General features: G+C 74.2%; 43 protein-coding genes, 1 tRNA gene and 7 pseudogenes (2 of these 51 only partly in view). 44 read left to right on the forward strand and 7 right to left on the reverse strand.

Annotated features, from left to right (window positions below; all coding sequences use genetic code 11):
• The 23 genes and pseudogenes from pyrF to pyk all read left to right on the forward strand — a co-directional run.
• A pseudogene (gene pyrF, locus OVA14_RS11120) lies at positions 1-415 on the forward strand (orotidine-5'-phosphate decarboxylase); its annotated part reaches 284 nt to the left of the window's first position; the annotation flags it as partial.
• A 421-nt stretch (positions 416-836) separates the two neighbouring features.
• Entirely contained in the window at positions 837-1,454 is a 618-nt protein-coding gene (gene gmk, locus OVA14_RS11125; protein WP_420710588.1) for a guanylate kinase, read from the forward strand.
• Between the two features lie 89 nt (positions 1,455-1,543).
• Positions 1,544-1,804: a DNA-directed RNA polymerase subunit omega gene (gene rpoZ / locus OVA14_RS11130; protein WP_267503920.1), complete on the forward strand. Its 261-nt coding sequence runs from the start codon at positions 1,544-1,546 to the stop codon at positions 1,802-1,804.
• A complete protein-coding gene (gene coaBC, locus OVA14_RS11135; protein WP_267503921.1) occupies positions 1,804-3,018 on the forward strand; it encodes a bifunctional phosphopantothenoylcysteine decarboxylase/phosphopantothenate--cysteine ligase CoaBC in 1,215 nt (404 codons plus the stop codon). Before rpoZ ends, coaBC begins: the two co-directional genes overlap by 1 nt.
• Positions 3,015-4,202: a methionine adenosyltransferase gene (metK, locus tag OVA14_RS11140; protein WP_267503922.1), complete on the forward strand. Its 1,188-nt coding sequence runs from the start codon at positions 3,015-3,017 to the stop codon at positions 4,200-4,202. Before coaBC ends, metK begins: the two co-directional genes overlap by 4 nt.
• 90 nt (positions 4,203-4,292) lie before the next feature.
• Positions 4,293-6,158 (forward strand): primosomal protein N', encoded by a 1,866-nt coding sequence (locus tag OVA14_RS11145; RefSeq protein WP_267503923.1) that lies wholly within the window; start codon positions 4,293-4,295, stop codon positions 6,156-6,158.
• Between the two features lie 83 nt (positions 6,159-6,241).
• A pseudogene (locus tag OVA14_RS13945) lies at positions 6,242-6,712 on the forward strand (methionyl-tRNA formyltransferase); the annotation flags it as partial.
• Positions 6,713-6,889: 177 nt separating this feature from the next.
• Positions 6,890-8,528: pseudogene (locus OVA14_RS11155) on the forward strand (RsmB/NOP family class I SAM-dependent RNA methyltransferase).
• A 62-nt stretch (positions 8,529-8,590) separates the two neighbouring features.
• Positions 8,591-9,295, forward strand: a pseudogene (rpe, locus tag OVA14_RS11160) (ribulose-phosphate 3-epimerase); the annotation flags it as partial.
• Positions 9,292-9,555 (forward strand): phosphoribosyl-ATP diphosphatase, encoded by a 264-nt coding sequence (locus OVA14_RS11165; RefSeq protein ID WP_267503925.1) that lies wholly within the window; start codon positions 9,292-9,294, stop codon positions 9,553-9,555. The pseudogene rpe and the gene OVA14_RS11165, both read left to right, overlap by 4 nt.
• Before the next feature lie 37 nt (positions 9,556-9,592).
• Positions 9,593-10,432, forward strand: a complete 840-nt coding sequence (gene hisG / locus OVA14_RS11170) for an ATP phosphoribosyltransferase (RefSeq protein WP_267503926.1) — start codon at positions 9,593-9,595, stop codon at positions 10,430-10,432.
• An 8-nt stretch (positions 10,433-10,440) separates the two neighbouring features.
• Entirely contained in the window at positions 10,441-11,199 is a 759-nt protein-coding gene (gene hisF / locus OVA14_RS11175) for an imidazole glycerol phosphate synthase subunit HisF (RefSeq protein ID WP_267503927.1), read from the forward strand.
• The gene (gene hisI / locus OVA14_RS11180) at positions 11,196-11,552 is read left to right on the forward strand and encodes a phosphoribosyl-AMP cyclohydrolase (protein ID WP_267503928.1); all 357 of its coding nucleotides are present in this window, start codon (positions 11,196-11,198) and stop codon (positions 11,550-11,552) included. Before hisF ends, hisI begins: the two co-directional genes overlap by 4 nt.
• The gene (locus tag OVA14_RS11185) at positions 11,549-13,078 is read left to right on the forward strand and encodes an anthranilate synthase component I (RefSeq protein ID WP_267503929.1); all 1,530 of its coding nucleotides are present in this window, start codon (positions 11,549-11,551) and stop codon (positions 13,076-13,078) included. Before hisI ends, OVA14_RS11185 begins: the two co-directional genes overlap by 4 nt.
• Before the next feature lie 2 nt (positions 13,079-13,080).
• On the forward strand, positions 13,081-13,629 hold the full coding sequence (locus OVA14_RS11190) for a Trp biosynthesis-associated membrane protein (RefSeq protein ID WP_267503930.1): 549 nt from the start codon (positions 13,081-13,083) through the stop codon (positions 13,627-13,629).
• Positions 13,630-13,678: 49 nt separating this feature from the next.
• Entirely contained in the window at positions 13,679-13,945 is a 267-nt protein-coding gene (locus tag OVA14_RS11195; RefSeq protein ID WP_267503931.1) for a DUF6704 family protein, read from the forward strand.
• 3 nt (positions 13,946-13,948) lie between these two features.
• On the forward strand, positions 13,949-14,737 hold the full coding sequence (gene trpC / locus OVA14_RS11200; protein WP_267503932.1) for an indole-3-glycerol phosphate synthase TrpC: 789 nt from the start codon (positions 13,949-13,951) through the stop codon (positions 14,735-14,737).
• Positions 14,734-15,951, forward strand: coding sequence for a tryptophan synthase subunit beta (gene trpB / locus OVA14_RS11205; protein ID WP_267503933.1), 1,218 nt, complete (start codon positions 14,734-14,736; stop codon positions 15,949-15,951). The genes trpC and trpB overlap by 4 nt, the downstream gene beginning before the upstream one ends.
• Entirely contained in the window at positions 15,948-16,784 is an 837-nt protein-coding gene (gene trpA / locus OVA14_RS11210) for a tryptophan synthase subunit alpha (protein WP_267503934.1), read from the forward strand. The genes trpB and trpA overlap by 4 nt, the downstream gene beginning before the upstream one ends.
• Entirely contained in the window at positions 16,781-17,953 is a 1,173-nt protein-coding gene (gene lgt / locus OVA14_RS11215) for a prolipoprotein diacylglyceryl transferase (protein ID WP_267503935.1), read from the forward strand. The genes trpA and lgt overlap by 4 nt, the downstream gene beginning before the upstream one ends.
• 71 nt (positions 17,954-18,024) lie before the next feature.
• Positions 18,025-22,590: a glutamate synthase large subunit gene (gene gltB / locus OVA14_RS11220; protein ID WP_420710589.1), complete on the forward strand. Its 4,566-nt coding sequence runs from the start codon at positions 18,025-18,027 to the stop codon at positions 22,588-22,590.
• Positions 22,583-24,034 carry a glutamate synthase subunit beta gene (locus OVA14_RS11225; protein WP_267503936.1) on the forward strand — a complete coding sequence of 484 codons (1,452 nt, stop codon included), beginning with the start codon at positions 22,583-22,585 and terminating at the stop codon, positions 24,032-24,034. The genes gltB and OVA14_RS11225 overlap by 8 nt, the downstream gene beginning before the upstream one ends.
• Before the next feature lie 123 nt (positions 24,035-24,157).
• Entirely contained in the window at positions 24,158-25,651 is a 1,494-nt protein-coding gene (pyk, locus tag OVA14_RS11230) for a pyruvate kinase (protein ID WP_267503937.1), read from the forward strand.
• A gap of 68 nt (positions 25,652-25,719) precedes the next feature.
• Here the strand turns inward: pyk and OVA14_RS11235 are convergent.
• Positions 25,720-25,801, reverse strand: a tRNA-Leu gene (locus OVA14_RS11235).
• 47 nt (positions 25,802-25,848) lie between these two features.
• Here OVA14_RS11235 and OVA14_RS11240 point away from each other — a divergent pair.
• Positions 25,849-26,496: an ANTAR domain-containing response regulator gene (locus OVA14_RS11240; RefSeq protein WP_267503938.1), complete on the forward strand. Its 648-nt coding sequence runs from the start codon at positions 25,849-25,851 to the stop codon at positions 26,494-26,496.
• A gap of 329 nt (positions 26,497-26,825) precedes the next feature.
• On the forward strand, positions 26,826-27,704 hold the full coding sequence (locus OVA14_RS11245) for a DUF559 domain-containing protein (RefSeq protein WP_267503939.1): 879 nt from the start codon (positions 26,826-26,828) through the stop codon (positions 27,702-27,704).
• A gap of 346 nt (positions 27,705-28,050) precedes the next feature.
• Here the strand turns inward: OVA14_RS11245 and OVA14_RS11250 are convergent, their stop codons facing one another.
• Positions 28,051-28,482, reverse strand: a complete 432-nt coding sequence (locus OVA14_RS11250; protein ID WP_420710590.1) for a PaaI family thioesterase — start codon at positions 28,480-28,482, stop codon at positions 28,051-28,053.
• 84 nt (positions 28,483-28,566) lie between these two features.
• Here OVA14_RS11250 and polA point away from each other — a divergent pair, with 84 nt between their 5' ends.
• Entirely contained in the window at positions 28,567-31,188 is a 2,622-nt protein-coding gene (polA, locus tag OVA14_RS11255; RefSeq protein ID WP_267505580.1) for a DNA polymerase I, read from the forward strand.
• Positions 31,189-31,228: 40 nt separating this feature from the next.
• Here the strand turns inward: polA and OVA14_RS11260 are convergent, their stop codons facing one another.
• A complete protein-coding gene (locus OVA14_RS11260) occupies positions 31,229-31,402 on the reverse strand; it encodes a hypothetical protein (protein ID WP_267503940.1) in 174 nt (57 codons plus the stop codon).
• Positions 31,403-31,891: 489 nt separating this feature from the next.
• Between OVA14_RS11260 and OVA14_RS11265 the strand changes: the two genes are divergently transcribed.
• Together OVA14_RS11265 and OVA14_RS11270 are read left to right on the forward strand one after the other, a co-directional pair.
• A complete protein-coding gene (locus OVA14_RS11265; RefSeq protein WP_267503941.1) occupies positions 31,892-32,902 on the forward strand; it encodes a TIGR03560 family F420-dependent LLM class oxidoreductase in 1,011 nt (336 codons plus the stop codon).
• 19 nt (positions 32,903-32,921) lie between these two features.
• On the forward strand, positions 32,922-34,613 hold the full coding sequence (locus tag OVA14_RS11270; protein WP_267503942.1) for a DUF885 domain-containing protein: 1,692 nt from the start codon (positions 32,922-32,924) through the stop codon (positions 34,611-34,613).
• Between the two features lie 74 nt (positions 34,614-34,687).
• Here OVA14_RS11270 and OVA14_RS11275 read toward each other — a convergent pair whose 3' ends face one another.
• Positions 34,688-35,323, reverse strand: coding sequence for a hypothetical protein (locus tag OVA14_RS11275; RefSeq protein WP_267503943.1), 636 nt, complete (start codon positions 35,321-35,323; stop codon positions 34,688-34,690).
• Positions 35,324-35,473: 150 nt separating this feature from the next.
• On the opposite strand from OVA14_RS11275, the gene rpsA reads away from it, so the two are divergent.
• Together rpsA and OVA14_RS11285 are read left to right on the forward strand one after the other, a co-directional pair.
• Positions 35,474-36,931: a 30S ribosomal protein S1 gene (rpsA, locus tag OVA14_RS11280; RefSeq protein WP_267503944.1), complete on the forward strand. Its 1,458-nt coding sequence runs from the start codon at positions 35,474-35,476 to the stop codon at positions 36,929-36,931.
• Positions 36,932-37,026: 95 nt separating this feature from the next.
• Positions 37,027-38,421, forward strand: coding sequence for a serine hydrolase domain-containing protein (locus OVA14_RS11285; protein WP_267503945.1), 1,395 nt, complete (start codon positions 37,027-37,029; stop codon positions 38,419-38,421).
• 37 nt (positions 38,422-38,458) lie between these two features.
• On the opposite strand, the gene OVA14_RS11290 is transcribed toward OVA14_RS11285, so the two are convergent.
• On the reverse strand, positions 38,459-39,064 hold the full coding sequence (locus OVA14_RS11290) for a DUF4126 domain-containing protein (RefSeq protein WP_267503946.1): 606 nt from the start codon (positions 39,062-39,064) through the stop codon (positions 38,459-38,461).
• A 97-nt stretch (positions 39,065-39,161) separates the two neighbouring features.
• On the opposite strand from OVA14_RS11290, the gene OVA14_RS11295 reads away from it, so the two are divergent.
• Positions 39,162-40,784, forward strand: coding sequence for a sensor histidine kinase (locus OVA14_RS11295; RefSeq protein ID WP_267503947.1), 1,623 nt, complete (start codon positions 39,162-39,164; stop codon positions 40,782-40,784).
• Positions 40,781-41,980 (forward strand): hypothetical protein, encoded by a 1,200-nt coding sequence (locus OVA14_RS11300; RefSeq protein WP_267503948.1) that lies wholly within the window; start codon positions 40,781-40,783, stop codon positions 41,978-41,980. Before OVA14_RS11295 ends, OVA14_RS11300 begins: the two co-directional genes overlap by 4 nt.
• 60 nt (positions 41,981-42,040) lie before the next feature.
• Here OVA14_RS11300 and OVA14_RS11305 read toward each other — a convergent pair whose 3' ends face one another.
• Entirely contained in the window at positions 42,041-42,865 is an 825-nt protein-coding gene (locus OVA14_RS11305; RefSeq protein WP_267503949.1) for a response regulator transcription factor, read from the reverse strand.
• Between the two features lie 129 nt (positions 42,866-42,994).
• On the opposite strand from OVA14_RS11305, the gene coaE reads away from it, so the two are divergent.
• Both coaE and uvrB read left to right on the forward strand, forming a co-directional pair.
• Positions 42,995-43,612, forward strand: coding sequence for a dephospho-CoA kinase (gene coaE, locus OVA14_RS11310; protein ID WP_267503950.1), 618 nt, complete (start codon positions 42,995-42,997; stop codon positions 43,610-43,612).
• 10 nt (positions 43,613-43,622) lie between these two features.
• Positions 43,623-45,674, forward strand: a complete 2,052-nt coding sequence (gene uvrB, locus OVA14_RS11315) for an excinuclease ABC subunit UvrB (RefSeq protein ID WP_267503951.1) — start codon at positions 43,623-43,625, stop codon at positions 45,672-45,674.
• A 45-nt stretch (positions 45,675-45,719) separates the two neighbouring features.
• Here the strand turns inward: uvrB and OVA14_RS11320 are convergent, their stop codons facing one another.
• On the reverse strand, positions 45,720-46,355 hold the full coding sequence (locus OVA14_RS11320; protein WP_267503952.1) for a GntR family transcriptional regulator: 636 nt from the start codon (positions 46,353-46,355) through the stop codon (positions 45,720-45,722).
• Between the two features lie 169 nt (positions 46,356-46,524).
• Between OVA14_RS11320 and OVA14_RS11325 the strand changes: the two genes are divergently transcribed.
• From OVA14_RS11325 to rapZ, 10 genes and pseudogenes are all read left to right on the forward strand, one after another.
• Positions 46,525-47,805, forward strand: coding sequence for an NRAMP family divalent metal transporter (locus tag OVA14_RS11325; RefSeq protein ID WP_267503953.1), 1,281 nt, complete (start codon positions 46,525-46,527; stop codon positions 47,803-47,805).
• Between the two features lie 11 nt (positions 47,806-47,816).
• Entirely contained in the window at positions 47,817-48,584 is a 768-nt protein-coding gene (locus OVA14_RS11330) for a LamB/YcsF family protein (RefSeq protein ID WP_267503954.1), read from the forward strand.
• A gap of 30 nt (positions 48,585-48,614) precedes the next feature.
• Positions 48,615-49,382 (forward strand): annotated as a pseudogene (locus OVA14_RS11335) (putative hydro-lyase); the annotation flags it as partial.
• A 62-nt stretch (positions 49,383-49,444) separates the two neighbouring features.
• Positions 49,445-49,894 (forward strand): annotated as a pseudogene (locus OVA14_RS11340) (5-oxoprolinase subunit B family protein); the annotation flags it as partial.
• A gap of 211 nt (positions 49,895-50,105) precedes the next feature.
• Positions 50,106-50,669, forward strand: a complete 564-nt coding sequence (locus tag OVA14_RS11345; RefSeq protein WP_267505581.1) for a hypothetical protein — start codon at positions 50,106-50,108, stop codon at positions 50,667-50,669.
• Entirely contained in the window at positions 50,585-50,989 is a 405-nt protein-coding gene (locus OVA14_RS11350; RefSeq protein ID WP_267505582.1) for a biotin-dependent carboxyltransferase family protein, read from the forward strand. Before OVA14_RS11345 ends, OVA14_RS11350 begins: the two co-directional genes overlap by 85 nt.
• Positions 50,986-52,709 (forward strand): annotated as a pseudogene (locus OVA14_RS11355) (acetyl/propionyl/methylcrotonyl-CoA carboxylase subunit alpha). Before OVA14_RS11350 ends, OVA14_RS11355 begins: the two are co-directional and overlap by 4 nt.
• Before the next feature lie 67 nt (positions 52,710-52,776).
• Complete coding sequence (gene uvrA, locus OVA14_RS11360) at positions 52,777-55,665, forward strand: excinuclease ABC subunit UvrA (protein WP_267503955.1); 2,889 nt, start codon at positions 52,777-52,779, stop codon at positions 55,663-55,665.
• Between the two features lie 22 nt (positions 55,666-55,687).
• The gene (gene uvrC, locus OVA14_RS11365; RefSeq protein WP_267503956.1) at positions 55,688-57,571 is read left to right on the forward strand and encodes an excinuclease ABC subunit UvrC; all 1,884 of its coding nucleotides are present in this window, start codon (positions 55,688-55,690) and stop codon (positions 57,569-57,571) included.
• 29 nt (positions 57,572-57,600) lie between these two features.
• Positions 57,601-57,671 carry the beginning of an RNase adapter RapZ gene (gene rapZ, locus OVA14_RS11370; protein ID WP_267503957.1) on the forward strand. The gene runs 793 nt beyond the window's last position, so 71 of the gene's 864 nt are visible here — the first part of the coding sequence; the start codon lies at positions 57,601-57,603; its stop codon lies off the right edge, out of view.

A 57,671-nucleotide genomic window follows, 5' to 3' on the forward strand; every position in this document is an offset into this window, starting at 1 on the left:
GCGCGGCGACATCGGCTCCACGAACGCCGGCTACGCGGGCGCCTGGCTCACGCCCGGCTCGCCGCTCGAGGCCGACGCGCTCACCGTGAGCCCCTACCTCGGCGTCGGCTCGCTCGAGGGCATGCTCGAGGCGGCCGAGCGAGCCGGCAAGGCGCTCGTCGTGCTCGCCGCCACGTCGAACCCCGAGGCCGCTGCGCTGCAGCAGGCTCGGCTCGCCGACGGCCGCACGGTCGCGCAGGGCGTGGCCGAGGCGGTCGCCGCGCGGAACGCCCAGACGGGCGCCGGCCACGGCATCGTCGTCGGCGCGACCGTCGACCGCGCGGCCTTCGGGATCGTCCCCGATCCGGCCACGCCGATCCTCGCGCCCGGCTTCGGCGCGCAGGGCGCCCGCCTCGGCGACCTCCGCTCGCTGTTCCCGGCCGACGCCCTCGTGCTCGCCTCGGCCAGCCGCAGCCTGCTCGCGGGCGGCGAGGCGGGCCTCGCCGACGCGATCGCCGCCGCCCGGGAGGAGCCTGGCCGCATGAGCGACGCCCCCGTACCGCCCGATCCCGCGGCCGCCGGCCGCGCGGCCGTCGAGGCGCGCCGCGCCCGCGCAGCCGTGAAGGCGGCGCTGCGCTCGGGCGTGCGCGGCCCGCGCGAGGTCGCCGAGCGCGCGTGGCACGACCCGGCGAGCCTCGGAGGCGCGCCTGCGCTTCGCCGAGTACGCCGGGAGCCTCCGCGGCTTCGGGCCGCGACGGGTCGAGCGTCTCATGACGGGCCTCGGGATCGCGCAGGGGAAGCGCCTCGGCGGGCTCGGCGGTTTGCAGCGCGAGCGCGTCCGCGGTTGGCTGGACGTCGTGGACCCCTCTCGTCGCCCCCGTCTCATCGTGCTCGCCGGCCCCACCGCGGTCGGCAAGGGCACCGTCGCGCAGTACGTGCGCGACCACTTCCCGCAGATCCGGCACTCGGTGAGCGCCACGACGCGCGCCGCGCGGCCCGGCGAGGTCGACGGCGTGCACTACGCCTTCGTCTCGGACGCCGACTTCGACCGCATGGTCGACGAGGGGGAGTTCCTCGAGCACGCGACGGTCCACAACCGCTCGCGCTACGGCACGCCGCGCGCGAGCGTGCAGGCCGCGCTCGACGAGGGCAGCTCGGTGCTGCTCGAGATCGACCTCCAGGGCGCGCGCCAGGTGCGCGCGTCGTTCCCCGACGCCGTGCTGCTCTTCCTCGCCCCGCCGTCGTGGGACGAGCTCGTGCGCAGGCTCGTGGGCCGCGGCACGGAGGACGAGGAGGAGCGCGCCCGCCGCCTGCGGACCGCCGAGGTCGAGCTCGCGAGCCAGGAGGAGTTCGACGCGACGATCGTGAACGCGGACGTCGCGGAGGCCGCGCGCGAGGTCGTCGAGCGCATCCTCGAGGCCGAGTCGGCCGACGAGCCGGCGGCCGCGGGCACGCCGGGCGGCGTCGCGCGCTAGACTGGGTCGCTGCGCCCTCGGGCGCTCGATCTTCGCGGGCCCGCGGCCCGCGCATCCACCCGACGCTCATCCAGCCGCAGGAGGCACGCATGGCCACGCAGGGCATCATCAACCCGCCGATCGACGAGCTGCTCGACAAGGTCGACTCGAAGTACCAGCTGGTCATCTTCGCCTCGAAGCGCGCGCGGCAGATCAACGACTACTACACCGACATCCACGAGGGGTCGATGTTCGACAACGTGGGCCCGCTCGTCGACGCGACGATCGAGGACAAGCCGCTCTCGGTCGCGCTGCACGAGATCCACCGCGACAAGCTCGTGCTCACCAAGGACGAGGCAGCAGAGGCCTGATGCGCGTCGTCGTCGGGATCTCCGGCGGCATCGCGGCGTACAAGGCTGCGCTCGCGATCCGCGAGCTCGTCCAGGCGGGGCACGACGTGCACGTCGTGCCCACGGCCTCCGCGCTGCGCTTCGTCGGCCGCCCGACGCTCGAGGCCCTGAGTCGCAACCCCGTCACCGACGAGGTCTTCGACGACGTCGCCGCCGTGCGGCACGTCGCCCTCGGCCAGTCGGCCGACCTCATCGTCGTGCTCCCGGCGACGGCCAACACGCTCGCGAAGCTCGCGACGGGCCTCGCCGACGACCTGCTCGGCACCACGGTGCTCGCCTCGCGCGCGCCGCTCGTCCTCGCCCCGGCGATGCACACCGAGATGTGGGAGCAGCCCGCGGTGCAGGCGAACGTCCGCACCCTCGCGGAGCGGGGCGCGACGATCGTCGGGCCCGTGGCGGGCGCGCTCACGGGCGGCGACGCGGGGCTCGGCCGCATGGCGGAGCCCTCGGAGGTCGTCGCCGCCGCCCTCGCGGTCGCGGGCCGCGCCTCCGGCCCGCTCGCGGGCCGCACGCTCGTGGTCGCCGCCGGCGGCACGCGCGAGCCGATCGATCCCGTGCGCTTCCTCGGCAACCGCTCCTCCGGCGCCATGGGCGTCGCGATCGCGGCGGCCGCGCGCGACGCGGGCGCCGAGGTGACGCTCGTGGGCGCCAACCTGCAGAGGCCCGCGCCCTCCGGCGTCGCGCTCGTCGAGGTCGAGACGACCGAGCAGCTGCGCGCCGCGATGCACGAGCGCGCGGCGGCCGACGTGCTCGTCATGGCCGCGGCCGTCGCCGACTACCGCGTCGACGAGGTCGCCGACGCGAAGCGCTCGAAGGCCTCGTGGGGCGAGCGCCCCACGATCGCCCTCGTGCAGAACCCCGACGTCCTCGCCGAGCTCGCCGCCGCGCCGCGGTCCTCGCTCGTCGTGGGCTTCGCCGCCGAGACGGAGCAGGACGACGACGCCCTGCTCGCGCGCGGCACCGCGAAGCTCGCCCGCAAGGGCGCCGACCTGCTCGTCGTCAACCGCGTCGGGCACGACGAGGGCTTCGGCGACGTCGACACCCGCGTGCGCGTGCTCGACGCCTCGGGCGTCGTCGCCGACGCGGCGGGATCGAAGGCGTCGGTGGCCCGTGCCATCGTCGAGACCATCGCGCGGCGGACCGCCGCGCGCAGCACGAGCGAGGGGGACGCGTGAGCCTGCGCCTGTTCACGTCGGAGTCGGTGACCGAGGGCCACCCGGACAAGATCTCCGACCAGATCTCCGACGCCGTGCTCGACGCGATGCTCGAGCAGGACAGCGAGGCGCGCGTCGCGGTCGAGACGCTCGTCACGACGGGCCTCGTGCACGTCGCGGGCGAGGTCCGCACCTCGGGCTACGTCGACATCGCGGGCCTCGCGCGCCGCGTCATCCTCGACATCGGCTACGACTCGAGCGAGGTCTCGTTCGACGGCAACTCCTGCGGCGTCACCGTCTCGATCGGCGAGCAGTCGCCCGAGATCGCGACGGGCGTCGACACCGCGGTCGAGGCGCGCGGCGGCTCGGTCGACCCGCTCGACCTCATCGGCGCCGGCGACCAGGGCATCATGTTCGGCTTCGCCACCGACGAGACCCCGACCTTCATGCCCGCGACCGCCTGGGCCGCGCACCGGCTCGCCGAGCGGCTCGCCGCCGTGCGCCGCTCGGGCGAGATCCCGTGGCTGCGCCCCGACGGCAAGACGCAGGTGACGATCGGCTACGACGGCTTCACGCCCGTCTCGGTCGACGCCGTGCTCGTCTCCACGCAGCACGCGCCGGGCGTCACGAACGACGAGATCCGCGACGCCGTCGCGGCGCACGTCATCGAGCCCGTCGTCGCCGAGCTCGGCCTCGACGCGAGCGGGATGCGCACGATCGTGAACCCCTCCGGCTCCTTCCTCACGGGCGGCCCGAAGGGCGACGCGGGCCTCACGGGCCGCAAGATCATCGTCGACACCTACGGCGGCGCCGCCCGCCACGGCGGTGGCGCGTTCAGCGGCAAGGACCCCTCGAAGGTCGACCGCTCGGCCGCCTACGCGCTGCGCTGGGTCGCGAAGAACGCCGTCGCCGCAGGACTCGCGAAGCGCCTCGAGGTGCAGGCGGCCTACGCGATCGGCATGGCGCAGCCCGTGGGCCTCTACGTCGAGACCTTCGGCACCGGCACGGTCTCGGACGACGTCATCCGCGGAGCCATCCAGGAGGTCTTCGACCTGCGCCCCGGCGCGATCGTGCGCGACCTCGACCTCCGCACGCCGAAGTATCGCCAGACCGCCGCGTACGGCCACTTCGGCCGCGAGCTGCCCGGCTTCACGTGGGAGCGCCTCGACCGCGTCGACGCGCTCCGCGCCGCCGCGGGCCGCTGACCGGAGCGTCGCGCGTGCCGGCGGCCGAGGAGCGGGCGCCGGGCTACGCGCGCGTGCTCGTCGACTCGCGCCTGCCGCAGGCTCGACCGCGTGCTCGACTACCGGATCCCGCCCTCGATGGAGGGCGTGGCCCCGGGCGTGCGCGTGCGGGTGCCGCTGCGCGGCGACCGGGTGACCGCGGGGTACGTGGTCGAGGTCGCGGCCGAGCGCGACTGGGAGGGCGAGGTCGCCGACGTCGAGCGCGTGCTCTCGCCCGTGCCCGTGCTGCAGCCGGAGGTGTGGGCGCTCGCGCGCGCGGTCGCCGACCGCGCGGCGGGCGGTGCGGCCGACGTGCTGCGCGTGGCGGTGCCCGGGCGGCAGGCGCGCGTCGAGCAGCAGTGGGTCGCGCGCGAGGACGCCGCGCCCGCCCCGCTGCCAGACCCCGGACCGGAGCCGGTGCTGCCGGGGCTCGTCGAGGATCGCCGACGCGTCGCGCTCGAGTGCGCCGGCGGCGTCGCGCCCGTCGCCGCCGCCGAGGGGGAGGCGTGGGTCGGCCGCTGGGCGATCGCGCTCGCCGCGCTCGCCCGCCAGGCGCTCGAGCGCGGCGAGCAGGCGATCCTCGTCGTGCCCGACCACCGCGAGCAGCGCCAGCTGCGGCTCGCGCTCGAGGCCGCGGTCGGCGCCGCGCGCGTGGTCGAGCTCGACGCGCGGCAGTCGAACCCGGATCGCTACCGCGGGTTCCTGCGCTGCGTGGCGCAGGAGCCCGTCGCGATCATCGGGCCGCGCTCGGCCGTCTACGCACCGGCGGCGCGCCTCGGCCTCCTCGTGGTCTGGGAGGACGGCGACCCGCTGCTCTCGGAGCCGCTCTCGCCCTGGGTGCACGCGCGGGACGCCGCGCTCGTGCGCCAGGCCCAGTCCGGCTGCGCGCTCGTGCTCGCGGGGCACGCGCGCTCGACGGACGCCGAGCGGCTCGTCGAGCTCGGCTTCCTCGAGCACGAGCGGCTCGGGCAGCACCGCGTGCGGGTGATCCCCACCGCGATGACCGACGACGCGCGGCGCGTGCCCGCGCAGGCGTTCGCTGCGATCCGTGCCGCGATCGGCGAGCGGGCCGTGCTCGTGCAGGTCGCGAGGCCGGGCCACGCGCCGGGGCTGCGCTGCGGGGACTGCGGCGAGCGGGGGCGGTGCGCCACCTGCGGCGGTCCGCTCGGCCGCCGCTCGCGCGGCTCGGCGCCCGCGTGCCGCCTGTGCGGGCGCATCGCCGCGGGCTGGCGCTGCACGTCGTGCGGCGGCCAGCGGCTCGTCGACGTCGGCCGCGGCTCCGCCCGCATCGCCGACGAGCTGGGTCGCGCCCTGCCCGGCGTGCAGGTGGTCGTCGCCGACGGCGAGCACGAGCGGCTCGCGCTCGACGCCCGGCCGCGGCTCGTCGTCGCCACGCGCGGCGCCGAGCCGATCGTCGAGGGCGGCTACGGCGCCGTGCTGCTGCTCGATGGCGACGCGCTGCTCTCGCGCGCGGGCCTGCGCGTCGCCGAGGAGGCCGTGCGGCAGTGGACGACCGCCCGCGCGCTCGCCGCGGAGGGTGCGACCGTCGTGCTCGTCGGCGTCGTCGGCCCCGCGGCGACCGCGCTGACGGGCGACACGACCGTGCCCTTCGCGCGCGGCGAGCTCGCCGAGCGACGTGCGCTGCGGTTCCCGCCCGCCGTCCGCACCGCGACGGTGCTCGGCCAGCCCGACGCGGTCGCCGAGGCGCTCGAGGCGCTCGCCGAGGCGCCGCACGTCGACGTGCTGGGGCCGGTCGCTGCCGATGCGCGCGGCGAGCAGGAGCGCGCGATCGTGCGCTTCGGCTACGCCGAGGGCGCGCAGGTCGCCGGGGCCGCGCGGGGCCGCGTGCTCGCCGCCGCCACGCGGCCGAGGCGCCCCGGCGCCCCGCCGAGGCTCCGCATCCGCTTGGATGATCCCGAGCCCTTCGACCAGCTCTGACCGGCGCCGAACGGCCACGCCCGATCCGGCGCAGCGCGCCGCGACGACCCACCAGCCCGAACCGCCATCCCAACGAGGAGCGCATGCGCATCGTCTTCGCCGGCAGCCCCGCCGCCGCAGTGCCCAGCCTGGAGGCGCTCGCGCCGCACCACGAGATCGTCGCGGTCGTGACGCGCGCCGCGTCGCCGCAGGGGCGCCGCCGCACGCTCACGCCCACGCCCGTCGCCGAGGCGGCCGCGCGGCTCGGGCTCGACGTCGTGGAGGCCGACCGGCTCGACGCCGCGACGGGGGAGCGGATCGCTGCGCTGGAGCCCGAGCTGGGGGTCGTCGTCGCCTACGGCGGCCTCGTGCGCGAGCCGCTGCTCTCGGCGCCGCGGCACGGCTGGGTCAACCTGCACTTCTCGCTGCTGCCCGCCTACCGCGGCGCGGCGCCCGTGCAGCGTGCGCTCATGGACGGCCGCGCGAGCACGGGCCTGAGCATCTTCCGGCTCGTGCCGGAGCTCGACGCCGGCCCTGTGGTGCGCATGCAGGACGCACCGATCCCGGAGGGCGCGACCGCGGGCGAGCTGCTCGAGCAGCTCGCCGCCACGGGCGCCGCGGAGCTCGTCACCGCCGTCGCGGCCATCGCCGACGGGACGGCCTCGTTCCTCGAGCAGCTGGGCGAGCCGAGCTTCGCGCCCAAGCTCGGCCTCGCCGACGGCGCGCTCGACCTCGCCCAGCCGGCGCCCGCCGTGCTCGCCCGCTGGCGCGGCACGACGCCGGAGCCCGGCGCGCACGCGACGCTCGAGGGCGGGGAGCGCCTCAAGGTGCTGCGCCTGGCCCGCTCCGGCGCCGAGCCGCTCGCGCCCGGCGAGGCGCGGCTCGCGGGGCGCGCCGCGGTCGTCGGCACGGGCACCGCCGCCCTCGAGGCTCGTCGAGGTGCAGCCCGCGGGCAAGCGGCCCATGGCTGGCGCCGACTGGCTGCGCGGGCGCGGCGGCGCCGCGAGGCTCGTCGTCGGCGGCGCCGACGCCAGCGACGCGGCGGTCGGCGCGTGAGCGCCCGCGAGGTCGCGCGCGACGTCGTGCTCGCGGTCGCGCGCGACGACGCGTACGCCAACCTGCTGCTGCCGCAGCGCATCCGCGAGGCGCGGCTCTCGCCCGCCGACGCGGGGCTCGCCACGGAGCTCGCCTACGGCGCGCTGCGCTGGCAGGGCCAGCACGACGCGATGATCGCCGACGCGGCAGGCCGCCCGATCGACGAGATCGACGCCGAGACGCTCGCGACGCTCCGCATCGGCGCCCACCAGCTCACGCGCATGCGCATCCCCGCGCACGCCGCGGTGCACGAGACGGTCGCGCTCCTCGGCGGCCACAGGGGGCGCCGCGGCTTCGCGAACGCGGTGCTGCGCCGCCTCTCCGAGGATCCCGCGGCTCGCCTCGCGCGCCTCGCGGGGGCGCTCGGCGGCGACGATCGCCTCGCGCTCGAGACCGCGCACCCCGCCTGGGTGCTGCGCGCGCTGCGGCGGGCGCTCGACGCCGAGGGCGCCGCCGACGAGCTCGAGGCGCTGCTCGACGCCGACAACGCGCCGCCCGCCGTGCACCTCGTGGCGCTGCCGGGCAGGAGCGAGCCCGACGCGCTCGACGCCGAGCTCGGCCTCGAGCGCACCGCGAGCCCGCTCGGCCGCGTCGCGCCCGCCGGCGATCCGGCGCGGCTGTCCCAGGTCGCGGCCGGCGACTGGCGCGTGCAGGACGCCGGCAGCCAGCTGGCCGCGCTCGCGCTCAGCCGCGCCGAGCCCGTGCGCGCGGGGGAGCGCTGGCTCGACCTGTGCGCCGGGCCGGGCGGCAAGGCCGCGCTGCTCGCGGCGGAGGCGGCGCGCACGGGCGCATCGCTCGAGGCCAACGAGGTCTCCCCGCACCGGGCGCGCCTCGTGCGCCAGGCGGTGCGCGGCATCGAGCCCGCGCCGGAGGTCGTCGCGGGCGACGGACGGCGCTACGGCGACGACGGGCGCCGCTTCGACCGCATCCTCCTCGACGCGCCGTGCACGGGCCTGGGGGCCCTCCGCCGCCGCCCCGAGGCGCGCTGGCGCAAGCAGCCCGGCGACGTGCCGGCGCTCGCCGCGCTGCAGGGCGAGCCTGCTCGAGGCGGCCGCGCGCGCCGTCGTGCCCGGCGGGCTCGTCGCCTACGTCACCTGCTCGCCGCACCTCGCCGAGACGCGCGCGATCGTCGGACGCGCGCGCGGCCTCGGCCTCGAGCCCGTCGACACCCGCGCGGTGCTGCGGGAGGTCTCGCCCGGCATCGCGCTCGGCGAGACGGGCGACGCCGCGCAGCTGTGGCCGCACCGCAACGGCACCGACGCGATGTTCGTGCAGCTGCTGCGGGCGCGCGCGTGACGCCGCGGCGGCCGGTGGGGGACGCCCGCGTCGGTAGGCTGGGCGGCATGGCCAGGATCCACCCGAGCATCCTGTCGGCGGACTTCGTCAACCTCGAGCGCGACCTCGCGCGCATCTCGAGCGCGGACGGTGTGCACGTCGACGTCATGGACGCGCACTTCGTGCCGAACCTCACGTTCGGCCTGCCGATGGTGCAGCGGATCGCCGAGGTCACCGAGCTGCCGATCGACGTGCACCTCATGATCGACGACCCCGACACCTGGGCGCTGCAGTACGCGATCGGCGGGGTCGACTCCGTCACGTTCCACGCGGAGGCGACGCGCGACGCGGTGTCGCTCGCCCGCGAGCTGCGCGCCCGCGGCACGCGCGCCGCGATCGCGCTGAAGCCCGGCACCGCGGTCGACCTCGTCGCGGACCACCTCGCCGAGTTCGACATGGTGCTCATCATGACCGTCGAGCCCGGCTTCGGCGGCCAGTCGTTCATGCCGTCGACGATGCCGAAGCTCGAGGCGCTGCGCGCCCGCGCGCTCGACCTCGGCCTCGACGTGCGCCTCCAGGTCGACGGCGGCATCACCGCCGACACCCTGCCGATCGCCGCCGCAGCGGGCGCCGACGTCTTCGTCGCCGGCTCCGCCGTCTACGGCCACGCCGAGCCCGACGCGCGCATCGCGCTGCTGCGCGCGGCGGCCGACGGCGGCGACGGCGCGGCGCCGATCGCCGCGAGCGTCCGCGGGGGCGACGCCGGGGCCGGTAGCCTGGAGCCGTGAAGACCTTCGACGAGCTGCACGCCGAGCTCGAGCGCACGATCGCCGAGCGTCGCGAGGGATCGCGCACCGTCGAGCTCGTGGACGCGGGCGTCCACGCGATCGGCAAGAAGATCGTCGAGGAGGCCGCCGAGGTCTGGATGGCCGCCGAGCACGAGACCGACGAGGACACCGCGCTCGAGATCTCGCAGCTGCTCTACCACCTCCAGGTGCTCATGCACGCGAAGGGCATCACCCCGCAGGACGTCTACCGACATCTCTGACGCCGCCATCCATCGACGTCAGACCTGAAGGGACCCCATGCTGAAGATCGCCGTGCCCAACAAGGGCTCGCTCTCCGAGACCGCCGCCACCATGCTCGAGGAGGCCGGCTACCGCGGCCGCCGCGACTCCAAGGAGCTCATCGTCCGCGACGCCCGGAACGAGGTGGAGTTCTTCTACCTGCGCCCGCGCGACATCGCCACCTACGTCGGCTCCGGTGCGCTCGACGTGGGCATCACCGGCCGCGACCTGCTGCTCGACTCCGGCTCGGAGGCCGTCGAGGTGCAGGGCCTGGGCTTCGCGCGCTCGACCTTCCGCTTCGCGGGCCCCGCGGGCCGCTTCGCGGGCGAGGCGGACCTGCAGGGGATGCGCGTCGCGTCCTCGTACGACGGGCTCGTCGCGCAGCACCTCGCCGATCGCGGCATCGACGCGCGGCTCGTGCGCCTCGACGGCGCCGTCGAGTCCGCGGTGCGCCTCGGCGTCGCCGACGCGATCGCGGACGTCGTCGAGACGGGCGCGACGCTGCGGGCGCAGGGCCTCGAGGTCTTCGGCGACCCGATCCTCGCGAGCGAGGCCGTGCTGATCTCGAACGGCGGCGAGCACGCCGCGCTCGACACGCTGCGCCGGCGCCTGCAGGGCGTCATCGTCGCGCGCGACTACGTCCTCGTCGACTACGACATCGCGCGAGACCGCCTCGACGCGGCCGTCGCGGTCGCCGCCGGCTTCGAGAGCGCGACCGTTAGCCCGCTGCACGACCCCGAGTGGGCGGCGGTGCGCGTGATGGTGCGGCGCGACGAGACGAACCAGATCATGGACGCGCTCGCCGACGTGGGCGCGCGCGCCATCATCGTCACGCGCATCCACGCCGCACGGATCTGAGGCCCGTCGTGCTCGCCACCCGCGTCATCCCGTGCCTCGACGTGGCGCACGGCCGCGTCGTCAAGGGCGTCCGCTTCCAGGGCCTCGCCGATCAGGGCGACCCCGTCGAGCTCGCGGCGCGGTACGCCGCGCAGGGCGCCGACGAGCTCACCTTCCTCGACGTGAAGGCGACGGTCGAGGACGCCGGCACGATGCTCGACGTCGTCGAGCGCTGCGCCGAGCAGGTGTTCATCCCGCTCACCGTCGGCGGCGGCGTCCGCAGCCGCGACGACGTCGCGCGACTCCTCGCGCACGGCGCCGACAAGGTCGGCGTCAACTCGGCCGCGATCCAGGATCCGGGCCTCATCGACCGCATCGTGGCCGACTTCGGCTCGCAGGTGCTCGTGCTCTCGCTCGACGTGCGCCGCGCGGCCGACCAGCCCTCGGGCTTCGAGGTCACGACGCACGGCGGCTCGCGCGGCGCTGGCCTCGACGCGGTCGCGTGGACCCGCGAGGCGGTCGCGCGCGGCGTCGGCGAGCTGCTCGTCAACTCGATCGACGCCGACGGCACGAAGGACGGCTTCGACCTGGAGCTGCTGCGCGCGGTGCGCGCGGTCGCGACGACCCCCGTCATCGCGTCCGGCGGCGCAGGCGGCCCCGCCGACTTCGCGCCCGCGGTCGAGGCGGGCGCGGATGCCGTGCTCGCCGCGAGCATCTTCCACTCCGGCCAGTGCACGATCGGCGAGGTCAAGGACGCGATGCGCGGCGCAGGGGTGACGGCGCGATGACGGGCGAGGACGCGATGCAGGCGATGCCGCAGCTGAAGAAGGACGCCGACGGCCTCGTCGCCGCGGTGATCCAGGACGACGCGACGGGCGACGTGCTCATGGTCGGCTACATGGACGACGAGGCGCTGCGCCGCACGGCGACCGAGGGCCGCGTGACGTTCTGGTCGCGCAGCCGGCAGGAGTACTGGCGCAAGGGCGACACCTCCGGCAACGTGCAGGTGCCCCGCTCGATCGCGATCGACTGCGACGGCGACGCGCTGCTCGTGCGCGTCGAGCAGACGGGCCCGGCCTGCCACACGGGGGAGCGCACGTGCTTCTTCACCCCCGTCCCGAGCTCCGGGGCCGAGGCGTGAGCGCCGGCACGACCGATCGGGCAGCCTTCGACGCGCTGCTCGAGGGGCACCGGGTGGTGCCCGTCGTGCGCGAGGTCTTCAGCGACGTCGAGACGCCCGTGGGCGTCTACAGGCGCCTCGCGGGCGGCCGCCCGGGCACCTTCCTGCTGGAGTCGGCGACGCAGGGCGTGTGGAGCCGGTGGTCGTTCGTCGGCGTCCAGGCCTTCGGCACGCTCATCGCCGACGGCGACGAGGTCGTGTGGCGCGGCGACGTCGCGGGCGCCCGCATCCTCGGCCCCGACCTGCCGGGCTCCGGCCTCGCGGCCCTCGAGCACCTGCTGCGCCGCTGGGCGACGCCGCGCATCGCGGGACTCCCGCGCCTCACGGGCGGCCTCGTCGGCCACATCGGCTGGGAGGCGATCCGCGAGCTCGAGCGCCTGCCCGCGGCGCCGCCGCGCGAGGTCGACGTGCCCACGACGGCCCTCTCGCTCGTCGCGACGCTCGTGGCGCTCGACCACCGCACGGGCGGCGCGCACCTGGTCGCGAACGTGCTGAACGACGGCACCGACGACGCCGACGCGCTGTGGGCGGACGCCCAGGCGCGGCTCGACGCGCTCGAGGCCGAGCTCGCGGGCGAGGCGCCCGGCGCCCTCGCGAGCCTCGACCGCGAGGCCGCCGCCGAGGCGGTCGCGCGCGTCGACGCCGACGACTTCCGCGGCATGGTGACGCGCTCGAAGGAGCACATCCGCGACGGCGACGTCTTCCAGGTCGTGCTCTCGTCGCGCTTCGACCTCGAGACCGAGGCCTCCGCGCTCGACGTCTACCGGGTGCTCCGGATGCTCAACCCCTCGCCCTACCTCTACCTCCTCGCGCTCGAGGACGCCCAGGGGCGGCCCTACGAGGTCGTCGGCTCGAGCCCCGAGGCGCTCGTCACGGTGCACGAGGGCACGGCGACGATGCACCCCATCGCCGGCAGCCGGCCGCGCGGCGAGGACGCCGCCGCCGATCGCGCGCTCGCCGAGGAGCTCCTCGCCGACCCGAAGGAGCGCAGCGAGCACGTCATGCTCGTCGACCTCGCCCGCAACGACCTGCTCAAGGTGTGCGAGCCCGGCACGGTCGCCGTCACCGAGCTCATGGCGATCGAGCGCTTCAGCCACATCATGCACATCGTCTCGACGGTCGAGGGCCGGATGCGCGAGGGCATGACCGCGGTCGACGCCTTCCGCGCCACGTTCCCCGCCGGCACGCTCTCGGGCGCGCCGAAGCCGCGCGCGCTCGAGCTCATCGACGCCCTCGAGCCCGCGCAGCGCGGCGTCTACGGGGGCGTCGCGGGCTGGCTCGACCTCGCCGGCGACGCCGACCTCGCGATCGCGATCCGCACGGTCACGATGCGCGACGGCGTCGCGCACGTGCAGTCGGGCGCGGGCCTCGTCGCCGACAGCGACCCGGAGGCCGAGCTGCAGGAGGTGCGCAGCAAGGCCGCGGCGCCGCTGCGCGCGGTGGCCATCGCCTCGTCCATGCGCGCCCGTGGCGGGGCAGGGGCCTGAGCGTGCGGCGCGCGCGGCTCGTCGCCGTCCTCGGGCTGCTCACGGCGGGCGGCCTGGGCCTCCTCGCCGCCACGCAGCCGTGGGCGCAGGCCGCGCTCGTCGACGGCCGCGAGCTCGCCGCGAGCGGCCAGGACGTCGTGGCCTCGCTGCCCATCCTCGCCTTCGTGCTCGTCGCGCTCGCCCTCGTGCTGCCCATCGCGGGCCGCGCGTGGCGGTACGTGCTCGGCGCGCTCGCGATCCTCGCCGGCGGCCTGCTCGTCGCCGAGGCCTGGGGCGGCACGGCGGAGGCCGCCGAGGCGCTCGTCGCGCTCATCGCCGAGGCCACGGGCCTCGCCGGCGCCGCGCAGCAGGCGGAGGTCGCCGCGCGCACGCTCACCGGCTGGCCCGGCGCCGCGATCGCCGGCGGCGCCCTCGGCGCGCTCGTGGGCGCCTGGGTGCTCGCGACCGGCGCCCGCTGGCCCGCGCGCGCCGCACGCGCCGCACGCTACGAGCGCACCGGATCCGGCCTCGCGTGGGACGTCATGGACGACGGCGAGGACCCGACTCGGTAGAGTGGAGGCAGGGCGGCGACGCCCCATCCACCGACTTCGAGGAGCATCGTTGAGCGCACGCACCGGCATCACCGAGCAGCACGCGGCCGACCTGGCCGTCGCCGAGTACGACCCCGCGTTCGTCGACCCGGGCCACGGCCACTCGCGGGCGGCCTGGATCAGCATCGTCGTCATGCTCGTCGCGATCGCCGTCGGCACGCTGTTCTTCTTCCTCGAGCAGCCGATCGTCGTGTGGATCAGCGCCGCCGTCACGCTCGTGGGCGCGATCCTCTGGCCCGTCCTCACGAAGGTCGGCCTCGGGGAGCAGGGGCACTAGGCCGTGCTCGACGCGCTCACGCAGGGCGCGCTCGAGGACGCCGCGCGGCGCAGGGAGGACCTCCCCGCCGAGCGGCTGGAGGCGCTCGCCCTCGCGACGCCGTCGCCTCGGGACGCCGCCCGCATCCTCGGCACGCCGAAGCCCGGCTCCGACGGCCCGCACATCATCGCGGAGGTGAAGCGCGCGAGCCCCTCGAAGGGCGCGCTCGCCGACATCCCCGAGCCCGCGCTCCTGGCCGCCGAGTACGCGGCGGGCGGCGCGAGCGCGATCAGCGTGCTCACGGAGGGCCGCCGCTTCCTCGGCTCGCTCGACGACCTGCGCGCCGTGCGCGCGGCCGTCGACGTGCCCGTGCTGCGCAAGGACTTCATCGCCGACGAGTACCAGCTGCTCGAGGCGCGCGCCGCGGGCGCCGACCTCGCGCTGCTCATCGTCGCCGCGCTGCCGGCGCAGCGGCTCGTCGCGCTGCACCGCTTCGCGACCGAGCTCGGCCTCTCGGTGCTCGTCGAGGTGCACGACGAGGCCGAGATCGACGTCGCGCTCGAGGCCGGGGCCCGGATCCTCGGCGTCAACACGCGCGACCTCAGGACGTTCACCATGCACCCCGAGCGCTTCGCCGACCTGCGTGCCCGCATCCCCGCGGGCGTCGTGGCGGTCGCGGAGTCCGGGGTGCGCACCGCAGACGACGTCGCGCGCTACCGCCGCGACGGCGCCGACGCCGTGCTCGTGGGGGAGGCGCTCGTCAGGGACGGCGACCCCCGGTCGCGCGTCGCAGAGTTCGGGAGGGCAGCATGACCGCGCACGAGAGCCTGCGAGCGCAGGCGGGTCCCTGGTTCGGCGCCTTCGGCGGCACCTTCATGCCGGAGCCGCTCATGGCGGCGATCGACGAGCTCGCCGCCTGCTACGAGGCGTGCAGGGTCGATCCCGAGTTCCAGGCGGAGTTCCAGCGGCTGAGCCGCGACTACACGGGCAGGCCGTCGCTCCTCACCGAGGCGACGCGGCTGTCCGAGCGCGCCGGCGCGAGGATCCTGCTGAAGCGCGAGGACCTCAACCACACCGGCAGCCACAAGATCAACAACGTGCTCGGGCAGGCGCTCGTCGCCCGGCGGCTGGGCAAGACGCGCCTCATCGCCGAGACCGGCGCCGGGCAGCACGGCGTCGCGACCGCGACGGCCGCCGCGCTGTTCGGCATGGAGTGCGTCGTCTACATGGGCGAGGTCGACACGCAGCGGCAGGCGCTCAACGTCGCCCGCATGCGGCTCCTGGGCGCCACGGTCGTCCCCGTGACGAGCGGCTCGCGCACGCTGAAGGACGCGATCAACGAGGGCCTGCGCGACTGGGTCGCGAACGTCGACTCGACGCACTACCTCATGGGCACCGTCGCGGGCCCGCACCCCTTCCCGGCGATGGTGCGCGACTTCCACCGCGCCATCGGCGAGGAGGCGCGCGAGCAGGTCGTCGCCATGACGGGCGGCCTGCCGGACGCGGTGCTCGCCTGCGTCGGCGGCGGCTCGAACGCCATGGGCATCTTCCACGCCTTCCTCGACGACGCCGACGTCCGCCTCATCGGCCTCGAGGCCGCGGGCGACGGCGCGACGACCGAGCGCCACGCGCTCTCGATCGGCCGCGGCGCGCCGGGCCTCCTGCACGGCATGCGCACCTACCTGCTGCAGGACGACGACGGGCAGACGCTCGAGTCGCACTCGATCTCGGCGGGCCTGGACTACCCGGGCGTCGGCCCCGAGCACGCCTGGCTCGCCGACCTCGGCCGCGCCGAGTACCTGCCGGTGAGCGACACGGAGGCGATGGACGCGTTCCTCGCCCTCACGCGCACCGAGGGCATCATCCCCGCGATCGAGTCGGCGCACGCCATCGCGGGCGCGCTGCGCCTCGCGGAGGAGCTGCCGGGCTCGACGCTCGTCGTGAACCTCTCGGGCCGCGGCGACAAGGACGTGGCGACCGCGGGCCGCTGGTTCGGCCTGCTCGACGAGGACGCGGAGCAGGCATGAGCAGGACCGAGGACGCGATCCGGGCGACGGGCGGCAGGGCGCTGATCGGCTACCTGCCGGTCGGCTTCCCCGACCTCGCGACGAGCGTCGACGCGGCCGTCGCGATGGCCGAGGCCGGCTGCACGGCCATCGAGCTCGGCGTGCCCTACTCCGACCCCGGCATGGACGGGCCGGTGATCCAGGCGGCGACCCAGGCGACGCTCGAGCGCGGCTTCCGCCTCGAGGAGCTCTTCGAGGGCGTCGCCGCGATCACGGCGCGCACCGACGCGCCCGTGCTCGTCATGACCTACTGGAACCCCGTGCTCCGCCACGGGGTGGAGCGCTTCGCCCAGCAGCTCGCCGTCGCGGGCGGCGCCGGGCTCATCACGCCCGACCTCACGCCCGAGAACGCGGGGGAGTGGCTCGAGGCCGCCGACCGCCACGACCTCGACCGCGTCTTCCTCGCCGCGCCCTCCTCGCCCGACGCGCGCATCGACGCGGCCGTCCGCGCCTCCCGCGGCTTCGTGTACACGGTGTCGACCATGGGCACGACGGGCGCGCGCAGCGACGTCGACCGCGCCGCGCAGGGCCTCAGCGACCGGATCGCGGCGCGCGCGGCCGCGCAGGGCACGAGCGCGCTGCGGTGCGTGGGCCTCGGCATCTCGACGGGCGCGCAGGTGCATGACGTGCTCGCCTACGCGGACGGCGCGATCGTCGGCTCCGCGCTCGTGCGGGCCCTCGGCGACGGCGGCGTGCCCGCCGTGCGCGAGCTCGCCGGATCGCTGGCCGCGGGTACGATCGAGCACGTCCCGGCCGCCGCCGCGGCAGCAGACCAGAAGGGCGCGAACGCGTGACCACCCTCTTCCAGAGCATCCCCAGCCCGGCGCCCGAGTGGCAGCAGGTCCCCGTGGGGCAGTGGCTCGACGCGCTGGGCGTCCTCTCGCTCGCGCAGGGCTCCTGGCTCGGCACCGCGGTGCTCGCGATCATCGCGGCGGTCGTCGTCCTCGTGCTCACGCTCGGCGTCGCCCTCGTCCGAGGCCAGGCCTCGCGCGGCGTGGCCCGCGACGCGATGCTCTGGTCGCTCGTGATCGGCGTGCTGCTCGCGGTGCTCGCCCGGTTCGCGACGCCTGCGTGGGGCATCCAGTCGTACGCGATCTGCATCCTCGCCGGCATCGTCGTCGCCTCGGTGCTCACGGGCTGGCGCCTCCGCCAGCGCGGCGTCGACGCGGGCTACGTCGTCGACGTCGCCATCTGGGCGGTGCTCCTCGGCATCGTGTTCGCGCGCGCCTTCCACGTGATCTCGCACCCCGACGACTACTTCTCGGCCGGCGCCGACCCGTGGGCGGTCTTCCGCGTCTGGGAGGGCGGCATCGCCATCTTCGGCTCGCTCATCGGCGGCGCGCTCGGCATCTGGATCGCCTGCCGCCAGCTGGGCCTGCGCTTCACGACCTTCGTCGACGCGCTCGCGCCCGGCCTGCTGCTCGCGCAGGCCGCCGGCCGCCTCGGCAACTGGTTCAACCACGAGCTCTTCGGCCAGCCCACCGACCTGCCGTGGGGCCTCGAGATCGAGGCCACGAACCCCGCCTACCCCGTGGGGCTGCCCGAGGGCGTGCTCTTCCACCCGACCTTCGCCTACGAGATCCTCTGGAACGTGCTCGGCGCGGTCGTGCTGCTGTGGATCGACCGCCGACGCGACGTGCAGTGGGGCCGCCTCGTCGCGCTCTACCTCATCTGGTACGGCGCTGGCCGGTCGGTGTTCGAGACCATCCGCCTCGACCCGTCCGAGCTCTTCCTCGGCATCCGCACGAACGTCTGGATGGCTTTCGCGGCGATCGCGATCGGCGTCGTCGTCTGGATCGTCCAGACGCGCCGCCACCGGGGCCTCGAGCCCTCGCCGTGGGTGCCGGGCCGCGAGCCCGGCGCGACGGATGCCGTAGACTCTGAGGTCTACACCGAGCTCCCGGAGTCCCGCACCAAGGACGAGGCCGAGCCCGCCGCCCATCCCGCGGCCGTGAACAGGTAGTTCTCCGCGCCCGCACGGGCGCTCCGCGGGCCGACGGCGTCCCGCTCCACCAGCGAGAGCAGAGGAGCACGATGCGCGCATCGACCAGCCTCCCGCGAGAGGGGCACGCGCCCTTCCGCGGCATGACGGCCCCCGCGGCCTCCGGCATGTACGACCCCGGCCATGACAGGGACTCCTGCGGTCTCGCCATGGTGGCGACGACCCGCGGCAGCGCGGGGCACGACATCGTCGCGCTCGCGCTCGACGCGCTGCGCAACCTCGAGCACCGCGGCGCGGTGGGCTCGGACGCCGGCACCGGCGACGGCGCGGGCATCCTCACGCAGATGCCCGACGCGTTCCTGCGAGCCGTCGTGCCCTTCGCGCTGCCCGAGGCCGGGGCCTTCGCCGCCGGCCTCGCCTTCCTGCCGACGGACGCGGCCGAGCGCGACGCCGTCCGCGACCGGATCGGCGAGATCGCGGGGCAGGAGCGCCTGCGCGTCCTCGGCTGGCGCGAGGTGCCCACCGACCCCTCGGCGCTCGGCAAGCTCGCCCGCGAGGCGATGCCGGCGATCGAGCAGGTCTTCGTCGCCGCGGCCGGCGCCACGCCCGTCGCGGGCATCGAGCTCGACCGCCTCACGTGGCGGCTGCGCAAGCGCATCGAGCGCGAGGTGGGCGAGTACCTGCCCTCGCTCTCGAGCCGCACGATCACCTACAAGGGCATGGTGACGACGCTCCAGCTGGAGCCGTTCTACCCCGACCTCTCCGACGAGCGCTTCGAGACGAAGCTCGCGATCGTGCACTCGCGCTACTCGACGAACACCTTCCCCTCGTGGCCGCTCGCGCAGCCGCTGCGCATGATCGCGCACAACGGCGAGATCAACACGGTCGAGGGCAACCGCAACTGGATGCGCGCGCGCGAGTCGCAGCTCGCGAGCGAGCTGCTGGGCGACCTGCGCCCGCTGAAGCCCATCGTCACGCCCGGCATGAGCGACTCCGCCTCGTTCGACGAGGTGCTCGAGCTGCTCACGCTCGCGGGCCGCTCGCTGCCGCACGCGATCATGATGATGGTCCCGCAGGCGTGGGAGAACCAGCCGGACATGCCGCAGGAGCTGCGCGACTTCGCCGAGTACCACTCGCTGCTCATGGAGCCGTGGGACGGCCCGGCCGCCATCGCGTTCACCGACGGCTCGCTCGTCGGCGCGACGCTCGACCGCAACGGCCTGCGCCCGGGGCGCTGGCTCGAGACCTCCGACGGGCTCGTCGTCATGGCCTCCGAGACCGGCGTGCTCCCCATCGAGCCGAGCCGCGTCGTCCGCCGCGGCCGCCTGCAGCCGGGCCGCCTGTTCCTCGTCGACACCGAGGCCGGACGGATCGTCCCCAACGACGAGATCAAGATGGAGCTCGCCACGCAGGAGCCGTGGGGCGAGTGGCTCGAGGGCAGCCGCATCCACCTGGCCGACCTGCCCGACCGCGAGCACGTCGCGCACACCCCTGCCTCCGTCACGCGCCGCCAGCGGACCTTCGGCTACACCGAGGAGGAGGTGCGCATCCTCATCGGCCCGATGGCGAGGACCGGCGCCGAGCCGCTCGGCGCCATGGGCTCCGACACCCCGATCGCGGTGCTCTCGAAGCGCCCGCGGCTCATCTTCGACTACTTCGCGCAGGCCTTCGCGCAGGTGACGAACCCGCCGCTCGACTCGCTGCGCGAGTCGATCGTGACGAGCATGACCATCGGCCTCGGCCCGGTGCGGAACCTCCTCACGGCCACGCCGACGCACGCGAGCCAGATCATCCTCGACTTCCCCGTCATCGACAACGACGAGCTCGCGAAGATCCGCGCGATCGACCGCACGCCCGGCTCGCGCCGCACGGTGGTCGTGAAGGGCCTGTACCGCGTCGAGGAGGGCCACGAGGGCATGGCCCGGCGGCTCGAGGAGATGTGCCGCGAGGTCGACGACGCCATCGCCGAGGGCGCCCAGTTCATCATCCTCTCGGACCGCGACTCCACCGATCAGCTCGCGCCCATCCCGACGCTGCTCATGACGAGCGCCGTGCACCACCACCTGATCGCCGCGTCGACGCGCATGCGTGCGGGCATCGTCGTGGAGGCGGGCGACGTGCGCGAGGTGCACCACGTCGCGCTGCTCATCGGCTACGGCGCGAGCGCCGTCAACCCGTACCTCGCGATGGAGACGGCCGAGCAGCTCGCCCTCACCGGCCAGCTGGGCGCCGACGTCGACACCGCGGTGCGCAACCTCATCAAGGCCCTCGGCAAGGGCGTGACGAAGATCATGTCGAAGATGGGCATCTCGACCGTCGGCTCGTACGGCGGCGCGCAGGCCTTCGAGGCCGTCGGCCTCTCGCAGGAGCTCGTCGACCGCTACTTCGTCGGCACGCACTCGCCGCTCGGCGGCGTGGGCCTCGACGTCATCGCCGAGGAGGCGCGCCTGCGCCACCGCGCCGCGTACCTCGAGGAGCGCGCGCCGCACGCGCACGAGCGCCTCGCGACCGGCGGGGAGTACCAGTGGCGCCGCGACGGCGCCCCGCACCTGTTCAACCCCGAGACGGTGTTCAAGCTCCAGCACGCCACCCGCACGGGTCGCTACGAGGTCTTCCGCGAGTACACCGCGATGGTGGACCGGCAGGCGGAGGAGCTGCAGACCCTGCGCGGCCTGCTGGGCTTCCGGGCCGGCGCGCCCATCCCGATCGACGAGGTCGAGCCGGTCTCCGAGATCGTCAAGCGCTTCTCGACCGGCGCGATGAGCTACGGCTCCATCTCGCAGGAGGCGCACGAGACGCTCGCGATCGCGATGAACCGCCTCGGCGCGAAGTCGAACACGGGCGAGGGCGGCGAGGACGTCGACCGCCTGCTCGACCCGGAGCGCCGGTCGTCGATCAAGCAGGTGGCCTCCGGCCGCTTCGGCGTCACGTCGATGTACCTCACGCACGCCGACGACATCCAGATCAAGATGGCGCAGGGCGCGAAGCCCGGCGAGGGCGGCCAGCTGCCCCCGGGCAAGGTCTACCCGTGGGTCGCGAGCACGCGCCACGCGACGCCGGGCGTCGGCCTCATCTCGCCGCCGCCGCATCACGACATCTACTCGATCGAGGACCTCAAGCAGCTCATCTTCGACCTCAAGCGCTCGAACCCGAAGGCACGCATCCACGTCAAGCTCGTCTCCCAGTCGGGCATCGGCGCGGTCGCGGCGGGCGTCGCCAAGGCGAAGGCCGACGTCGTGCTCGTCTCGGGCCACGACGGCGGCACGGGCGCGAGCCCGCTCAACTCGCTGAAGCACGCCGGCACCCCGTGGGAGATCGGCCTCGCCGAGGCGCAGCACACGCTCATGGTCAACGGCCTCCGCGAGCGCGTCTCCGTGCAGGTCGACGGCCAGCTGAAGACGGGCCGCGACGTCGTCATCGGCGCGCTCCTGGGTGCCGAGGAGTTCGGCTTCGCCACCGCGCCGCTCGTCGTCTCCGGCTGCATCATGATGCGCGTCTGCCACCTCGACACCTGCCCTGTGGGCGTCGCGACGCAGAACCCGGTGCTGCGCGAGCGCTTCACCGGCAGGCCCGAGTTCGTCGTGCACTTCTTCGAGTTCATCGCCCAGGAGGTGCGCGAGATCCTCGCGTCGCTGGGCCTGCGCACGCTCGACGAGGCGATCGGCCGCGGCGACCTGCTCGAGGCCGACCGCGCGATCCAGCACTGGAAGGCCGACGGCCTCGACCTCGCCCCCGTGCTCGCGCAGCCGGAGGGCGCCCACGGCGCCCCGCGCCGCACGACCGTGCAGGACCACGAGCTCGAGGACCAGCTCGACACGCGCCTCCTCCCGCAGCTCGCCGAAGCGCTGGCGGCGGGGGAGCGGCTCGTGCTCGACCTGCCCATCGCCAACACCGACCGCGCCGTCGGCACGATGCTCGGCAACGCCGTGACGCTCCACGCGGGCGCCGAGGGCCTCGAGCCCGGCACCGTCGACCTGACGCTGCGCGGCTCGGCCGGCCAGTCGCTCGGCGCGTTCGCGCCCCGCGGCATCGCGCTGCGCCTCCACGGCGACGCCAACGACTACGTCGGCAAGGGCCTCTCCGGCGGCCTCGTGACGGTGCGGCCCGGTGCCGACGCCGCGCTCGTGGCCGAGGAGAACGTCATCGCGGGCAACGTGATCGGCTACGGCGCGACGAGCGGCGAGCTCTACCTGCGCGGCGTCGTGGGCGAGCGGTTCCTCGTGCGCAACAGCGGCGCCACCGCGGTCTGCGAGGGCGCGGGCGACCACGCCCTCGAGTACATGACCGGCGGCGTCGCGGTGATCCTCGGCACGACGGGGCGCAACCTGGGGGCGGGCATGTCGGGCGGCGTCGCCTACGTCCTCGACCTCGACGAGCGGCTCCTCAACCAGGACGCGTTCCACCAAGGCGAGCTCCGCATCGAGCGCCTCGCCGAGGAGGACGAGATCGAGCTGCGCGCGATCCTCGAGCGGCACCTCGAGCTCACGGGCTCCGCGGTCGCGGAGCGCCTGCTCGACGAGGGGCTCGCGCGCGTCTCGAAGCTCGTCCCGCGCGACTGGGCGATGGTGCGCACCATCCGCCTCGACGCGCAGCAGCAGGGGATCGACCCCGACTCGGACAACATCTGGCGGCAGATCCTGGAGGTGACCGGTGGCTGACCCTCGTGGCTTCCTGAAGGTGACGGAGCGCGAGCTCCCGAAGAAGCGCCCCGTGCCCGTGCGCATCCTCGACTGGCGCGAGATCGGCGAGCCGGGCGACAAGGCGGTGCTGAAGCGCCAGGCCGGCCGCTGCATGGACTGCGGCGTGCCCTTCTGCCACCAGGGCTGCCCGCTCGGCAACCTCATCCCGGAGTTCAACGACCTCACGTGGCGCGGCGAGGGCCGCGCGGCCAGCGACCGCCTGCACGCGACGAACAACTTCCCGGAGCTCACGGGTCGCCTGTGCCCCGCGCCGTGCGAGTCGTCGTGCGTGCTCGGCATCAACCAGCCCGCCGTGACGATCAAGACGATCGAGCAGACGATCGCCGACGACGCCTTCGCCAACGGCTGGACCGAGCCGCACCCGCCCGCGCGCCTCACCGGCAAGACCGTCGCCGTGGTCGGCTCCGGCCCCGCGGGCCTCGCGGCCGCCCAGCAGCTCACGCGCGCCGGCCACACCGTCGCCGTCTACGAGCGCGACGACCGCATCGGCGGGCTGCTGCGCTACGGCATCCCCGACTTCAAGCTCGAGAAGCGCACGATCGACGCGCGCCTCGCGCAGATGACGGCGGAGGGCACGCGCTTCCGCGCGGGCGTCGAGATCGGTCGCGACCTCAGCTGGGCGCAGCTGCGGGAGCGCTTCGACGCGATCGTCATCGCCACGGGCGCCCCCGTCGCGCGCGAGCTCGAGATCCCGGGCCGCTCGCTCGACGGCGTGCACCTGGCGATGGAGTACCTCGTGCAGCAGAACCGCGCCGTCGCGGGGACCGTGCCCGCGAACCAGATCTCGGCCGAGGGCAAGCACGTCGTCGTCCTGGGCGGCGGCGACACCGGCGCCGACTGCATCGGCACCGCGCACCGCCAGGGCGCCCTCTCGGTCACGAACCTCGCGATCGGCGTGCAGCCGCCCTCGGATCGGCCGGAGCACCAGCCCTGGCCCGTGCACCCCGCGGTGTTCGAGGTGCAGTCGAGCCACGAGGAGGGCGGCGAGCGGAAGTACCTCGTCTCGACCGTCGAGTTCCTCGCGAACGAGGTGGGCGAGGTGCGTGCGCTCAAGGTCGCCGACACCGAGCTCGTCGACGGCGCGCGCCGCCCGAAGGCCGGCACCGAGCGCGAGATCCCGGCCGACCTCGTGCTGCTCGCGCTCGGCTTCACGGGCGCCGACGCCACGATCGGCGACGCGCTCAGCGTGCCGTACGCGCGCGGCCTCCCCGAGCGCAGGCCCGACTTCGCGACCGACCAGCCGGGCGTCTTCGTCGCGGGCGACGCGGGCCGCGGCGCGAGCCTCATCGTGTGGGCGATCGCCGAGGGCAGGGCCGCGGCCGCGGCCGTCGACGCCTACCTCGAGGGCGCGTCCGACCTCCCCGCGCCCGTGCGCGCCACAGACCGGCCGTTCGCGGCCTAGGCGCGTCGGGCCGGGCAGCGCGCCCGGGCCGACGCGCCGACCCGCAGGGCACCTCCGCTCTGCGAGGATGGAGACCGTTCGCGCCGAGACACCCAGGCGGCGCGATGACGGAAGGCAGAAGCGATGAGAAGAGCCAAGATCGTCGCGACGTTCGGGCCGGCCCTCGCCGGCTACGACCAGACCAAGGCCGCGATCGCGGCCGGCATCAACGTCGCGCGCATGAACCTCAGCCACGGCGACCACGGCGTGCACGAGGAGGTGTACCGCAACATCCGCCGCGCGAGCGACGAGCTCGGCATCCCGGTCGGCATCCTCGTCGACCTGCAGGGGCCGAAGATCCGCCTCGGCAAGATCCCCGGCGGCCCCTTCGAGCTCGTCGAGGGCGCCCGGTTCACCATCACGACCGACGACGTCGAGGGCGACGGCGAGCGGGCCAGCACGACCTTCAAGGGCCTCCCGGCCGACGTGCGCCCGGGCGACCCGCTGCTCGTCGACGACGGGCGCATCGCGCTCCGCGCGGTCGAGGTCACCGAGACCGAGGTCGTGACCGAGGTCGTCGTCGGCGGCCCCGTGTCGTCGAACAAGGGCATCAACCTGCCCGGCGTCGCGGTGAACGTGCCCGCGATGAGCGAGAAGGACGAGGACGACCTGCGCTGGGCCCTCGACCTCGGCGCCGACATCATCGCGCTCTCGTTCGTGCGCGACGCGAAGGACATCGAGCGCGTGCACGAGATCATGGACGAGGAGGGGCGCAGGCTCCCCGTCGTCGCGAAGATCGAGAAGCCGCAGGCCGTCGAGCACCTCGCCGAGATCATCGACGCGTTCGACGCGATCATGGTCGCGCGCGGCGACCTCGGCGTCGAGCTGCCGCTCGAGCAGGTGCCGCTCGTGCAGAAGACCGCGATCGAGCTGGCGCGCCGCTGGGCGAAGCCGGTCATCGTCGCCACGCAGGTGCTCGAGTCGATGATCGACAACCCGCGCCCGACGCGCGCCGAGGCGAGCGACTGCGCGAACGCGATCCTCGACGGCGCCGACGCCGTCATGCTCTCGGGCGAGACGAGCGTGGGCAAGCACCCGATCACGACGATCGAGACCATGGCGCGCATCGTCGTCGCCGCCGAGGAGCAGGGCCTCGAGCGCATCCCGCCGCTCGGCACGAAGCCGCGCACGCAGGGCGGCGCCATGACGCTCGCGGCGCTCGACGTCGCGCAGTTCGTCGAGGCGAAGGCGATCATCGTCTTCACCGAGTCGGGCGACTCGGCGCGCCGCATGTCGCGCCTGCGCTCGTCGATCCCCACGTTCGGCTTCACGCCGGACCCGGAGATCGAGTCGCGCATGCAGCTCATCTGGGGCATGCAGACGCACCTCGTCGACCGCGTCACCGACACCGACGCGCTCTTCGGCCAGGTCGACGACATCCTCATCGGCAAGGGCATCGTCGAGGTCGGCGAGAAGGTCGTCGTGATCTCCGGCTCGCCTCCCGGGATCTCCGGCTCGACGAACGACCTGCGCATCCACGTCGTCGGCGACGTGCACCGCGAGGCCGCGCCCGCCTACCACGGCAAGCGGCGCATCGAGGTCGCGCACCGGTCGACGCCGGCGCCCGACGAGCGCTAGGCGTGCGCCGGACGCGTCACGAGGCCACGAGAGGGCGGCACCTGCGGGTGCCGCCCTCTCGCCGTCCGTGCCGGTGGTGGGACTCGAACCCACACTCCTCGCGGAAGCGCAGTTTGAGTGCGCCGCGTCTGCCGATTCCGCCACACCGGCTCGCGGCCGGGCGCTCGGCCCGCGCCGCGAAGACTAGGCTAGACCCCATGACCGACGACCTCTTCGCCGAGCCGCAGCTCGACGTGCCGCCTGCCGAGCCCACCACGACCGCACGCCGCGTGGTCGTGGCCGAGGACGAGTCGCTCATCCGCCTCGACATCGTCGAGACGCTGCAGGCCGCGGGCTACGAGGTCGTCGGCGAGGCCGGCGACGGCGAGCGCGCGGTCGAGCTCGCGACCGAGCTGCAGCCCGACCTCGTCGTCATGGACGTCAAGATGCCGAAGATGGACGGCATCTCGGCCGCCGAGCGCATCGGCAACGCGAAGCTCGCACCCGTCGTGCTGCTCACGGCGTTCAGCCAGAAGGAGCTCGTGGAGCGCGCGGGCGAGGCGGGGGCGCTCGCCTACGTCGTGAAGCCGTTCACCCAGAACGACCTGCTGCCGGCGATCGAGATCGCGCTGGCCCGCTGGGACCAGATCCGCGCGCTCGAGGCCGAGGTCGCCGACCTCGCCGACCGCTTCGAGACCCGCAAGCTCGTCGACCGCGCGAAGGGCCTCCTCAACCAGCGCATGGGCCTGTCGGAGCCCGAGGCCTTCCGCTGGATCCAGAAGGCGTCGATGGACCGCCGCCTCACGATGGCCGAGGTCGCCGCCGCCGTCATCGAGCAGCTCGGCGAGAAGAAGCCCAAGAAGTAGGCGCGGCGCCCCGCGGCGCCCGCCTGCCCGCTCCGCCTCGCCACGTCGCGCCGTCTCGCGCTCCGCGACTGCCCGAGGTCTTCCGGCGTCCACTCCGTGAGTGGCGCCATCTCGCTCCCCACTGGCGCCATCTCGCTCAGCAGTGGCGACTCATGGCGCCGAGTGGCGACGTTTCGTCGACTGTGGCGGCGTATCGCAACGCGTCGTCGCCACTCGTCGCCAGATGTCGCCACTCGTGGTCAGATGCCGCCACTCGCCGCCGGAGCCGCATCCACAGGGCGGTCCGATGGCGGCGCGGCTCCGGCGCGCGACGCAGCAGGATGCACGGCATGCAGGCATCCAGAGCGTTCTCCGTCCGCGACGCGATCGCTTCGGGCGTCACTCGCGGTGAGCTGCGTGGCGGTGCGTGGTGCGCACCCGCGCACGGCATCCGCGTCACCGGCTCGCTGGGCGACACCGCCGCCGACTTCGCGGAGGCCGTGCGCGCCGCGGCGGGACCGGACCAGTTCTTCTCCCACCTCACGGCGGCACGCATCCATGGCATGCCGCTGCCGGCGCGCCTCGCCGACGACCGGCGCATCCACGTCGCGTCGCCCACCGGTCGATCGCGCATGGTGCGGCCCGGCGTGGTCGGGCACCGGCTGAAGTCGGAGGTGATCGAGGTCGACGGGCTCCGGGTCGAGGCGCTGCCGGACGCGTTCGTGCACCTCGCGACGATCCTCACGGTGGACGAGCTGGTCGCGGTGGGGGACTGGCTGGTCTGCCGCGATCGTCGGCAGGCGCTCTCGGTCGAGGACCTGCGCGACGCGATCCGCCGATACGACGGTGCTCGGGGCCTGGTCCGCGCTCGTCGAGCGGTCGCGCTCGTCCGCGTGGGCGCGGAGTCGCCGCAGGAGACCGCGACACGCCTGCTGCTGGTGCGCGGCGGCCTCCCGGAGCCGGTGCTGCAGCACGAGGCGTTCGACGAGCGGGGCACGTTCGTGGGTCGCCTCGACCTCGCGTGGCCGGCGCTGCGCCTCGCGGTCGAGTACGACGGCGAGGGCCACTTCACCTCGCACGAGCAGGGCGAGCGCGACATCGCGCGGCTCCGCGAGCTCGAACGCCTCGGATGGACCGTCATCCGGATCACGCGCCGCGACCTGCGCGACGGCGGCGCACGGGTCCTGGCGCACATCGCACGCGTGCACGCCCGGCTCTCGGCACGCTGACGGCAGCGCTCGCTGGCCGCTCGCTGCCCGCCCGTGTCGCAGCCATGCACGCCCGGCTCGCGGCAGGTCGACGGTGGCGCGCCGCCCGCCTGCCGCCCGCAGCGCGCATCGAGGCACTGCCACTCTGATCGGCGACATCTGGCGGTGAGTGGCGGCGAACCGTCGTGATTCGGCGCCACTGTCGACACGCTGCCGCCACTCGTGGCCATACCGCGCCACTCAGAGGGAGCGGGCGGGGCAGGGCGCGCGAACAGAGATGTGCCGCGCGGCCGCGCTGGCGGCTCGCCGCACCGCGCGACCACGCCAGCGAGGCGCGACCGCGGCGCGCCGCGCCGCCGCGCCAGCGTCAGCGCTTGCGCTTGATGAAGTTCGTGATGCGCACGGTCGAGGCGCGGTTGCCCTCGTCGTCGGTGCAGACGATCTCGTGCACCGTCATCGAGCCGCCGAGGTGCAGCGCGCGGCACTCCGCGGTCACCCAGCCGGAGGTGATCGAGCGCGTGTGCGTGGCGTTGAGGTCGACGCCCACGGCGACGGCGTCGGAGCCGGCGTGGATGTTCGCCGAGACCGAGCCGAGCGTCTCGGCGATCACGCAGTACGCGCCGCCGTGCACGAAGCCGACCGGCTGGCGGTTGCCCTCCACGGGCATGCGCGCGATCGAGTGCTCGGCCGAGAGCTTCAGGAACTCGATGCCCATGCGCTCGGCGAGCTCGCCCCCGGGTCGTCCGCCGCGCCGCTCCAGCAGCGCGCTCGTGGCCTCGTCGACGTCGTGCTCGCTCACGCGCGCTCCTCGCTGGTGGTGCGGATGGGGGTGTGGGATCGCACGGCTAGGCTGACTGCCGTGTCGGACACGAAGCCTACCCTCATGGTCATCGACGGCCACTCGCTCGCGTTCCGGGCGTTCTTCGCCCTGCCGCTCGACAACTTCGTGAACTCGGAGGGGCAGCACACCAACGCCATCCACGGGTTCCTGTCGATGCTGCTGAAGCTGCTGCAGGACCACCGGCCGACCCACCTCGCGGTCGCCTTCGACATCTCGCGCTTCTCGTTCCGCACCCGCGAGTACGAGGCGTACAAGGGCACGCGCGACGAGACGCCGAAGGAGTTCAAGGGCCAGGTGCCGCTGCTCGAGGAGGCGCTGCACGCGATGGGCGTGCGCACCCTCTCGAAGGAGGACTACGAGGCCGACGACATCCTCGCCACGCTGTCGGTCGAGGGCCGGAAGGCCGGGATGGACGTCTTCGTCGTCTCCGGCGACCGCGACACCATCCAGCTCGTCAACGACGACGTCACGCTGCTCTACCCGGCGGTGCGCGGCGTCTCGGAGCTCAAGCACTACACGCCCGAGGCCGTGCGCGAGCGCTACGGCATCGAGCCCGAGCAGTACCCCGAGATCGCGGCCCTCGTCGGCGAGACGAGCGACAACCTCATCGGCATCGACAAGGTGGGCGAGAAGACCGCCGTCAAGTGGATCCAGCAGTACGGCACGGTCGCGAACCTGCTCGAGCACGCCGACGAGATCAAGGGCGTCGTGGGCAACAACCTGCGCGAGCAGCGCGAGCGCGCCGAGCGCAACCGCAGGCTCAACCGCCTGCTCACCGACGTCGACCTCGGCGTGGCGCCCGCGGAGCTCGCGCGCGGGCCCGTCGACGAGGCGAAGCTGCGCGAGGTCTTCCAGCGGCTGCAGTTCCGCACGCTGCTCGACCGCGTGCTCAAGCAGGAGGGCTCCGGCGAGGGCGCCGCGCCGCTCGAGCCCGAGGTGCAGGCCCCCGCGGTGCAGAAGCTCGTCGACGAGGAGCTCGACCTGTGGCTCTCGCGCGCGAAGGGCACGGTGGCGGTCTCGATCGCGCAGGACGAGGAGGGGTCGATCGCCGGCTTCGGCCTCGCGACCGAGGCGGCGAGCGCCTACGTGCCCTTCAAGCACGGCACGGGCGACTACGTGGGCCTCGTCGACTGGCTCGCGTCGGACGCTCCGAAGGTGCTGCACGACGTGAAGGCCGCCATCAAGGCGCTCCGCCGCGCCGGCATCGAGCTCGGCGGGGCGGTCGACGACACGCGCGTCTCGGCCTGGCTCGCCACGCCCACCGCGCCGCCGAAGACCTTCGAGCTCGACTGGCAGACGGAGGCGCTGCTCGGCGCGCCGCTGCCCGCCCCCGACCCCAACCAGCTCGTGCCCGAGGTGGAGCCCGAGCAGCTCGGCACCGTCGCCTGGCTCACCGGCGAGCTCGCTCGCGCGCAGCAGTCCCGGCTCGACCCGGGCACGCGCGGCGTGCTCGACGACATCGAGCTGCCCCTCATGCCGGTGCTGGCCCGCATGGAGGGCCAGGGCGTCGCGATCGACTCGGCGACCCTCGGCCGCATCCACGACGCGCTGCGCGAGCGCGCCGCGGGTCACGCGGAGGCCGCCTACGCCGAGATCGGGCACGAGGTCAACCTCGGCAGCCCGAAGCAGCTGCAGGCGGTCCTCTTCGAGGAGCTCGACATGCCGAAGACGCGGGCGACGAAGACGGGATACTCGACCGACGCCCAGTCGCTCGCCGATCTGCAGGAGACCAACCCTCACCCGTTCCTGGGCCTGCTCCTGCAGCACCGCGAGGCCACGAAGCTCGTGCAGATCATCGAGACCCTGCAGCGCGCCGTCGCCGACGACCACCGCATCCACACGCGCTATGACCAGACGGGCTCGGCCTCCGGCCGCCTCTCCTCCAACGACCCGAACCTCCAGAACATCCCGGTGCGCACCGAGGTGAGCCGCGAGATCCGCTCGGCGTTCGTGCACGGCGAGGGCTTCGAGACGCTCCTGACCGCCGACTACTCGCAGATCGAGATGCGGATCATGGCCCACCTCTCGGGCGACGAGGGCCTCATCGAGGCCTTCCACTCGGGGGAGGACCTCCATCGCTTCGTCGGCAGCCGCATCTTCGGCGTCGACCCGAGCGAGGTCACGGCGCTCCAGCGCGTCAAGGTCAAGGCCATGAGCTACGGCCTCGCCTACGGGCTCAGCGCCTTCGGGCTCTCGAAGCAGCTGCGGATCTCGCAGGCCGAGGCGAAGCAGCTCATGCTCGACTACTTCACGCGCTTCGGCGGCATCCGCGACTACCTTCGCGGCGTCGTCATGCAGGCGAAGGACGACGGCTACACGACGACGATCTTCGGCCGCCGCCGCCCGTTCCCCGACCTCTCGTCGTCGAACCGCGTCCTGCGCGAGAACGCCGAGCGCCAGGCGCTGAACTCGCCCATCCAGGGCTCGGCGGCCGACATCATCAAGCGCGCGATGATCACGATCGACCGCAGGATCCGCGACGAGGACCTCGGCAGCCGCATGCTGCTGCAGGTGCACGACGAGCTCGTGTTCGAGGTGGCTCCCGGCGAGCGGGAGGCGCTCGAGGCGCTCGTCCGCGACGAGATGGCCGGCGCCGCCGACCTCTCGGTGCCGCTCGAGGTGCAGGTGGGCGTCGGCCCGAACTGGGACGCCGCCGCGCACTGACGGCCGAGCGCGTCAGAGCGCGCATTGACGGCCGAGCGCGTCAGAGGGAGACCAGCACGTCCACCCCTCGGGAGCGCGCGTGTTCCTCGATCGCCGCGGCGGCCTCCGCGAACGCCGCGGGCCCGAGCGGCAGCGTGAGGTCGTGGACGACGTCGTCGCCGTCGCGCCGCACCACGCGCAGCCATCGGCGGCCGTCGCGGAGGCCCAGCGGCATCCCGACCGCGCGGTCGAGCCCGCGCCGGGTGCCGAGCGCGACGCGGTGGCCGGGGTCGAGCCTGCGCGAGCGCGTTCGTGCGCTGCGGAGTCGGCGCGTACACGACCGCCTCGAGCCGGGCGATCGCGGTCCAGGGCACGGCGGTGCCGCTCGGCCCCGCCACGCCCGCGTCGTCCAGGCGGAGCACGGCGACTTCCCGGCCGAGTCGGCGGACGCTTCGGACGGCGGCGATCCCTGTGCCGCCCGCCACGACGCCGACGGCCAGGAACAGCACGCCGAAGGCGCTGCCGAGCCATGCCTCCGGGCGCCCCGGGTACTGCGCGACGCTCGCACCGATCGTCCACGCGCCGAGCGCCGCGACGCCCGCCATGAGCGCGACCGCGCCGATGAGGCCGGCGGTCTGGCGGCCCGCGCGGCCCGGCTCGGCGCCGATGCTGACGATGGGGGCAGCGGTCACGCCTGTCATCCTTGCGCGCCTAGGCTGACTCCATGACGACTGCAGCGATTCGCTTCGGCCTCTTCGTGCCCCAGGGATGGCGCCTCGACCTCGTCGGCATCGAGCCGGCCGACCACTGGCAGCGGATGCTCGCGGTCGCGCAGCGCGCCGACGCGGGGCCGTGGGAGTCGGTGTGGGTCTACGACCACATGCACACGACGCCGCACCCCACCGACGAGGCGACGCACGAGGCGTGGACCCTCATGGCTGCGCTCGCGGCCACGACGGAGCGCGTGCGGCTCGGGCAGATGTGCACGTGCATCGGCTACCGCAACCCCGCGCTGCTCGCGAAGATCGCCGCGACGGTCGACCTCATCTCCGGCGGCCGCCTCGAGTTCGGCATCGGCGCCGGCTGGTACGAGCACGAGTGGCGCGCGTACGGCTACGGCTTCCCCGGCGTCGGCGAGCGCATCTCGGCGCTCCGCGACGGCGTGCAGATCATCCAGCGGCTGTGGGCGGAGGGCGAGGCGAGCCTCGCCTCCGAGACCTTCGCGGTCGAGGGCGCCATCTGCCGCCCGCAGCCCCTGCAGACGGGCCGCGACGGCCGACCGCGCATCCCCACGTGGATCGCGGGCGGCGGCGAGCAGCGCACCCTGCGCTACGTCGCGAAGTGGGGCGACGCCGCGAACTTCGGCGGCAGCCCCGAGCAGTTCGCCCGCAAGCGCGACATCCTGCTCGGCCACCTCGACCGCGAGGGGCGCGACCCCGCCGAGGTGCGGCTGAGCTCGAACCTCAACGTCGTCGTCCGCGAGACGGAGGCCGAGGCGCGCCGGGTGGCCGCGGCGGTCAACGAGCGCGCCGACCGCGCGCTGCCGAGCGACCACGCCGGCACGGGCTTCAGCACCCAGGGCGCCGTGGTCGGCACGCCGCAGCAGGTGCTCGACCACGTCGGCGCGATGCGCGACGCGGGCCTCGACACGCTCATCGTCTACATGCCCGAGGTCGCGCACGACCAGGCGGGGATCGACCTCTTCGAGCGCGAGGTCGTCGCCGCGCTCGGGTAGGCGCGCATAGGCTGGCGGCATGACCGACCAGAACGCCGGCGCGCCGTCGCGCCCGCACACCGACATCGACCGGATCGCCGAGGACTACGTCCACCGCACCGCGGCGCAGAACCCCGAGCTCAACGTCTACCTCGGCCTCGAGGGCGACCAGGCGGGCTACGGCGACTACTCGCCCGCTGGCCGCGCGGAGGCCGCGTCGCTCGCGCGCGAGACGCTCGCGCAGCTCGAGGCCGCGCAGCCCGTCGACGACATCGACTGGGTGACGAGGACCGACCTCGCCAGGGAGCTGCAGCTCGACCTCGACGTGGAGGCCTCGGGCTGGGGCGACCGCGACCTCAACAACCTCGCGAGCCCGGCCACCGGCATCCGCGACATCTTCGACCTCATGCCCACGGCCTCCGAGGACGACTGGGCGCAGATCGCGCAGCGCATGCGCAACGTGCCCGGCGCGATCGAGGGCTACGTCGCCTCGCTCCGCAACGGCATCGCGAGCGGGAGCACGCCCGCGGGCCGCCAGATCGAGAACGTGCTCGACCAGTTCACGGAGTACGAGGCGGGCGAGGGCTTCTTCCGCGACTTCGCGACGGCCGCGAGGGCCGGCGAGGCCGAGCTGCCCGCGTCGCTCAAGGCGGAGCTCGTGGAGGCCGCGAAGGCCGCCACCGAGGCGCACGCGGGCCTCGCCGCGTTCCTGCGGGGCGAGCTCGCCGCGGCGGCGAACCCCGTCGACGCGGTCGGCCGCGAGTTCTACTCCCTCATGTCGCGCCGCTTCCTCGGCGCGGAGGTCGACCTCGACGAGACCTACGCGTGGGGCATCGAGGAGCTCGAGCGCATGCGCGACGAGCAGGAGGCCATCGCGCGCGAGATCAAGCCCGGCGCGAGCGTGCAGGAGGCGATCGCCTTCCTCGACCAGGACGAGTCGCGGAAGCTGCACGGCACCGACGCCCTCAAGGCGTGGATGCAGCGCACGAGCGACCAGGCGATCGAGGAGCTCGGCCGCACCCACTTCGACATCGCCGAGCCCATCACGGCCCTCGAGTGCATGATCGCCCCGACGCAGACGGGCGGCATCTACTACACGGGCCCCGCGGACGACTTCTCGCGCCCCGGGCGCATGTGGTGGTCGGTGCCGAAGGGCGTCACCGAGTTCGACACCTGGCGCGAGCTCACGACCGTCTACCACGAGGGCGTGCCGGGGCATCACCTCCAGATCGCGCAGCAGACCTACAACCGCGGCGAGCTCAACCTCTGGCGCCGCGCGCTCGCGGGCACCTCCGGCCACGCCGAGGGCTGGGCGCTCTACGCGGAGCGCCTCATGGAGTCGCTGGGCTACCTCGACGACCCCGCCGACCGCCTCGGCATGCTCGACGGCCAGCGCATGCGCGCCGCCCGCGTCGTGCTCGACATCGGCGTGCACCTGGGCAAGCCGCGCCTCGACGGCACGGGGGAGTGGGACTTCGAGTACGCCTTCGAGTTCCTGAAGGCGAACGTCAACATGAACGAGCCCTTCGTGCGCTTCGAGGTCAACCGGTACTTCGGCTGGCCGGGCCAGGCGCCGTCGTACAAGATCGGCCAGCGCATCTTCGAGCAGATCCGCGACGAGGCGAAGGAGCAGGAGGGCGATGCCTTCGACCTCAAGCGCTTCCACATGCGCGTGCTGAACATCGGCGGCGTCGGCCTCGACACGCTGCGCCAGGCGGTGCTGCGCGGCTGATCCGGCCCCAGCCACGACGGGCCCTCGGCGATCGCCGGGGGCCCGTCGTGCGCCCGGGCGCGATCAGGCCGCGGTCAGGGCGCGTCGAGCGCGAGCTCGAGCGGGATGCTCCGGCGTCCGAGCTCGAAGGCGAGCGCGTGCGCGAGGCGGTCGAGCTCGGCCGCGTCGGCGAACGGCCCGAGGTTCGCCGCGACGTCCCGGCCGTCGATGCGCAGCACGACCTCCCGCACCGCGTCGAGCCGGGCCCGCGCACCGAGCGCGACGCCGATCCGGCGGCCGAGCACGGCGCCCGGCGAGGCGGGCGGCGGCATCCGCAGGGGCGCGCTGCGGAGCGTCGCGCGCTCGAGCGAGGCGTAGGGCATTGGGCCGGTGCCGGGGCCCTCGACGCCCTCGCGGCCGACGGCGAGCAGGGTCGCGCCGACGACGTACCGGCTGCGCAGGGCCCGCACGCCCGCCCACAGGAGCACCGCGATCGCACCGAGCAGGGCGGCGCACGCGAGCCCCGCGGCGCCGAGCCCGAGCAGGGCGGGGCGCGGCAGGCCGAGGTCGAGGCCCGCGAGGCCCGCGACGAGCGCGCCGCCGAACCACGCCGCCGCCCAGCTCGCCGTGATCGTCAGGCCGATCGCGAAGCCCCGGGGGACGCGGATCGCGGCGGCGAGACGCGGCGCGTCGACGACCACGCGCAGGGCGTCACCGGTGGCGAGCAGCATGGCGAGAGCCTAGCCCGCCGTCGGTTGTCGGGGCTCAGGGTGCCGTGTAGGCTTGCGTGGTCACTCGTGTGGCACCCAATCCAACCGCTCGCCGGCCCGCGCTCCCGCGCGTCCACCGGCCCGACTCATCCCTGAAGGCTCATCATCTCCATGACCACTGCAACGACCAAGGCTCCGAAGCAGGTCGCCGTGAACGACATCGGCTCGACCGACGACTTCATGGCCGCCGTTGAGAAGACCCTGAAGTTCTTCAACGACGGCGACCTGATCGAGGGCACCGTCGTCAAGATCGACCGCGACGAGGTCCTCCTCGACGTCGGCTACAAGACCGAGGGCGTCATCCCCTCCCGCGAGCTCTCCATCAAGCACGACGTCGACCCCACCGAGGTCGTCGAGGTCGGCGACACGGTCGAGGCGCTCGTCCTCCAGAAGGAGGACAAGGAGGGTCGCCTGATCCTCTCGAAGAAGCGTGCGCAGTACGAGCGCGCCTGGGGCGACGTCGAGCGCATCAAGGATGAGGACGGCGTCGTCACCGGCACCGTCATCGAGGTCGTCAAGGGCGGTCTCATCGTCGACATCGGCCTCCGCGGCTTCCTCCCGGCCTCGCTCATCGAGCTGCGCCGCGTCCGCGACCTCACGCCGTACCTCGGCCAGGAGATCGAGGCGAAGATCCTCGAGCTCGACAAGAACCGCAACAACGTGGTGCTCTCGCGCCGCGCGCTCCTCGAGGAGACGCAGTCGGCGTCGCGCGGCCAGTTCCTGCAGTCGCTGCAGAAGGGCCAGGTCCGCAAGGGCGTCGTCTCGTCGATCGTCAACTTCGGCGCGTTCGTCGACCTGGGCGGCGTGGACGGCCTCGTGCACGTCTCCGAGCTCTCGTGGAAGCACATCGAGCACGCCTCCGAGGTCGTCGAGGTGGGCCAGGAGGTCACCGTCGAGATCCTCACCGTCGAGCTTGACCGCGAGCGCGTCTCGCTGTCGCTCAAGGCGACGCAGGAGGACCCGTGGCAGGTCTTCGCCCGCACGCACGCGATCGGCCAGGTCGCGCCGGGCAAGGTCACGAAGCTCGTCACGTTCGGTGCGTTCGTGCGCGTCGCGGACGGCATCGAGGGCCTCGTGCACATCTCGGAGCTGTCGAGCCGCCACGTCGAGACCGCCGACCAGGTCGTCTCGGTGGGTGACGAGGTCTTCGTGAAGATCATCGACATCGACCTCGAGCGCCGCCGCATCTCGCTCTCGCTGAAGCAGGCGAACGAGGGCGTCGACCCCGAGGGCACCGACTTCGACCCGGCGCTCTACGGCATGCTCGCCGAGTACGACGAGCAGGGCAACTACAAGTTCCCGGAGGGCTTCGACCCCGAGACGAACGAGTGGAAGGAAGGCTTCGACGCGCAGCGCGAGGCCTGGGAGGCCGAGTACGCCGCCGCGCAGACGCGCTGGGAGGCACACAAGGCGCAGGTCGCGTCGGCTCGCGACGCCGAGGTCATGTCGAACGACGTGCCCTCGAGCGCGTCCTCGTTCGGCGGCTCGGAGGAGTCGTCGGCCGGCACCCTCGCCGACGACGAGGCGCTCGCCGCGCTCCGCGAGAAGCTCACCGGCTCGGCCGAGTAAGCACGCTCCAGACGTGGGCCGCACCCTCCGGGGTGCGGCCCTCCGTCGTCCCTGCCCGGCGCAGCGGGGTCGCCCGCGTCTGCGAGGATCGGGGCATGCCCTCCCACGAGCGCCTCGAGCGCGCCCTCGCCTACGCCGACCGATGGATCGCCTATCGCCGGTGGCGCCTGCGCGTGCCGGGGGTGCAGGTGGCCGTGCGGGCCGACGGCGCCCTGGTGCTCGACGCGGCGCACGGCGTCGCCGACGCGTCGACGGGGGAGGCGCTGACGACCGCGCACCGCTTCCGCATCGCGTCGCACTCGAAGTCGCTCGCGGCCATCGTCGCGATGCGCCTGGTCGACGGCGGGCGCCTGCGGCTCGACGACCGCGCCGCCGACCACGTGCCCGCGCTCGCCGCCACCGAGGCCGGAGCGCTCACGGTGCAGGAGCTGCTCTCGCACGGCAGCGGCACGACGCGCGACGGCGACGACGTGGCGCACTGGCACCTCGAGCGCCCCTTCCCCGACGCGGAGGCGCTCGTGGCCCTCGCGGAGCGGGGCACGGCGCGCATCCCCGCGTCGGCGGAGTTCAAGTACTCGAACATCGGCTTCGGCATCCTCGGCCTCGTGGTCGAGGGGGTCACGGGCGAGCCCTACGCGCGCGCCTTCGCGCGCCTGCTCGCCGAGCCGCTCGGCCTCGAGGGCACGCTGGCGGACGTCGACGCCGCGCATGCCCCCGCAGGGGCGCCGCTCACGGCGGGCCACGGCGCGCTGCACTCCGCCGACGAGCGCCCCGTGCTCGCGAGCCCCGGCACGGGCGCGCTCGCCGCAGCGACGGGCGCGCTCTCGAGTGCCGCCGAGCTCACCGACGCGCTGCGCACCGTGGGCGAGGCCGACGTCCGGCTGCTGAGCGCCGAGGGCCGGCGTCGCATGCGCCAGCGCCTCTGGACGACGCAGGGCCGCGACGGCGGCAGCGCCGGCTACGGGCTCGGCCTCATGCACCGAGAGGTGGACGGCCGCACCTGGGTGGGCCACGGCGGCGCCTGGACGGGGCAGGCGACCCGCACGCTCGTCGACGCCGAGCGCGACGTCGTCGTCTCGGTGCTGACGAACGCGATCGACGGCCCGGCGGAGGAGCTGGCGGTGGGCGTCGCCCGCATCGTGCAGGCGGCGCTCGACGAGCCGGAGCCCGACGCGGACCTGGCGATGCTGCGATCGTTCGAGGGCACCTATGCGGGCATCTGGGGCCGCCTCGACGTCGTCGAGCTGGGCGGCAGGCTGCTGGGCGTCTCGCCCACGGCCGCGGATCCGCTGGCGGCGGTCGACGTGCTCGAGCCCGTGGATGAGGATCGCGTGCGGATCGCGGCCGCCACGGGCATGGGCTCGGGGCATGAGCTCGCGGTCGCGGAGCGCGGTCCCGACGGCGCCGTCGTCCGCTGGCGCGGGGCCTGGCACATGGAGTCGGTGCCGACCGTGCCGGACGCCGCCGGGGCGCCCTCGACCATCGCCTAGGCCGCGCGCAGAGCCGCCAGGCCGTGCCCGGATCCGCCTAGGCCGTGCCCGGCCGCCCCGCGGCCCTCCGCCGCCGCGCCACGCGCACGATGCGCCAGGCGAGGGCGCCGAGGAGGCCGAGCACGAGGAGCACGAGCACCGGGGCCACGAGGGCGAGGACCGAGAGCGCGACGGCGCCGAGGTCCTCGGCCGTCGAGGCCACGGGCGCGGCGGCGCCGGCGGTCGCGAGGTTGGCCGCTGGCCGCAGCGCGGACTTCGCGAGGTGCACGGCGAGCGCGATCGCGACCCCGAGCACGACGGGCACCCACTGCTGCGAGGCGAAGAGCTCCGAGGGGTCTGCGACGGCCGCCGTCGAGGCGCCGGAGGTCGAGCCGAACGCGAGCCCGCCGGCCGTGGGCCGCACCGCCGTCTGCAGCACGTCGTTCATCGAGTCGACGGCCGGCACCTTGTCGGCCACGACCTCGACCACGAGCAGCACGGCGAGCGCGCCGATGGCCCACCAGCTCGCGAGCCACGACCACCCCTCCGGCAGCGCCAGGACGTCCGGCAGGAGCCGCGCGACGAGGCCGACGACGAGCAGCGGGACGTAGGCGTTCATGCCTGCCGCGGCCGCGAGGCCGGTGCCCGTGAGCAGCTCGAGCATGCGCCACCTCCCCGCGGCGCCGTGCCGCTGGATCGCATGGTAGCGCCGCGCGGCGCGCGGACGCCGGATGGCGCACTCCTCGGGGTACCGTTGCCCCATGGCAGCGGCCGTCACGTCGGCGCGGTCCGGCCGCGCGCGACCGGACCGCACGCGTGAGCGCGCCACGAGCGTCAACCAGCTGCTCTTCGGCCTCGCGGCGCTCATCGCGAGCGGCATGGTCATCCTCGACGGTCGCATGGCCTCGGGCGACGCGATGCTCGCCGGCATCGTGCTCGTCTTCGTCGTCACCGTCGCGGCGCTCGTCGTGCGCTGGAACCGCCTGCACCCGCTGCTCGTGCTGCTCGTCCCCCTGCTCGACATGGTCGCCGTGCTGCTGCTGCAGCTCGGCGACCCGGCCGAAGGCATGTGGCTGCTCTGGCTCGCGCCCGCGGTCTGGCTCTCGACCATCGGCGGCATCGGCGGCCTCGGCATCGGCGCCGGCGGCGCCGCGCTCCTCTTCTGGCTCACCGCCCTGCTGGGTGCTGGGCCGGCGGTCACGGGGCACCTCCTCGTGGGCCCGATCTCCATCGCGGCCGCAGCCGTCGTCGCCTACGTCACCGCGCGTCGCGCGGCGGCGCAGCGCGCGCTCCTCGACGAGCAGGCCGCCTACCTCGACCACGCCGTCGAGCGCGCGCGGCGGCAGGAGGATGCCGTGAGCGAGGTGCTCGACGCCGTCGACTTCGGCGTCGTGCGCATCGGCGCCGACGGCGGGCTCACGGTCGAGAACGAGGCCCACGCGCGGCTCAACCCGACCGACGAGGACGCGCCGGTCTTCGACGGCGACGGCGTGACGCGCACCACGCCCGGCATGGCGCCGATCGAGCGCGCCCGGCGCGGCGAGTCGTTCGAGGGCCTGCTGTCCTGGCAGGGCCCGCCCGGCGACACCCGTCGCGCCCTGCAGTCCACGGCCCGTCGCGTCGTCGACGCCAACGGGATCGACGTCGGCGGGATCCTCGTGACGCGCGACGTCACGGCAGAGCAGCTCGCGGTGCAGATGCGCGACGAGCTCGTCGCCTCCGTCTCCCACGAGCTGCGGACCCCGCTCACGAGCGTGCTCGGCCACCTCGACATCGTGCTCGACAGCGGCGAGCTGCCGCCGGACGTGCGGCGCAGCCTCGAGATCGCCGAGCGCAACGCGTCCCGCCTCCTCGTCATCATCGGCGACATCCTCGCCGCGACCGCCGACGGCGCCGGCCAGCTCGACGTGCGGCCCGAGCACGAGGACGTCGCGCGCGTCGTGCTCGCCTCGGTCGAGTCGCTCGAGCCGCGCGCGGCCGCGCGCAACGTCCGCATCGACGCCTCCGGCGTCGAGCCGGCGGTCGCCGAGATCGACCCGCACCGCATCCGCCAGGTGGTCGACAACCTCGTCGGCAACGCCGTGAAGTACCACACGGGCGACGGCCTCGTCGAGGTCGACGTCACGAGCGACGACCGCGACGCGTACATCGTGGTGCGCGACGACGGGCCCGGCATCGCGCAGGAGGCGCTGCCGCACCTGTTCGACCGCTACTACCGGGCAGGGGCCCTCGGCGCCCGGCCCGTCGGGAACGGGCTCGGCCTCTCGATCAGCCGAGACCTCGTGCGCGCGCACGGCGGCGAGATCACGGTGCAGAGCGAGCCCGGCAGCGGCTCGACGTTCGTCGTCCGGCTGCCCCGGCGCAGGACCGAAGGGATCGCATGACGCTCGACCTGCTCACGCTCACGCTCATGACGGCGCTCGTCGTGCACGTCGCCGGCGTGCTCTTCATCGTCGAGACGCTGCTGCGGAAGGAGGACCGCTCGGGCCGCGTCTGGGCGCTCGCCTTCCTCGCGGCGATGCTCACGACCGAGGCCTACATGGTCTGGGCGGCTGCGGACGGCGCGTGGTGGGCCGTGGCGGTCGGCAACGGCACCTTCGTGGCGGGCACGGGGCTCCTCTGGCTCGGCTGCCGCACCATCAACGACCGGCCGATCCAGCGGCAGAGCATCGCGGTCGCGGCGGTCGGCGCCGCGGCCGCGCTGGCCGTCGTCCTCGAGGGGCCCGGCGGCGGCGACTGGGCCGGCTACTGGCTGCTCTTCGGCGGCAACGCGGCGTTCGCTGCGCTCGGCGCGGTCGAGAGCGCCCGCGGCACCATGCGCCGCAGCGGCACGGCGCTCGGCCTCGGCCTCGTGCTCGGCATCGAGTCGGTGTTCTTCCTCTCCCGCCTCGTCGTGGCCGCGACGCTCGGCACCGATGACGAGGTCTTCACCACCTATCTCGGCAGCGAGGTCGCGGGCATCCTCACGATCGTGCTGACGATCGTCTCCGTCGTCGTCGCCTCGGTGCTCCGCGCGGAGCACGTCCGGATGCGCGGCGCCGACGACTCCGCGGTGCTCGCGATCGCCCCCGACGGCGTGCTGCTGCGCTCGACGTTCCTGCGCGTGCTCGGCGGGCGCCTCATGCGCGCGAACCGACGCGAGGAGCTCTTCGGCGTGCTCGCGGTGCACATCGACGCGCTGCCGCGCATCGCGACCGCCTTCGGCGTCGACGAGGCGGAGCACGTGCGCCAGACGGTGCGCGCAGCGGCCAGGCGGCTCTCGCCCACCACGGCCGTGCTCGGCGCCGACGAGGACGGCACCCTGCTGCTCGCGTTCCAGCCGGGCTCGCTCGCCGAGGCGCGCCAGCTCGCCGCCCGCGTGCACCGCGCCATGCTCGACCAGCTGCGCACCGCGGGCGCCACGGTGATGCCGGCGATCGGCATGGGCGTGAGCCTCACGAGCATCGTCGGGTACGACCACCGCGCCATCGTCGACGGTGCCGTGTCGGCCGCGAAGCGCGCCATCGACTCCGACGACACCTCGGTGGTCGTGGCGGGCGAGGAGGACGCTCGCGTGCGCACCGAGAAGTCCGCGCTCTAGCAGCGCGGGCCGCACGCATCGGGCGGTGGTCCGACCGCGCCGCGACGGAGGCGACGAGGCCTAGGCCGTGCGGCGGTAGCCCACGCCGCGGACCGTCTCGATCCAGCGCGGATCGGCGGGCGACTCGCCGAGCTTGCGGCGCAGGTTGGCCACGTGCACCTCGATCGCGCGAGCGTCGTGCTCGCTGAGGTACTGGTCGCGCTCGCCGCGCTCGCCGCGCAGCATGCTCGCGAGCTGCAGCTTGGAGACGACGCGGCGGCCGGAGCCGAGCAGCATCCGCAGGATGTCGAACTCGCTCCGAGTGAGCTCGAGCTCGGCGCCGTCGAGCTCGACGACGCGGGCGTCGGGCTCGATGCGGAGGCCGCGGTGCTCGAGCCAGGTGACGTCGGCGCCCGGCGCCTCGAGCCAGGGGAGGGGGCCCGTGGCGGCCATGCCGCCCTGCGGCGCCGACTGCTGCATCGGGCTCGGCGTCGACGGACGCGGCGCGGAGCCGTGGGTGGGGTGCGTGGCCGCGAGCTCGCGCGGCCGGCGCATCATCGCCTCGATGCGGGCGCGCAGCTCGCGGGGGCGGAAGGGCTTGACGATGTAGTCGTCGGCACCCGTCTGGAGGCCCTGCAGCGTGTCGATCTCGTCGCCGCGCGCCGTGATCATGACGATGTACGCGTTCGAGACCATGCGGATCTGCCGAGCGGCCTCGAAGCCGTCGATGCCGGGCATGTTCACGTCGATCGTGACGACGACCGGGTCGTGCTGGCGCACGAGGTCCACGCCGGCCGCCCCGCCGGCGGCGGCGTGGACGGTGAAGCCTGCCTGGGTGAGGACCTGCGCGAGGAGCTCGCGGATGTCCTCGCCGTCCTCGATGACGACGGCGACGTCCTTGTCCATGGCTGCCCTCCGTAGTCCTCGCCCGTGACATGAGGGCGTCCTCGGCATCGTAGCGCGCCGGACGCGCGTTCCGCGGTCAGGACGCGCGCAGGTCGCGAGGCCCGGTCGACGCCGTGGGAGTATCGGCCCATGCCCCTCATCGCCCTCACGGGAGGCATCGCCTCCGGCAAGTCGACGATCGCCCGCCGCCTCGCGGAGCACGGCGCGCTCGTCGTCGACGCCGACGCGCTCGTGCGGGAGCTGCAGCAGCCGGGCACGCCCGTGCTCGCCGCGATCGTCGAGGCGTTCGGCGAGGGCGTGCTGCTGCCCGACGGCGGCCTCGACCGCGCGGCGCTCGGCGCGCGCATCTTCGCCGACCCGGAGGCGCGGTCGCGGCTGAACGCGATCGTGCACCCCGCGGTGCAGGAGGAGAGCGCGCGGCGCTTCCGCGAGGTGCTCGCCGACGACCCCGAGCGCGTCGTCGTCTACGACGTGCCGCTGCTCGTCGAGGCGCGGCCCGACGACCCGTGGGACCTCGTGGTCGTGGCGCACGCGCCCGCGGCGCTGCGCGTCGAGCGCCTCGTGGCGCACCGCGGCATGGCCGCCTCGGCCGCGGCCGAGCGCGTCGCGGCGCAGGCGAGCGACGACGAGCGGCTCGCGATCGCGGACGTCGTCGTCGACACCGCGGGCTCGCTCGACTCGACGCTCGAGCAGGCCGACGCGCTCTGGTCGCGCCTCTCCAGCGGGCGTGTGGGCGACCGCTCCTAGGCTGGAGGGCATGGAAGCGAGGCGTGCGGTCCGGCCGTTCGAGGTCATCAGCGAGTATGAGCCCTCCGGCGACCAGCCCAAGGCGATCCAGGAGCTCGCCGAGGCGCTCGGGCGCGGCGAGACCGACGTCGTGCTGCTGGGCGCGACCGGCACGGGCAAGAGCGCGACGACGGCGTGGCTCGTCGAGCAGGTGCAGCGCCCCACCCTCGTGCTCGCGCACAACAAGACGCTCGCCGCGCAGCTCGCCAACGAGTTCCGCGAGCTGCTGCCCAACAACGCCGTCGAGTACTTCGTCTCCTACTACGACTACTACCAGCCCGAGGCCTACGTGCCGCAGACGGACACCTTCATCGAGAAGGACTCCTCGCTGAACGCCGAGGTCGAGCGCCTGCGCCACTCGGCGACGAACGCGCTGCTCTCGCGGCGCGACGTCGTCGTCGTCTCGACGGTCTCGTGCATCTACGGCCTCGGCACGCCCGAGGAGTACCTCGAGGCCATGGTCGCGCTCCAGGTCGGCATGCGGGTCGACCGGCAGGCGCTGCTGCGCCGCTTCGTGGCGATGCAGTACCAGCGCAACGACGTCGCGTTCTCGCGCGGCACCTTCCGCGTGCGCGGCGACACGATCGAGATCATCCCGATGTACGAGGAGCACGCGATCCGCATCGAGCTCTTCGGCGACGAGATCGAGGCGATCTCGACCCTCCACCCGCTCACGGGCGAGGTGCTGCAGACGCACGACGCCATCTCGATCTTCCCCGGCAGCCACTACGTCGCCGGCAACGAGCGCATGCAGAAGGCGATCGAGCGCATCCGCGACGAGCTCGACGAGCGGCTCAAGGTGCTCGAGCGCGAGGGCCGGCTCCTCGAGGCGCAGCGGCTGCGCATGCGCACGACCTTCGACCTCGAGATGATGGAGCAGATCGGCTTCTGCTCCGGCATCGAGAACTACTCGCGCCACATCGACGGCCGCGAGCCCGGCGAGGCGCCGCACTGCCTGCTCGACTACTTCCCGGACGACTTCCTCGTCGTCATCGACGAGTCGCACGTCACGGTGCCCCAGGTGGGCGCGATGTACGAGGGCGACGCGAGCCGCAAGCGCACGCTCGTCGAGCACGGCTTCCGCCTGCCCTCCGCGCTCGACAACCGGCCGCTGAAGTTCGACGAGTTCCTCGAGCGCACGCCTCAGAAGGTGTACCTCTCCGCCACGCCCGGCAAGTACGAGATGGGCCTCGCCGACACCGTCGTCGAGCAGATCATCCGCCCCACGGGCCTCGTCGACCCGCAGCTCGTCGTGAAGCCCACGAAGGGGCAGATCGACGACCTGCTCGAGGAGATCCGCGTGCGCGCCGAGAAGGACGAGCGCGTGCTCGTCACGACGCTCACGAAGAAGATGGCCGAGGAGCTCACCGAGTACTTCACGGAGGCCGGTGTGCGCGTGCGCTACCTGCACTCCGACGTCGACACGCTGCGCCGCGTCGAGCTGCTCACGCAGCTGCGCCAGGGCGTCTTCGACGTGCTCGTCGGCATCAACCTGCTGCGCGAGGGCCTCGACCTGCCCGAGGTGTCGCTCGTGGCGATCCTCGACGCCGACAAGGAGGGGTTCCTGCGCTCGTCCACGTCGCTCATCCAGACGATCGGCCGCGCGGCCCGCAACGTCTCCGGTGAGGTGCACATGTACGCCGACACCATCACCGACTCGATGCGGCTCGCGATCGACGAGACCGACCGGCGCCGCGCGATCCAGGTGGCGTACAACGAGGAGCACGGCATCGACCCGACGCCGCTGCGCAAGCGCATCGCCGACATCACCGAGGTGCTCGCGCGCGAGGAGGCCGACACGGCAGAGCTCCTCGAGGGCGCGCGCCGAGGCGCCCCGACCCCGCGCCTCGCGAAGGACCGCTCCGAGCTCGACGGCCCCGCGCAGCTCGAGGCGATCATCGCCGACCTCACGGCCCAGATGTCGGAGGCCGCCGCGGAGCTCAAGTTCGAGCTCGCCGCGCGCATCCGCGACGAGCTGCACGACCTCAAGCGCGACCTGCGCCAGATGCGCGAGGCGAGCTGAGCCGGCGGGAGCGATCCCGGTCGCCGCGGGCGCGACGACGGTCGCTCAGGCCCGCCCGAGCCGCGCGTAGGCGCCGAGCACGCGGCGCTCCGACTCGGTGAGGTAGCGCTCGAGCTCGCGCGCGGCAGGCTCCGCGCCCGCGTCCACGAGCGCGTCGAGCACGGCGCGGTTGCGCAGCACGAAGGGGCGGTGCAGCGACTCGAAGTCGTCGATCGCGAGGAACGCGAGCCGCAGCTCGGCGGCGAGCTGCTCGTGGGCGCGCTCGAGCCTCGGGCTGTCGGAGAGCGAGACGAGCGCGCGGTGGAAGGCCATGTTCGCGGTGCCCACGACCGACCAGTCGCCCGCCTCGCGTGCCGCCTGCGCGGCCTCGACCGCCTCGCGCATCGCGGCGACGGCCGGATGGAGCGGGGAGGCCTCGCGCAGCACCCCGCACTCGATCTGCCGGCGTGCGCGGTAGATGTCGACGACGTCCGCCGTGGTGGGCGAGGCCACCGAGACGCCGCGGTTGGGCACGTGCTCGACGAGGCCGTGCTGCGCGAGCACCCGGAACGCCTCCCGGAGCGTGTTGCGCGAGACGTCGAGCCTGGCCGCGAGCGCCGCCTCCGAGAGCCGCTCGCCGGGCGCGTACTCGCCCGCGATGATCTGCCGGCGGAGGATCCCGGCGAGGCTCGTGTCGCTCATGGCGCCATGCTACGTCCCGGCCCTGCGGATCGTGGGGCGATCCGCAACACGGTCGAAACACATCGGACTCGGATTGTTCAACAATCGTTGCCAGGCTGTCCTACGACGGCTAGGCTCCCCCCAGCGCACCCCGCGCGCCAGAGCCCACCGACGGAGATGGGAACCCGCGATGTCCGACACGCAGCAGTCCACCGAGGCAGCGCCCACCGACGCCCAGCGCGCCAAGGCCCTCGCCAGGAGCCGCCGGGGCCCGATCCTCGGCGCGATCTTCCTCATGGCCACCTCGGCCATCGGCCCGGGCTTCATCACCCAGACCGCGACCTTCACGGCGCAGCTCGGGGCCGCGTTCGCGTTCGCGATCCTGGTCTCGATCCTCATCGACCTCGCGGTGCAGATGAACATCTGGCGCATGATCACCGTCTCCGGCAAGCGCGCGGGCGACCTCGCCAACAGCGCCGTGCCCTTCTCGGGGCACGTGCTCGCCGTCCTCATCCTCATCGGCGGGCTCGCGTTCAACATCGGCAACATCGCGGGCGGAGGGCTCGGCCTCAACGCCCTGCTCGGGATCGACGCGAAGGTCGGCGGCCTCCTCACGGCCGTGCTCGCGATCTGCATCTTCCTGTTCAAGCGGGCCGGGCGCGTCGTCGACGTCGTCGTCATGGTCCTCGGCGTCGGCATGATCGCGATGACCGTGTACGTCGCGATCGTCTCCGCCCCGCCCGTGGGCGACGCGCTGCGCCAGACCTTCGTGCCCGACGAGCTGAACTTCGCCACGATCACGACGATCGTCGGCGGCACGGTCGGCGGCTACATCACCTACGCCGGCGCGCACCGCTACCTCGAGTCGGGCCTCACGGGCCGCGAGCACATCAGGGACGTCCACCGCGCCTCGCTCAACGGCATCCTCGTCACGGGCGTCATGCGCTACGTGCTCTTCCTCGCGATCCTCGGCGTCGTCGCCTCGGGCGTCGCGCTCGACTTCTCCGGCCAGGCCGCGAACCCGGCCGGCCAGGCGTTCGGCGCCGTGCTCGGCGACGCGGGGATCCGCATCTTCGGCTTCATCTTCTGGGCCGCGGCCATCACCTCGGTCATCGGGGCGGCGTACACCTCGGCGACGTTCCTCTCGACCTTCACGAAGCGCCTCGCGGGCGGGTGGCCGCTGCAGCTCGCGACGGTGGGCTTCATCGTCGTCTCGGCCGTGGTCTACCTGCTCATCGGCACCGCGCCGGCAGCGCTGCTCGTCTTCGTCGGCGGCTTCAACGGCCTGATCCTGCCGATCGGGCTCACGATCTTCATGTACATCGGCTGGTTCCGCCAGCGCGACGTGCTCGGCGGCTACCGCTACCCGACCTGGCTGCTCGTGGTCGGCACGCTCGCGACCGCGCTCACCTGGTACATGGGCTCGCAGTCGATCGTCCCGATCTTCGCGTTCCTCGGCATCGGCGCGTGAGGGCCTCCGGCATGGCATCGATCGACCTGAACTCGGATCTCGGCGAGAACGTCCCCGAGCGCATCGTGGGCGACGACGCGGCGATGCTGCGCGTCGTCACGAGCGCCAACGTCGCGTGCGGCTTCCACGCCGGCAGCCCGGAGGGCATCCGCGGCACGCTCGTCGAGGCCGTCGCGCGCGGGGTCGCGATCGGCGCGCACCCGGGCTACCGCGACGCGGAGGGCTTCGGCCGTCGCGACGTGGAGATCGACGACGCGACGCTCCAGGCGCACGTGGAGTACCAGCTCGGCGCGCTCGGCGCCCTCGCCGCCTCGGCGGGCGGCCGGATGGTGTACGTCAAGCCCCACGGCGCGCTCTACAACCGCATCGCGCACGACGAGCGGCACGCCGAGGTCGTCGTCGCGGCGATCCGCGCGGTCGATCCGGCGCTCGTGCTGCTGGGCCTCGCGGGCTCCGCGGTGCTCCGCGTGGCGGAGGCCGCGGGGCTGCCCACCGCCGCGGAGGCGTTCGCCGATCGCGCGTACACCCCCGAGGGGCTGCTCGTGACCCGCGCGGCGCCCGGATCCGTGCTGCACGACCCCGAGGCGGTCGCCGCGCGGATGGTGCGGCTCGCGCAGGAGGGCCTGCTCGAGGCGATCGACGGCTCGACGATCGCGGTGCGCGCCGAGTCGATCTGCGTGCACGGCGACAGCCCCGGCGCGACCGCGATGGCCGAGGCCACGCGTGCCGCGCTCGAGGCCGCGGGCGTCACGATCGCGCCCTTCGCGGCGGTGCGCTGATGGCGGCGCCCGTGGCCGCCCCGCGGCAGGCTCGACGAGGCGCGCGCCGCCCGCGCGTCGTACCGGGGCGGCCTCGTCGCGCCGACGAGCGGCGTCGCGCACGGCCTCGTGCAGGCGAACCTCATCGCCGTGCCGGAGGACTGGGCCTTCGAGACGCTGCTCTTCGCACAGCGGAACCCGAAGCCGTGCCCGATCCTCGAGGTCGTGGAGGCCGGGCGCTTCGAGCCGCGCCTCGCGCCCGGCGCCGACCTCCGCACCGACATCCCCGCCTACCGCGTGTGGCGCGACGGCGCGCTCGCCGAGGAGGTCGCCGACGCGACCGAGGCCTGGGCCGCGCAGCCGCTGGTGGCCTTCCTCATCGGCTGCAGCTTCACCTTCGAGGCGGGCCTCGCCGACGCGGGCATCCCCATCCGCCACCAGGAGCTGGGCCGCAACGTGCCGATGTACCGGACGAACCGCGACTGCGCGCCGGCGGGCCGCCTCTCGGGCGAGCTCGTCGTCTCCATGCGCCCGATCTCCGCCGACCGCGTCGCCGACGCCGTCACGATCTCCGGCCGCTTCCCGGCCGTGCACGGCGCGCCCGTGCACATCGGCGACCCCGCCTCGCTCGGCGTCGACCTCGATCGCCCCGACTTCGGCGACGCGCCCGAGGTCCGCGCCGGCGAGGTGCCCGTGTTCTGGGCCTGCGGCGTCACCCCGCAGGCCGCGATCATGGCGTCGCGGCCGCCGTTCGCGATCACGCACGCGCCGGGACACATGCTGGTGCTCGACGCCCCCGACGCCGCCTTCGCCGCATGACCCGCATCCTCACCGCCGCCGACACCGCGCTGCTGCTCGAGGCCGCCGACCTCGACGAGTCGATGCGGCTCCTGCCGCGGCTGCGCGAGGCGGCGCTGCCCGGCGTCACCGAGTTCGTGCCCGCCGCGCGCACGATCCTCGTGCGCTTCGATCCGCGCCGCGTCGCCGCCGACGACCTCGCGGCGAGGCTGCTGGCCGTCGAGCCCGCGGCGGAGCGCGCGGCGAGCCACGCCGCCGTCACGATCCCCGTGCGCTACGACGGCCAGGACCTCGACGAGGTGGCGGCGCTCCTCGGCGTCTCGGCAGAGGAGGTCGTCGCGCGCCACCAGGCGGCCGCCTGGCGCGTCGCCTTCACGGGCTATGCGCCCGGCTTCGGCTACCTCGTCGGCGACGACGCGCTCTTCCAGGTGCCGCGCCGCTCGAGCCCGCGCACCCGCATCCCCGCCGGCTCCGTGGGCCTCGCCGGCGCGTTCTCCGGCGTCTACCCGCGCGAGAGCCCGGGCGGCTGGCAGCTCATCGGACGGACGGACACGAGGATGTGGGACCTCGCCCGCGAGGAGCCCGCGCTGCTCGCGCCCGGCGCCGCCGTGCGCTTCGAACGCGTCGAGCGCGACCTCGTCGAGCCTCGCGGCCGCGGATCGCGCGGCCGTCGACGCCGCGCACGCGCTCGAGGTCGTCCGCCCCGGGCTCCAGCTGCTCGTGCAGGACCTCGGCCGCCCGGGCATGGCCGCGACGGGGGTGAGCCAGTCGGGCGTCGCCGACCGCGCGGCGCTCCGCGCCGCCAACCGCGCCGTCGGGAACGAGCCCGGCGAGGCCGGGCTCGAGCTCGCGGGCGGCGGCGCGGTGCTCCGCGCGCGCGGCCCCGCCGTCGTCGCCCTCACGGGCGGCGCCGCCGAGGCGACGGTCGAGGGCCGCGCGGGCTCCGCGCCCGTGCCGCACGGCGCACCCGTCGCCCTCGACGATGGCGACGAGCTCCGCATCGGCGCCGTGCGGTCGGGCCTGCGCGCCGTGCTGGCGATCCGCGGCGGCATCGCGCTCGAGCCCGTGCTCGGGAGCCTCGCGACCGACACCCTCGCGGGGCTCGGCCCCGAGGCGCTCGGTGCGGGCGACGCGGTGCCGCTCCGCGGTCCGGCCGCGGCGAGCCGCGCCGTCGAGCCGCACCCCGGGCCCGGCCGGCCGCTGCCCGCGCCGGGGAGGACGCCGTGCTCCGCGTCGTGCTCGGCCCGCGCACCGAGTGGTTCGCGCCCGCCGCGATCGGCACGCTCACCGGGCGGGCCTGGACGGTGACGCCGCGCTCCGACCGCGTCGGCGTGCGCCTCGAGGGCGCGCCGCTCGAGCGCGCCCAGGAGGGCGAGCTGCCGAGCGAGGGTGCCGTGACGGGCGCCATCCAGGTGCCGCCCGACGGCCAGCCCGTGCTCTTCCTGCCCGACCACCCGCTCACGGGCGGCTACCCCATCATCGGCGCCGTCGTCGACGCCGACCTCGACCTCGCCGGGCAGCTGCCGCCCGGCGCCCGGGTCCGCTTCGCGATCGCCGACGCCGCGTCCGCCGATGCCGACCACGCCCGACCCGACCACGCCCGATCCGACCACGGAGCCCCCGCATGACCCGCATCGAGACCGTCCTCATCGCCAACCGGGGCGAGATCGCCGTGCGCGTCGCGCGGGCGTGCGCCGAGGCGGGCATCCGCTCGGTCGCCGTCTACGCCGACCAGGACGTCGACGCGATGCACGTGCGCGCCGCCGACGAGGCCGTCGCGCTCGGCGGCTCGACCGCGGCCGAGACCTACCTCGACATCCCCTCGCTGCTCGCCGCCGCCCGCACCTCGGGCGCCGACGCCGTGCACCCCGGCTACGGCTTCCTCTCCGAGAGCGCCGCGTTCGCGCGCGCGGTCGAGGAGGCCGGCCTCACCTGGATCGGCCCGAGCCCGGAGTCGATCGAGGCCCTCGGCGACAAGGTCTCGGCGCGCCGCATCGCCATCGAGGCGGGCGCGCCGCTCGCGCCAGGCATCGACCGACCGCTCGAGGGCGCGCACGAGGCGGTCGCGTTCGCCGAGGAGCACGGTCTCCCGATCGTCGTGAAGGCGGCCTTCGGCGGCGGCGGGCGCGGGATGCGCATCGCCCGCACGCTCGAGGAGGTGCCGGATGCCTTCGAGGCGGCCTCGCGCGAGGCCGTCGGCGCCTTCGGCCGCGGCGAGTGCTTCGTGGAGCGGTACCTCGAGCACCCGCGCCACGTCGAGGCGCAGGTGCTCGGCGACGGCGCCGGCCGCGTCGTCGTGGTCGGCGACCGCGACTGCTCGCTGCAGCGCCGCAGCCAGAAGCTGTTGGAGGAGGCACCCGCACCCGGCCTGAGCCCCGAGCAGCGCGAGCGCATCCACGCCGCCGCGCGCGACATCTGCGCGGCCGTCGAGTACCGCGGCGCCGGCACCGTCGAGTTCCTGCTCGCGAGCGACGGCACGATCGCGTTCCTCGAGGTCAACACGCGCCTGCAGGTCGAGCACCCGGTGACCGAGATGGTGACGGGGGTCGACCTCGTGCGCGAGCAGCTGCGCATCGCCGAGGGCCGAGGCATCTCCTTCGACGCCACCCCCGAGCCCGTCGGCCACGCGATCGAGCTGCGCGTGAACGCCGAGGATCCGGGCCGCGGCTTCCTGCCGAGCCCCGGCCGCGTCACGGCGCTCCGCGCGCCCGGCGGCCCGGGTGTCCGCTGGGACGCCGGGGTGCAGGCGGGCGACCGCGTCGAGGCGGCCTTCGACTCGCTCGCCGCGAAGCTCATCGTGCACGCGCCCGACCGCGACGCGGCGCTCGTGCGCCTGCGGCGCGCGATCGGCGAGCTCGAGGTCGAGGGCATCGCCACGGTCGCGCCCTTCGCGCTCGCCGTGCTCGACGAGCCCGCCTTCTCGACCGACGGCTTCGCCGTCTCCACCCAGTGGATCGAGGCGGAGCTCATGCCGCGGCTCGAGCCGCAGCTGCGGCCCGCGCCGAGCCCCGCCGAGGCGATGCGCAGGCTCGCGATCGAGATCGACGGCCGCCGCGTCGTGCTCGGCCTGCCGGATGCGCTGCTCGCGGCGGCCGCCGGCGCGGGCGGGGAGCGGCGGCGCCTGCGGCAGCGCGCGACGACGCCGCGGTCGAGGCGCCCGTGCCGGGCACGCTCGTGCGCTGGCTCGTCGCCGACGGCGCGAGCGTCGCCGAGGGCCAGGAGGTCGCGGTGCTCGACGCCATGAAGATGGAGACGAAGGCGCTCGCGCATCGCGCGGGCACGCTGTCGCACGTGCTCGAGGAGGGCGCGGCGGCGGCGGTCGGCGAGGCCATCGCGCGCATCGCCTGAGGCTGCCGGAGTGCGCCCTGGGCGAAGCGCGGGGGTGCGTGTCAGCGGCCGGTCGTAGGCTTCTTCGGTGACATCCAGGACCACGAGCAGGACCACGAACACCGCCGAGCTGCACGTCCGCGGCGCGCGCGAGCACAACCTCAAGGACGTCGACCTCCGCATCCCGCGCGACGCCCTCGTCGTGTTCACGGGCCTCTCCGGCTCGGGCAAGTCCTCGCTCGCGTTCGACACGATCTTCGCCGAGGGCCAGCGCCGCTACGTCGAGTCGCTCTCGGCCTACGCACGCCAGTTCCTGGGCCAGGTCGACCGTCCCGACGTCGACTTCATCGAGGGCCTGAGCCCCGCGGTCTCCATCGACCAGAAGTCGACGAACCGCAACCCGCGCTCGACGGTCGGCACCATCACCGAGGTCTTCGACTACATGCGCCTGCTCTGGGCGCGCATCGGCATCCCGCACTGCGCGGTCTGCGGCGAGCGCATCCAGCGCCAGACGGTGCAGCAGATCGCCGACGACCTCATGGAGCTCCCGGAGCGCACGCGCTTCCAGATCCTCGCGCCCGTCGTGCAGCAGAAGAAGGGCGAGTTCGTCGACCTGCTGCGCAACCTCGTGGCCACGGGCTACTCGCGCGCCGTCATCGACGGCGAGGTCGTGCAGCTCGCCGAGGCGCCCGCGCTCAAGAAGCAGAACAAGCACGACATCTCGGTCGTGGTCGACCGCCTCGTCGCCGAGCCCGGCATGCTCTCGCGCCTCACCGACTCGCTCGAGACGGCGCTCCGGCTCGCCGACGGCCTCGTGACGATCGACTTCGTCGACGAGGAGGCCGGCACGGCCGCGCGCACGCGCACCTACAGCGAGAAGCTCGCGTGCCCCAACCGTCACCCCGTCTCGCTCACCGAGATCGAGCCGCGCACCTTCTCGTTCAACGCGCCCTTCGGCGCATGCCCCGAGTGCTCCGGCATCGGCACGCGGATGGCCGCCGACCCCGACCTCGTGATCGCCGACGAGGCGCTCTCGCTCCGCGAGGGCGCCGTGCTGCCGTGGACGCAGACCGGCAAGGGGCTCTACACCTACTTCGAGCGGCTGCTCGGCGGCCTCGCCAAGGAGATGGACTTCTCGCTCGACACGCCCTGGGGCGAGCTCGACGACGACGTGCGCAAGGTCATCCTCCACGGCACCGACGGCAACGTCATGGTGCAGTGGCGCAACCGCTACGGCCGCCAGCTGCGCTACGCCTCCGGCTACGAGGGCGTCATGCCCTACATCCAGCGCAAGCACGCGGAGGCCGACTCCGACTGGTCGCGGCAGAAGCACGGCGAGTACCTGCGCGAGGTGCCGTGCCCCGAGTGCGGCGGTGCGCGCCTGAAGCCCGAGGTGCTCGCGGTGACCGTCCACGAGCGCTCGATCTCGGCCGTCGCCGAGATGAGCCTCGTCGACGCGCACGCGTTCGTGCACGAGCTCGAGCTCACGCCGCGCGAGGCCGAGATCGCGGCAGCGGTGCTGCGCGAGATCCGCGCGCGCCTCGACTTCCTCATCCGCGTCGGCCTCGGCTACCTCTCGCTCTCGCGGAGCGCCGGCACGCTCTCCGGCGGCGAGGCGCAGCGCATCCGCCTCGCCACGCAGATCGGCGCCGGGCTCACGGGCGTCCTCTACGTGCTCGACGAGCCCTCGATCGGCCTGCACCAGCGCGACAACCGCAAGCTCATCGGCACGCTCGAGGCGCTGCGCGACCTCGGCAACACCCTCATCGTCGTCGAGCACGACGAGGACACCATCCGCACCGCCGACTGGATCGTCGACATCGGCCCGGGCGCGGGCGAGCACGGCGGCGAGGTCGTGCACTCGGGCACCTACGAGGAGCTCGTCGAGAACGAGGCCTCGCTCACGGGCGCCTACCTCGCGGGCCGCGAGCGCATCCCGACGCCCACGAGCCGTCGCGAGGTCGACCCGGAGCGCATGCTGCGCATCGAGGGCGCGCGCGCCAACAACCTCAAGGACGTCTCGGTCGACGTGCCGCTGGGCGTCTTCGTCGCCGTCACGGGCGTCTCGGGCTCGGGCAAGTCGACGCTCGTGAACGACATCCTCCACAAGGTGCTCGCCAACGCGCTCAACGGCGCCCGCCAGGTGCCCGCGAAGCACACGCGCGTCACGGGCCTCGAGCACCTCGACAAGGTCATCCACGTCGACCAGGGACCCATCGGGCGCACGCCGCGCTCGAACCCGGCCACCTACACGGGCGTCTTCGACAAGATCCGCAACCTCTTCGCCGAGACGGCCGAGGCCAAGGCGCGCGGCTACCTCGCGGGCCGCTTCTCGTTCAACGTCAAGGGCGGTCGCTGCGAGGCCTGCCAGGGCGACGGCACGCTGAAGATCGAGATGAACTTCCTGCCCGACGTCTACGTCGAGTGCGAGGTCTGCCACGGCAAGCGCTACAACCGCGACACCCTCTCGGTGCACTACAAGGGCAAGTCGATCGCCGACGTGCTCGAGATGCCCATCGAGGAGGCGGCCGACTTCTTCGAGCCGATCTCGTCGATCCACCGCTACCTCCGCACGCTCGTGGACGTCGGCCTCGGCTACGTGCGCCTCGGGCAGTCGGCCACGACGCTCTCGGGCGGCGAGGCGCAGCGCGTGAAGCTCGCGACCGAGCTCCAGCGCCGCACCTCGGGGCGGGCGATCTACGTGCTCGACGAGCCGACCACGGGCCTCCACTTCGACGACGTCCGGAAGCTCCTCGAGGTGCTCGACGGGCTCGTCGAGAAGGGCAACACCGTGCTGACGATCGAGCACTCGCTCGACGTCATCAAGTCGGCCGACTGGATCATCGACCTCGGCCCCGAGGGCGGCTCCGGCGGCGGCACGATCGTCGCCACCGGCACGCCCGAGCAGGTCGCCGACGTCGAGGTGAGCTTCACGGGCGGGTTCCTGCGCGAGATCCTCGGCGCGCCGGTCGCGTGAGGGCAACGACGAGCGGCGCAGCATGAGCTCGGCCAGACCCTCCCGCACCGTCCCGTACAAGCCGGCGCCCGGGACGATCCCGACGGCGCCCGGCGTGTACCGCTTCCGCGACGAGCACGAGCGCGTGCTGTACGTCGGCAAGGCGAAGAACCTGCGGCAGCGGCTCTCGAACTACTTCCAGCCGCTCGAGGCGCTCCACGAGCGCACGCGCCGCATGGTGCTCACGGCGGTGCGCGTCGAGTGGACGATCGTCGCGAGCGAGTACGAGGCGCTGCAGCTCGAGTTCACCTGGATCAAGGAGTACGAGCCCCCCTTCAACGTGCAGTTCCGGGACGACAAGTCGTACCCGTACCTCGCCGTCACGATGGGCGACGACGTGCCGCGGGCGATGATCACCCGCAACCGGGCGATCCGAGGCGCGCGGTACTTCGGGCCGTACACGAAGGTCTGGGCGATCCGCGAGACGCTCGACCTGCTGCTGAAGGCGTTCCCGGTGCGCTCCTGCAGCCAGAGCACGTACGACCGCGCCGAGCGCTCGGGGAGGCCGTGCCTGCTCGGCGACATCGGCAAGTGCGCCGCGCCCTGCGTCGGCCGCGTCTCGCACGACGAGCACCGCGACCTCGCTCGCGAGCTCGTAGGGTTCATGAACGGCGGCGACCAGGCGGTCGTCGACCACATGCGCGAGGAGATGCAGCGCGCGAGCGCGCGCCTCGAGTTCGAGCGGGCCGCGCGGCTGCGCGACCAGCTGCAGGCCCTCGACGCCGTGCTGGAGCGCACGAGCGTCGTGCTCTCCGACCGCGTGGACGCCGACGTCTTCGGCGTCGTCGCCGACGAGCTGAGCGCCGCGGTGCACCTGTTCGCCGTGCGCGGCGGCCGCATCCGCGGCACGAAGTCGTGGGTGGTCGACACCGAGATCGACATGACCGACGGCGAGCTCGCGACGCAGATGCTGCGCATCGCCTACGACGGCGGCGATCCGCCCGCGCGCGAGGTGCTCGTGCCGAAGGAGCCCGACCTGCCCGACGAGGTCGCCACGTGGCTCACGGGCCGCCGCGAGGACCACGGCCTCGGTGGCGCCGTGAGCATCCGCGTGCCGCAGCGCGGCGAGAAGCGGCGGCTCGCCGACTCCGCCACGGTCAACGCCGCGCACGCGCTGCAGGTCGCGCGCACGAAGCGCACGAGCGACTACGTGACGCGCTCGCAGGCGCTCGCCGACCTGCAGGAGGCCCTCGGCATGGCCGAGGCGCCCCTGCGCATCGAGTGCTTCGACGTCTCGCACCTGGGCGGCACGGGCGTCGTGGCCTCGATGGTGGTCTTCGAGGACGGCCTGCCGCGGAAGGACCAGTACCGGAGGTTCGCGATCGCCGAGACGACCGACGACACCGACTCGATCCGGCAGGTCATCGCCCGGCGTGCGCGCTACATCGTCGACGGCGACCCGGAGGAGACCGGCAGCCGGTTCGCGTACACGCCCCAGCTGCTGCTCGTCGACGGCGGTCGGCCGCAGGTCCAGGCGGCCCGGCGCGCCCTCGACGAGGCGGGGGTGCGCGGCGTCGCGCTCGCGGGCATCGCGAAGCGGCTCGAGGAGCTGTGGCTGCCCGACGACGACTACCCGGTGATCCTGCCCCGCACCTCCGAGGCCCTCTACCTCGTGCAGCGGCTCCGCGACGAGGCGCATCGCGTCGCCATCTCGTACCAGCGGCAGAAGCGCTCGAGCGCGATCGAGACCGAGCTGAGCGGCATCCCCGGCCTCGGGCCCACGCGGGTGCGCGCGCTGCTCAAGCACTTCGGCTCGGCGAAGCGGGTGCGCGCGGCGACGCCGGAGCAGCTGCAGGAGGTCGCGGGCATGGGCCCGGCGCTCGCCGAGGCCGTCGCGAGGGCCCTCGGCGCGGATACAGTGGAGTGAGGGCAGCGAGAGCGACAGGGAAGCGGAACGTGCACGCGAGAGAGATCGTCATCATCACCGGCATGTCCGGTGCGGGTCGCTCGACCGTCGCGAACGCGCT

It is taken from the genome of Agrococcus sp. SL85, from assembly GCF_026625845.1.
Taxonomy (GTDB): domain Bacteria; phylum Actinomycetota; class Actinomycetes; order Actinomycetales; family Microbacteriaceae; genus Agrococcus.

Coding starts and splice junctions, on each gene's coding strand:
- rpoZ (WP_267503920.1), top strand. CDS start 1,544: ATGGCCACGCAGGGCATCATCAACCCGCCGATCGACGAGCTGCTCGAC.
- coaBC (WP_267503921.1), top strand. CDS start 1,804: ATGCGCGTCGTCGTCGGGATCTCCGGCGGCATCGCGGCGTACAAGGCT.
- hisG (WP_267503926.1), top strand. CDS start 9,593: ATGCTGAAGATCGCCGTGCCCAACAAGGGCTCGCTCTCCGAGACCGCC.
- hisI (WP_267503928.1), top strand. CDS start 11,196: ATGACGGGCGAGGACGCGATGCAGGCGATGCCGCAGCTGAAGAAGGAC.
- trpB (WP_267503933.1), top strand. CDS start 14,734: ATGACCGCGCACGAGAGCCTGCGAGCGCAGGCGGGTCCCTGGTTCGGC.
- trpA (WP_267503934.1), top strand. CDS start 15,948: ATGAGCAGGACCGAGGACGCGATCCGGGCGACGGGCGGCAGGGCGCTG.
- gltB (WP_420710589.1), top strand. CDS start 18,025: ATGCGCGCATCGACCAGCCTCCCGCGAGAGGGGCACGCGCCCTTCCGC.
- pyk (WP_267503937.1), top strand. CDS start 24,158: ATGAGAAGAGCCAAGATCGTCGCGACGTTCGGGCCGGCCCTCGCCGGC.
- OVA14_RS11240 (WP_267503938.1), top strand. CDS start 25,849: ATGACCGACGACCTCTTCGCCGAGCCGCAGCTCGACGTGCCGCCTGCC.
- OVA14_RS11245 (WP_267503939.1), top strand. CDS start 26,826: ATGCAGGCATCCAGAGCGTTCTCCGTCCGCGACGCGATCGCTTCGGGC.
- polA (WP_267505580.1), top strand. CDS start 28,567: ATGGTCATCGACGGCCACTCGCTCGCGTTCCGGGCGTTCTTCGCCCTG.
- OVA14_RS11260 (WP_267503940.1), bottom strand. CDS start 31,402: ATGCCGCTGGGCCTCCGCGACGGCCGCCGATGGCTGCGCGTGGTGCGG.
- OVA14_RS11265 (WP_267503941.1), top strand. CDS start 31,892: ATGACGACTGCAGCGATTCGCTTCGGCCTCTTCGTGCCCCAGGGATGG.
- OVA14_RS11270 (WP_267503942.1), top strand. CDS start 32,922: ATGACCGACCAGAACGCCGGCGCGCCGTCGCGCCCGCACACCGACATC.
- OVA14_RS11275 (WP_267503943.1), bottom strand. CDS start 35,323: ATGCTGCTCGCCACCGGTGACGCCCTGCGCGTGGTCGTCGACGCGCCG.
- rpsA (WP_267503944.1), top strand. CDS start 35,474: ATGACCACTGCAACGACCAAGGCTCCGAAGCAGGTCGCCGTGAACGAC.
- OVA14_RS11285 (WP_267503945.1), top strand. CDS start 37,027: ATGCCCTCCCACGAGCGCCTCGAGCGCGCCCTCGCCTACGCCGACCGA.
- OVA14_RS11290 (WP_267503946.1), bottom strand. CDS start 39,064: ATGCTCGAGCTGCTCACGGGCACCGGCCTCGCGGCCGCGGCAGGCATG.
- OVA14_RS11295 (WP_267503947.1), top strand. CDS start 39,162: ATGGCAGCGGCCGTCACGTCGGCGCGGTCCGGCCGCGCGCGACCGGAC.
- OVA14_RS11300 (WP_267503948.1), top strand. CDS start 40,781: ATGACGCTCGACCTGCTCACGCTCACGCTCATGACGGCGCTCGTCGTG.
- OVA14_RS11305 (WP_267503949.1), bottom strand. CDS start 42,865: ATGGACAAGGACGTCGCCGTCGTCATCGAGGACGGCGAGGACATCCGC.
- coaE (WP_267503950.1), top strand. CDS start 42,995: ATGCCCCTCATCGCCCTCACGGGAGGCATCGCCTCCGGCAAGTCGACG.
- uvrB (WP_267503951.1), top strand. CDS start 43,623: ATGGAAGCGAGGCGTGCGGTCCGGCCGTTCGAGGTCATCAGCGAGTAT.
- OVA14_RS11320 (WP_267503952.1), bottom strand. CDS start 46,355: ATGAGCGACACGAGCCTCGCCGGGATCCTCCGCCGGCAGATCATCGCG.
- OVA14_RS11325 (WP_267503953.1), top strand. CDS start 46,525: ATGTCCGACACGCAGCAGTCCACCGAGGCAGCGCCCACCGACGCCCAG.
- OVA14_RS11330 (WP_267503954.1), top strand. CDS start 47,817: ATGGCATCGATCGACCTGAACTCGGATCTCGGCGAGAACGTCCCCGAG.
- OVA14_RS11345 (WP_267505581.1), top strand. CDS start 50,106: ATGGCCGCGACGGGGGTGAGCCAGTCGGGCGTCGCCGACCGCGCGGCG.
- uvrC (WP_267503956.1), top strand. CDS start 55,688: ATGAGCTCGGCCAGACCCTCCCGCACCGTCCCGTACAAGCCGGCGCCC.